Genomic DNA, 57,671 nt, shown 5'->3' with positions numbered 1-57,671 from the left:
GGTATCGTTCGTGAGCGTTACCCACCCTATTTGTGTCTCCGACGGATGGTCGGTATGCGAATGGAGTCATCCAATTCGATGCGCGGGTGCGTACAAGGTCCGCCCGTCGAAATGTGACCAACGTGATTGCAGGGGAAACTGTCACACGGATAAACACTAACGGGGAAACGTCGAAGCGGCGATTCGGACACCTACGCTGGGCGCTACTCGAGAACTCCGAGAAAAATTCATGGACGTACTCAGTATCGCTCCCTCGGCGGACCACCGCTCCAATACGCGATTGCCCTACTGCGTATCGGGATGTGCGTCCGTTTCGAAGACGAACGTGTCCGTGAATCCATACAACCAGGCGAACAACGGTCCTAGGTAGCAAATAAACGTCCAAGGAGCGTAGGCGAGGGTCGGAACGCCGAGTATCCCCGCGAAGTAGAGCCCCGCCAGGTTCCACGGAATTATCGGGGCCGTAACGGTACCGGAATCCTCTATCGTTCTCGACAAGACGGTCCTGTCTATTTCCAATCTGTCGTATATCTTCGAGTACATTATCGGGGGGATGATGAGAGAGAGCTGTACGGCGCCTGTCGTCAGCGTTCCCAAGATACTGGTCAGCGACGTAACGAATATCAGTCGCCCGCTATCGTCACGGACGAACCGTTCTCGAATGGACTTCGCGATCACGCCGATGGTCTGGGTGTACTCTAACTGTCCCGCAAAGAGGAACGCAAACAGGAGGACGGTGATGATATTGGTCATCGATTCGATGCCGCCGCGAGTCAACAACTCATTCAACGTGTCGACTCCCGTGGACACCTCCGGCCCTGCTGCCATTGCACCGGCAATTTCTGTTATGCCGTAGCCTTGATAAACCGCCAGCGGAATCGCTGTGAGGATCGCTATCCAGAGTACGGGCACGGTCGAATACTGGCGATAGGATAAGACGAGTAACACGACGGGGGGTACGAGTAAAATGGGTGACAGGGAGAACGCCTCCTGTAACCCCTGAGTCATCGCAGCGATATTTTCCGGTTCCGCAGAACCGCCGTATTGCATTCCGATCGCGAGGAAGACGACCAGCCCGATCACGTAGCCGGGGATGGTCGTGTAAAGCATCGATCTGATGTGGTCGAAGAGATCGGTTTCTGAGACTCCCGCGGCCAGAACGGTCGTGTCCGAAAGCGGACTCAACTTATCTCCGAAGAATGCGCCCATGACGACCGCTCCCGCGGTTTGAGGGAGTGGGACGCCCAGCCCTTGTGCGACCCCAATAAGAGCGACTCCGAACGTCGCCCCAGAACCGAAGGACGTACCCGTAACGAGCGCGCCGACGCTCACGATCAGAGCGGTAGAAACTAAAAAGAACTCGGGTGAAAGCACCTGGATCCCGACGTACATCAAATACGGAATGGTGCCCGAAATCATCCAAATACCGATGAGTGCGCCGATCAACATCAAAATCAAAAGTACGTTCGTAATCCTACCTATTAGCGGGGTCGTGCCGTACCGGAGCATATTCTCCCACGAAAAATCGTAATAGAATACGTATGCGGATGTAGTGAAAATCGACACGGTCATCAGAAGTATAGTCGTACTTATCTGATACACGAATGACCCGATAACCAGGATCAGTAGTGATACTAAAAGTATCAAAGATCCTCCAATTAATCCAACTGGGGTCGACTCGAGTGTTATCTGCTCTTCGGGGGGTTGAATCCAGCTACTACTGACCATATCGCCTGAATGATCAATATGTGTATAAAAAACCTTCGGAAATTATGATTAATCATACATGTATTCGAGGCGTATCGTCGGGTTTTCGGTCGAAGCGAAATCACGACCCGTTCGAGCGTCACCTCGTACACGCTGCAGCGGTTTCCCTCGTCGACGAACGCCGTCTGTTCGCACCCGAACCCGCGACTGGTGAAGCGGTCGAGACGTCGGTAGCATATCGGATCGTAACAGGTGATGGTGCGATAGCCGGATCAAGGCGGCGACGGGGCAGTCGGTCTGCGGTCCACGCACAAACCACGGCTAGGATGGTTCGTCCCGCGATACTCCGGGGGAATCGACATAGTCGTCGATGCCGGTGCGGCCGCGTCCGAACGGTTCGGTCTCAGGGTTCGACGAGTGCAGGAAAGGGTTAGAAACCGGGTCTCAGCGGCGAACGTGCCGTCGGAAGCGTTCACGACCGACGCGCAGGCGCAGTCCCGTGTCTCCCGGAGGCGGACCCGTTATGCCGTCGGCGATGGGGTGTCGTCCGACAACTGCACGTACGTCCGGGCGATCGTCGCGAGGTTGAAGACGCCGAACACCGCGCTCGTGACGCCGTCTGGGCCGAGAACTGTGCGCTCGCCAACACAGTAGTGGCCAGCGGACCGGACACCGCGAACCCCCACAGCAGCACGGACGGACCCCTCGGTGCGTGCATTCCGCTCATCGTCGACATCGTAGCCCAGCACCGAGATAGCAGCCACCACGCCGACGGATGCCGAACCTTCGTCGTCGGCGAACCGCCCTCGATCTCGACGTTCACGAGCGGCCGCTGTGTACCCTGGACAGTAACGACGTCCTCGAACAAGGACACGTACTCGCCGTGGAACCCTCCGTGTACGGGCCTGATGGGGCGAGATACGAATCGAGGACGTGTTCGCGATAACCGATGCGGGCTGGCGACGATTGAGCACGTCCGGTTGCGAGCTGAGACCACAGCCGTTGCCCCGCGGCGACCAGTGACGATGCCTTCGCAGCAGATGACCGGTCCGGTCGTCGGTCACTCCTCGTTGAGGTTGTACTTCATGATTCGCGCATGTTTTCCGGTCCCCCGTTCGAGACCGTAAATCCCGCCAGGTAGCTCCTCGAGGTTCGACCGGGCATCCTCGATGCGGCGGTGGTCCCCTTTGTCCAGGGAGAATTCGAGTGTTCGAAGATTATCGTCCAGGTGCGAGGTGTCGCGGGCCCCAACGATGGCCCCACAGACCTGCGGTCGTTCAAGTACGTAGCGGGTGGCCACGTTCGCGATCGAAACGCCGTGTTTGTCGGCGATTGACTCGACGACGCCAAGAAGGTCTTGGTACGGCTCCCAGCCGCCGGCATCCTCGATGATGAGTTTGTACTTCGTCAGCGACCGGTTCTCCAGCGTCTCGGCTTCACCGGGATCGGGTTCGCCGTGGAACTTCTCCGTGAGGAACCCACCGGCGAGCGTCCCGTAGCATAACAATTGGATCCCTTCCTCCCCGCAGAGGTTGACCATCTCCCGCTCGGGGCGGTCATCAAGCAGGGAGTACTGAACCTGGTTGCTGACGACGGGAACGCCTGCGTCGAGGAGTTCTCGCAGGTGCGCGGCATCGAAGTTCGTCACGCCGATGTGGCGGATCTTTCCTTCCTCGTGCAGGTCGGCGAGGATTCCGGCCGTCTCGACGTAGTTATCGATCGAGTAGTCCCACCAGTGAAACTGGACCAGATCCAACGCCTCGACACTAAGCCGCTCGCGCGATCGATCGATTATCTGTTCGGCGTATGGCCGGTCTACGCTCTCAAGCTGGTCCCGATCCGGGACGAACTTCGTGTGGACCTGAACAGGCGGTTCTTCCCCACGTTGGCTCCGATACTCGTCGCGGAACGCACCAATCAGGTCCTCGACGCCGGTGTAGATATCGGCACAGTCGAACGTGGTTATACCGGCGTCGACGAACTCGAACATGTCAGCGACCGGCGTCGCACTCTTGTTGTCGCTATGACTCTCAGAGAGTTGCCACCCCCCTTTGATGATCGGCGACACGGTGTAGTCGTCGGTCAGTTCGTACTTCATGTGTCCCCAATTCGCACACCGATACTTATCTCTGCTGTGGCCACTCCCGGAAAATCCGAACAACGGCGTTCTATTCGGTGCTCAAGATGACAGACCAGTACTAGGGAAGAAACTGCCGCTCGGCGGTTCAGGTATTCGTTGTTTGATTGGCCAACATCTCTGAGCATACCGAGCTCTATCTTCATTTTCAGGACGATTTCTTGAAATAGCCCGTTGCATGGTTTCGAAATTAGCCCCGATCTATCACGGTGTGGTCGCTAACGTCTAAAATAGTCAATTTCACTAGACTAGAGGTTGGATCAAAGGTATATCTAACACTAGATCCGACACGAGTGATAACACAGCCACTTCTCATAAGACTGTTGTTCGTGAGTTCGGCAGCGCTCGCTGATGCTGGTTTCGACAGCCAAGAGGACAGAGACCTGAGTCAGCAACGGCTTTCCAGCCCGTTGCTGACGGTCTGCGCTCGTTGTTGGGAGAGAACATGACCCGTTCTTCGAATATCTATTTCCCGATGTCGCCGACCAAATGGGACTTTCCCCTCTCGACGGAGCAGATAGTACCTCAGCGAAGTCAGAGCCACACGAGTGAGTCCGCTCGATGGATCACTTGGTCTCAGAATCTTCATCAGTCGATATAATCCCATTCATATATGTACGATCTCACTGTATTTCAGCGCGACCTGCTGTACGTGATCGCCGGTCAGGACGAGCCACATGGCCTCGTGATCAAAGACGAACTTGAGTAGTACTACGAGAGCGAGATCCATCACGGGCGACTCTATTCGAATCTCGACAAGATCGTCGACAAGGAACTCGTCAAGAAAGGCCAACTCGATCATCGGACGAACTACCTACTATACCTCACAGCGCATGACCGACGCGGACTCGAGGCCCATCGTGAGTGAGAAGACCAGTACGTTAGTGACATCCTCTCCTCATCCGAGTGGCGGGCAGTATCCTTATTCCACAGATGGGTGAGTAATACGGAGTTCAGCGTCGACTTCTTAGAACCATATCGCACCCAAATGCAGGAACTCCTGCTCTATTGAAAATGGGAGACTGCGTGAGGATACCGCAATTATGATGGTTGCTATTCAGTAAAATACCTTTGATTGTGGTTGGAATATATTTGGTTCGAGATGATCACCTCGAGCACCGCCAGATTAGGTGAGAAAGTCGCGTCACTTCTCGGCCAAAATGTATAATTCTTTGGCTCAAAATCTACTGACCCCGCCGCCGTACCGCATTTTCAATAGAGCACTTCTGCCGCCATCCAGATGAAGTCCTGATCGTAACTCGTGGCATCAACCTCGTATTCAGCTTCCCACTGCTCAGAGAGTGTCATCGCCGAATTGAAATTTTCAATCCGATTCCGAAACATCGTCTCGCTCGTTTCGATGCCGTGATCAGCGAGTTTTTCAACAATTTCGTCCGTCGAGAGGGCTTCGACATCGCTGAGTTCCCACGCATCAGCAGGATAGGTTCCGTTTGATGTGTCGGCTCGTTGCTCACGGTGAGCAGGTTGACTTGCTTCGTGGTCCTCTTCGTTGCCACTCTCACCTAATCCGTGTTCGTCGACGTATTGCTCGACACGCTTCCGGTCAATCCGACTGAGTTCGTCACGTGCGTGGTCCTCGTAGAGATGCTCACGGAGTGCAGACTCCTTCTCTAAGGTTTGCTCACAGTAGCGACACTCAACCATTACTCGAGAACTATGTATGCGGGTAGAAAAACAACAGGTGTGAACAGGACGTGCGCTCCGGAACGCCGAGGAAGTACGTAGCCTGCGGCATCGCCTTCGCTAAGAAGCTTGGAAACGTGGCATTTGACCGAGTTTACAGGCGGCAAGGGCGAATGCCCCGGGGATTGGCCCCGAAGCAGTTCACGGTGCGGCGGCTGCCGTGTCGCCAGTCTCTGGGTCGAACGGGAGGTTGATGACGAGTTTGTCAAACCAGACGACTGGGCGCTTACTCTGACCATCTTCCTCGAAGAAGATGATGCCCAACTGGGCAAGTCGACTGAGTTCTTCATGGACGTTCTTCACGTCCCGGTCAACAACCCGTGCGGTCTCGTTAATGCTGGATGGCTCTTCCCGGCGGATGGCTTCGATGAGATCGAGGACGCGCGGTGTCAGCGTCTCCATGAGGTCGTCATAGCTAGTGAACGAAAGCGTCGGAGGGGAATCCACCGCGTCGTCCCGTTCAAGCGCCTTGATGCCATCGGTGACATCATCGTGGAACTTACTGGACGACTTTACAGTCACGACGAGGGTTGATTCGGCCCGAAGCTGTTCGCGCTCCATCGGGTGTAGCGGCGGCGTGGTATCGTTCATTGGTATCACCGTGGTGTGATGGCTTCACTTGACATCGAGTTCGGATTTCGGGATTTCGCTCCAGAATCGTTCCCAGAGTTCGACCATCCCGGGGAACGTGATTATATCTGGAACGGGATCCGGTGCAACGTGCAGTTCGTGCCCTTTGGTGTCCTCGTGCGAATTGTCGTACCGACGAATCGTCCCATCGTCAAGCGTGCGGGGTGGGTCCGGCTCCGTCGCACCGTAATGGAGCTTGTAAGCCCACCCAGACGGGTACGCGTCACGGTTGTCCGCATGCAAAACACGCGGACAACAGTCCCGTCGGGATACTTCCTCCCCTCGCTCACGCCATCGAGGTCGTCGTCAGTCAGTGAGGCCATCCTCGACCATTGGTACGTGTACCAATGGAATAAGGCTATTGGTCCAGATGACAATAGTAGTTCGCTCTTGGGTAGAGAGAAGCACAAATTGCGCTCTTATCTACAGATGAACAAGGCGAGTGTCTCGAGGCATGACCCCGAGGGTGAAGCCGATACGCCCTTTTCAGTCCCATAATTCGTAGCAGGAACCACTGACTACGAAGGAGAGTGAAGACCTCAATATGAAGCGGTCGTTCAGTTGGAAATGTAGTGCCTCTCAAAACCCATGCTACTGGCGTGGTGAGACGGGTGCTGTCGGGTCATGGTGGAGCGACCGACCCTCACGGACGCGCCGAGCGTTCGGGTGTCAATTCTAGATGACCCGCACGGGAAGTCCGAGGGGAAGTACATTCACCTGCGACCCCACGGCCAGTTTCTGGGCCTGCCGCCAACACGACAAAGCCCCGGTGCTTGCCCCAGAGGTACGTTACTGTTAGCTGAAAGAGAGGGCGCTAAGCCCCCGTCCTCAAGGAGCGAACGGCGTTAGCCGCGAGCGAGTAGGGCGGGGATACAGCGTCCGCACGAGTGTCGAATTACTCTAGCCAGAACAGTTAACTAAACACAACCACTAGCAGAGAATAAGTCGCATGAAGTACAGTCCACGATACCGACTCTTTCCCACCACCACCCAACGGGAGAGTCTCGACTGGACTCGTGACACTGTGCGACAACTCTACAACCACGCCCTCCACGAATTCGATCAAATCCCAGAAGACGAGGGGACGCTTCGACAGCGTGTCTGGCACGTCCGCGACGAACTGCCACAACTCAAACAACAGTGGACTGACCTCAAACAGGTCTACTCCACCGTCTTGCAGAAAGCTGTCGAGCGTATCCGCACCAACATCACCAACCTTGGCACACTCAAAGCCAAGGGCTACGATGTTGGCTCGTTGAACTGGAAGTCACCGCGTGAGTACCGGAGTTTTACGTACCGGCAATCGGGCTTCGAACTCGACACGAAGAGTGGCCCGAGAGACCGAGCGATACTCCGACTCACAAAAGTACGCGGCGAAACCCTTGAAATCCCACTTCGACTTCACCGCGACCTTCCTGACCACGATGCTATCAAAGAAGTCACGGTGAAGAAAGAACCCACAGGAGCGTGGTACGCCTCGTTCTGTATCGCCACTGAGGAACCAGAGCAACCAGACCCAGCGGACATCGACGCGGAGGATACCGTAGGAATCGACCTTGGCGTCCTTAACTTTGTCCACGATTCGGACGGACGCTCCGTCGGACGTCTTGACTTATCCGACGAGCGAAAACGCCTCGAGCGCGAGCAACGCTCGCTTTCTCGCAAACAGTACGAGTCGAACAACTGGGAGACGCAACGGCGGCGAGTCGCGACGGTCCATGCTCGCATGTCGAACAAGAAGCGAGATTATAAACACAAACTCGCGCACTATTACACGACCGAGCACGATGCCGTGTTCGTCGAAGACCTGAACGTGACGTCACTGCTTGAAGCCAGTGGCAACGCGCGGAACAAGGCCGAAGTCGGCTGGCGAAACTTCATTACGATTCTGAAACATCACGGTCGGAAGAACGAGTGTCACGTCATCGAAGTCGAACCGAGTGGCACGACGAAAGAGTGTGCATCGTGTGGCGTGGAGACTGAGAAGCCGTTGTGGGTCCGCGAACACTCGTGTCCGTCGTGTGGGTTCGAATTGGACAGGGATTGGAACGCGGCGTTGAACATCCAGTCGCGTGGTCTGGAGAACCTAGGAGTGGTTCACTCCGAAGCAACGCCTGTGGAGACTGCGACCGCTGTGGATACTTCTGAAGTATCTGCACGTCGCGTCGTCGAAGCAGGAAGCGCCGCCCTCAAGGAGTCGCCGAAGGCGACGAGTAGGGCGGGGTAGTTCACTATTCCTCGATGTCGACGACCGCTTGCGTTTCCGGGTGCGTGAGGTCGCCTTCGGCAGAGACCACCGTCGCGTCGAGCTCGCGACCGACTGCCGCAATCACACCGTCCATCCCCGCGAGGTATGGACCCTGCGGACCAATCTCGTCTGCGATCTCCGCTGCGGTGACAGCCGTCCGCTCGTCGACGCCGTACACCTCTCCCCATTCGAGCGCCCAGCGGGCACCCCCGATGTCACTCTCGCTCGGGCCGTTTCCCTCGCCGATCAGGACCTCCGCGAACGCCGGCGCTGGGATCACGAACCGTTCGGTTGAGTGCTCCTGGAGATACGCGGTTGCGGCATCGACGCCCTCGAGGTAATCCACTAAAAACGTCGCGTCCAGAACCTTCATCGGTCGGCGTTCGATCCGCGTCGCATCCGTTCCTTCGATTCCTCCTTGGCCGCACGCCGGTTCTCACGGAACTCCTCAGCCTCGTCAGTTGACCAGAAGCCTGCCCCGGCTAGGAGATCTCGGTCCCGGTCTCGGTCGGTCCTGAATACCCGCTCCAGAACGTCGTTGTAACTCTCTCCCTCGCGCCTTCGTCGTTCGATTTCTCGCTTCACCGAGTCGCTGACCCGAATCTGCTCGGTTGCAGCTCCCATGTACGTTGACGTTGTTCGTCGACGTTCCTGTATCTTTCCCGCAGCATGATCGGCGCCGTCGCGACCGTCACCACCGGCGCCGCTGCTCGCGATGAGAGTGGACAGTGAACGATAGCGCAGCGGTGAGCGTTCAGGAGGAGAGTCGGCGGGAAGCGGTCGATGGTCCGCGGCGGCGATGTGATCAGGGCGGCAGTCGGCGTCCTCGAGGTCGGTCTCGGTCAGACATCCATGCCGGAGAGTCTGCTCCTGCCGTCGACGTGACCCTGATCGATCACCGGGTCCGTCTCGAGCAGTTCGCTGAGGTTGAACCAGACGACCAGCAACTTGGTCTCCTCCGGCGGCACCGGCTCCGGGTTCCTGATCCTCACCATATATAGCTCATCGCGAGAGAGTAGCGTTCCCTGCGTCTGGTCGACATCCTTCCGGAGTGCGCTTGGCGCAGTCGATATGGACCACCGACCATACGACGAAAACAACAAGCGGCGACGCTGAGCAATCGACAGTGGCCGCTTCCCGATTCCTCCAACCCATCGGGAGGAGGGTCGAGTCACCGGTCGGAGCCACAAACGACTATCACCGTTCGATGCCTGTTCAACGAACGATGGTGACGTGCTTGTCGGTCGAGCAGGCCCGACTGTCCCGTCTGCGAGCGCAGGGCCTCGCAAACGATAGTAACCCGGCGACCGTCCCCACGGTCGTCCACGACTGTGGCGGGGTGCAGGCACAGGACGCGAGACAGGCACCACTCGCTATTCGTGCACGAAGTCGCGGGGTGACAATCGCCGACGTGGAAGCGGCCCGAATCGAGAAGTGTTCGATCGTTCGGACGTGGTGCATGCGCGGAACCCTTCACTACCTCGCGACTAGGGATGCGTCGTGGCTTCTCCCCCTGTTCGGTCCGTTGTACGTCGAGCGAGGCCAGCGACGCCTCACCCAACTGGGCCTGGACGAAGCCGACTGTCAGCGTGCCATGGCGGTGGTTCGGAGCGCACTCGCCGATCACGGGCCACTTACTCGGACGGAGATCGCTGAGCGACTCCTCGCCAAGGGGTTTGCGTTCGATCTCGACGGACAGGCGCCGGTTCATATCGTTCGGCGGGCCTGCCTCGAGGGGATTGCCGTCGAGGCCGGATCCGCTGACGATCAGGAGCGGTACGCGCTCCTTGACGAATGGCGGTCGCTCGATCCCGCCCCGGAGCAGATGGACGCGCTCGCCGAACTCGCACGGTGGTATGTCGCCGCCTACGAGCCTGCGACTCTGGACGACTTCTACGCCTGGTCGGGGCTGTACAAGCGCGACGTCCGATCTGGATGGGAGGCGATCGAGGACGAACTGATCGAGGTAGACATCGCAGGCGAGCGGGCATGGACGCTCACGGCACCGCCGCCAGTCGAACCGGACGACACCCCGATCGTTCGGCTCCTTCCGATGTACGACAGTTACTTTCTCGGTCACGAGGACCGCGAACTCGTCGTCCCGGGCGAGTATAGCGACCACGTCTATCCGGGGGGTGGCGTGATACGCGCCACCGTGACCGTCGACGGGATGGCCGCTGGCACTTGGACCCTGGACCGGACGGGAACGGTGGCAGAGGTCGTGGTTGAACCGTTCGGGCCACTCGCGGAAGCCGTTGAAACCGGGATCGAAGCCGAGGTCAAGGACATCGGACGCTTCCTTGGCAGGGATATCGAGTACCGGATCACCGAACTGACGTGAGAGGCACGGTCGCACTCCACGCAGTCCCGCATCTACCTACTCGAGGAGTTCCGCCAACTTCCCAAGAGACGACCGACAGCCGGCTTCGTTGTCCTCGGGCCGAATTCCTTCTGGTATGTTCTCACAGCGGTAGGTAACTTCGGTTCCGCATCCGACGTCCGCCAGCGTCACGATGATCCACATCTCGCCCGCGAACTCCGGCTCATCCGATTCGAACTCGACAGTCTCCACGATCTTTTCGCAGGGGACTAATTCCACGAACCGCCCCTGATGCGTGTCAGTGTCCTCGGTGGACTTCCCACCTGACCCACCCGGTGAAGTACTCGTATCTTGGTACGTAAGTGACATCCGGAACTCGCCGCCCTCGCGCGAGTCGAAGCGATGCACGTGGCCGGTCATTCCATCCGGCGGGAGCCACGTGGCCACCGCAGTTGGGTTGAGGAACGCCCGGTAGACGTTCTCCCGGGAGGCGTCAATGACCTGCGACACCGTCGTACTCGCGCCCTCCGTCGGGACGCGTGTATTCCCCGGCCTATCCGGCATACGCCTCCTCCAACGCGTCGATGTCCATCTTCTGCATCTGGAGCATTGCCTCCGTGACCCGCCCCGCTTTCTCGGCGTCCTCGTCCCGTAGGAGTTCGGGTAACACGTTGGGGACAATCTGCCACGACACGCCGTACTTGTCTTTGAGCCAGGCACACTGGCCCTCCTCGCCGCCGTCGGCCGTGAGTTCCTCCCAGTAATAGTCGACCTCTGTCTGGTCCGCACAGTCGACGATGAACGAGATTGCCTCGGTGAAGTCGAAGTCGTGTTCCTGTGCGCTGTCCATCGCTGCGAAGTGCTGACCGCAGAGCGTGAAATCGGCGAACATGACCGTGCCTCCCTCGTTTGGCTCCTGATCTGGCCCGTAGCGAGCGATGTCACCGACCGCTGAATCTTCGAACACCGACGTGTAGAAGTCGATTGCCTCCTCGGCCTGACCGCACCGCTCACCAACGAACAGCAACGACGGGACAATCGTCCGCTCCGGGATGTAATCGGCGTGAATCAGCTGCCACGATACGCCGTACTCGTCCTCGATCCAGCCGTACCGGTCACTGAACGGATAGGAATCGAGCGGCATCAGCTCCTCACCGCTCCCCGACAACTGTGCCCAGAGTTCGTCTACCTCGTCCGTCGTCGGACAGTTGACGATGAACGAGATAGCGGGGGGGAACAAAAATTGTGGTCCACCGTTGAGTGCGACGAACGACTGGCCTTCCAGTTCGAACTCCACGGTCATGACGCTTCCTTCCGGCTGTCCCGAGGCCGCTGCAGATGCCTCGTTGTACCGACTGATGATTCCGATCTCCGAGTCGTCGAATATGGTCGTGTATCGGTTCACCGCGTCTTCCGTATCGCCGTCGAACCACAGGTTCGGGGTGATTTTTTGCATATGGGTTCACTCCTCGCCAGTCGTCGATGACGTGATCTGTGACGTTTCCGTTCCTGATTCAGTTTGCTGAGCGGTTGGTAGCATTCCCTGTCACCTGTCGTGGTTTCACTCTGTCTCCAGTTGCTCTATCTGTCGGTCCACTTCGTCTTGGGCCTCTTTCCAGGCGGGATAGGCATCCTCGACCGTCTGCCGACCGGCCGCGGTGAGCCGTAGCCTGCGCTCCCTGGCGTCCTTCGACTCGGCGTCGGCCACCCAACCTTCATCCTCGAGGCGGTTCGCATTCCGGGTGAGCGTCGTGCGCTCTAACCCCAGGAGGTCGGCAAGCTCGCTGAGCGGCGTAGGGCCCGTGAGCGACAGCGCAGCAAGGACGGAGAACTGCGTCGCTCGGAGTCCGTGTGGACGGAGCTTCTCTTCGTAGAGTCGCGTTATCTCCCGTGCACGACGCCGTGCGGCGAGACAGTGGCAATCCTTGGTGGCGGAGAGATCCACGGAGCTAGTACGCTGTACGTGTATATACACGTATAGGCCCGGCTCGTTCGGCGCTGTCCACCGTCAGCCCTCCTCAGGTGTCTACTTTGCTGAGTCGAGGCACTGTATCCCCTCCCTGCTCGCGCTTGTGGCGCTCACTGAGGAAGGGGTCTGAACGCCTTCAATTACAGATAAAATACCTAAATAATATTACCTACAGTTTTTAGTCTTAGAAATAAGATTAACTAATTATGGATACTGTGAAAGGTGCCACACGGTTCGTGATCGGCTTGACAGCGTTCACCGCAAGCGCAGGCATCGCTACTGCCCAACAGAGTGAAATCAATAACTCACTTACGCAGATCGAAGAGTTCGTCGCGACAACCCTCGGTCAGATTGGCGTGATCGTCTTTCTCCTCGGGGCTGCAGCCTGGTTCGTCTCCCGGCGCAACGCCGACCGCGCTCAGTGGGGCTGGCGTGGCATGTGGGGCGGTGCTGGAATGATCGTTCTCTCGGTCAGCTACACTGTGTTCGTTACCCTCTTCGAAAACCTCGCCCCAGGGATGCTCGTCCCACTCCTTCCCTAAAGCAGTGTGCTCAGACAACCCGAGAGCAAGCCGTTGCTCAATCGGCTCCATCACGCTAATCTATGACGGATAGACGTCCACTCATCGGGGTTGTGATTTTCGCCCTCCTCGCGCTCCCCGTGGTGGGTACAGTTACAACACCGACCGGTACTGCACCAAACGGCGCAACTCGCGCCTTCATCTCCGATGACCGTGATCCAGCTACCGGGAAGCTCCCTCCGTTTGTGCTCCCAACCATCAGTGACATTATCCGCACAGAGAATGCCTCTCTGTCTAACATCAGCAGGGCACGCGATTTCTCTTACGCGACGACAAAACCGCCCTATCGCGTTGGATCGAACCAGCAGACACTCAGCGAGTACCGTTTCTCGCAGCTTAATTTGATTCAGCGAAACGACTCGACGAGTCTCTGGCTTCCTGACTCACAGCGCTCGAACGGAACAGTCGTTAAAGACGCCCATATCACGATTCTCGGCACAACGGACGGTGTACACACCCAAACTGGCGCTCGAGAAGGCACGCAATCTGAAACCACGGGTGATCGGCTGCTAATTCCCCGGAATGGGACAGTCCTTACTCAGTTCGATTACTCGACGCACCTTCCGAACCGGACGTGTACCACCACCATCCGTGTTCGGTTAAGACAAGAAACCGAGAGACTGCGCTCGATTGACGAAGCTATCGTTGTAGACCGCGTGGGGAGAGAATGTGTTCAATACGCTCTCCCCGGACCTCATACGACGGCGGCTGACTTCCCTGTTTCCAGCCGAACGTATCGAAGACATCGCGCGAGAGCGCGATGTCGTCCAACGCCACCGGACAATCGACATCACGATGCTCGTCTGGACGCTCATCATGGGCTTCGCCGTCGACGGCGAAGCCCGCACGATCGCCGGATTTCAGCGGGCCTACTCCGCAGCGACTAACCAGACTGTTGCTCGCTCCAGTTTCTATGACCGGTTCACACCAGCACTTGGTGCCCTGTTGAGCGACCTCCTCGAGCACGCTCTCGAGGTCGCGGTTCCCCACACGATCGCACCACAGTTCGAGTTATTTCGTGATGTGCTGATCGCCGATGCAACCGTTTTCCGGTTGCATCGGCTCCTTAGCGAGTTTCCAGCGACTCACTCGGATCAGTCCGGCGCGAAGCTTCACCTCGTCCATAACGCTACTACTCAGAGCCTCGAACAGTTCCAGCTCACCGACGAACGCACCCAAGAGAGCAGCCAGCTCCGCACAGGGAGCTGGCTGCGAGACCGGTTGTTACTGTTCGATCTCGGGTTCTACAGTTTCCGCCGGTTCGCGTTGATCGAGGAAAATGGCGGGTTCTTTTTGACGCGGCTGAAGTCAAACGCGAACCCGTTGATCGTCGGGGAGCGGCGGAAATGGCGCGGGCGCGCCATTTCCTTGCCAGGCCGTCGCCTCCAGGACGTTCTGGGCGACCTCACACGCGAGATCGTAGACGTGACTGTGGAGATCACATTCAAGCGACGGCCGTACGCAGGGAAACAGTCAACCGACACGATGGAGTTTCGCGTCGTCGGTGTCCGCAACGAGGACACCGACGACTACCATCTGTACGTTACGAACCTGCCCGATGAGTTCACTCCGAGGCAAGTTGCGGCGCTGTATGGGTTGCGGTGGGAAGTGGAATTGCTATTCCGGGAGTTAAAATCGCTGTATGGGCTGGAGAAGTTCCAGACAAGCGATCCAGCAATCGTGGAACTGCTGGTTGTGGCGGCTCTGCTGACGCTCGTGGTCAGCAGAGCCTTGCTCGGTATATTTCAGGAGCTGTTTCCTGAGACGGTGTTCCCTCGGGAACGCTGGGCGAGGACCTTCAGGTCTCTCGCCCAGCTCATCCTCGAAGAGTTGGCCCAGTCGTTCGGGCATCCACCGCCGAACCTGCCGGAGTTGCTGTTTCGTGACGCTCGTCAACCAGAGAAATCACGCCTCTTACTTAGTGAACGAGTGGCTGAAGCCTACACGAGGTGATCCAGTGTTTAACCGAACACCAATGGTACCACCACCAACAAGACCAAGACATGTCTCTCGTACACGCTCCTCGATCAACAGGTCGACCGAAGTGTTCGAATCGGTAACCAGACGTGGAGTAGCGATTCATCGCCGGGTCAACTGGAGTACGCCGGCGCAAGTGCAACCGAGCCAACGACGATGCAGGTCCGCGCGACGATCAACTCGACCGTTGCCGTCTCGACGAAAACCTACGTTCGCGTAGGTGGTGGCTGGCAACTATCAAATACGACTGCCGATAAGACGCGCACCCTTTCGCACACGGTGCAGGATAGCGCTCGTGTAGTTGTCACCACCAATCAAGATCTCAGCGTCACGCAATCGATCGTCCGCTCCGAGGAGGGTATTGACCGAATTATCCTTTCGTTCGAAGGTCCGAAGACGCTGTCTGACCGGCGACTCTGGAGCTATGCGCAACTTGAGGACTCGGCCGGACGTGTCCAGAACGTCTGGGGTGTCTATTCACAGCGCCGGTACACGAACGCGACACGTGGTCGTCGACTGCCCACGGAGTCAAACATCACCTTCTCGCGGTCATCCAACAGTACGAGTGGAAACAATCAGGCGGTCCCCCAGAAACGCACAGTCACAAACGGCCACCAGCGGACCGTTTCCTTCCCGAACGTTCTCGAACTGCGGCTCACTGCCCGAAGTCGTCAGCCCACGATCCGATGGACACAGCAAACGAGCGCTACATCTCCCCCGGAGATTGTGAGACTCAACGGCTTCGATATGCCTGGCAAGGCGGCCACACTCGATCAGCATGTGAAACTCACCTCGGTACCGCCTCGTGGATACACGACCATCGTCATTACGAACGTTGATCAGCCGATCGCGGAGATTCGCGATGTCCACAACGACTCGATTCAGTTGACCACACAAACCGTTCAGGAGCGGAATTCGAACCTCTCTGTGAGGGCCATTAACGAAACCCACGCCAGAATCCAGTTCTCCGATAGCACCACCGGCCAACCGCTGGCTGATAGAACACTCTGGCTGAGAGGAGCCGCACAAGGACGAGTGACGACGAACGCCGACGGCACAGTCGTTGTTGAGCGGCGTGATCTCTACGTCACAGTCTCGTTCCCGGGAGCGGCTCACATTTCCCAGAACATCTACTATGGTCCAGCGCAGGCGAGGATCGCGTTCCAGCCAGATCCATTCGACATCTACCAGCTACTGACGAGCCTCGCAGGCGCGCTGGTTTCGGTAGCGGCGTTTCTCATCTTCTTCGTACCGTTCGCGTACATGCGGAGGGGTACAGGATAGAACTCAGACCCCACTCGTAGAGGTTTCAGCACTGAAGCTCACGCACCAGACTCGCGCACAATACTGAACTCAGAACACGATGACCGATTTACTGTTCCACGCCCCAATCGACGTTGTCCAGAACAGCATCAATCCTGTTACACCGGCGTTGATCCAGCATAGTAGCGCAACCCCGTCAACTGGCGACACCAGGATGCTAATCGCAGCCGCCTTTACCGGCTGGATTGCCAACTTCTTCACCTACATTCTGACCGGTGTTCTCAGTTTTATCGGTGAACTCATCGCCAACGGAATGCGAACGTTCATCATCTTCGATAGTCCCTATACTGACCCCGCGATGCAGGCGGCATTCCAGCATAATCTGGATATCTTCCCGCAACTGCTCGTCATCATGTTCATGGCGGGTATTGCGACAAAACCGTTTGCAGATCAGCATGAGGTGACGAACTTCATGCTCGTCTGGAAGACGCTGAAGGTGATCATCTTCGTTGCTGTCGCCCGTCAGATCATGCACTTTGGCCTCCTGCTGACGAACGCGATCATTCGCCATGTCTTCACGGCCGACTACGGCGCCGCATTCGGGCCAGAAGTCCTGAAATCCAGCCTCGACGGAGCTGCTTCGTCTGGGGCAGGCGTGATCATCGGTGCACTCATCCTGAGCATGGTGTCCGTGGCAGGCATCCTCCTCGCGCTTGGTGTCTTCGTCTTACGGGAGTTCTTGTTCAACGCAACGTTCATCCTGCTCCCCGTCCTCGGCACGATGTTGTTCCTGGACTTCGGTCCGCTCCGTTACACGTCGGAGATCGCGAAAACCGCCCTTCGGGCGACGGCCTACATGTTGTTGGCGGGAATCGTAATGGCTGGACTCCTACAGACTGGTGCTGCAGCAGCTGGTGCGTACGCAGATCTGGCCGGCCAAGGGGCAACAGCGGCCCAGGCCCAGCAAACTGCTGATCCTGGGTTCGGGGAAGTCCTCGAGGCGTACTTATTCTGGTTGATTGGACTCGTCGCACCTGCATTCGTCGGCATCAAATCAGCGGCAATGGCTGGGATGTCGCCGCGGCGGATCTCTGGTCGGCAAGGTGGCAAAAGTAAATCGCAGTCGCAGGGTTCCTCGACGAGCCACTCGAGCGGGAAGTCTACGCGTACTGCCCTGCTCGAGCAGGCAAAGTATGGAACGTCGAAGGGGTTAGGATATGCTGATCGGAAAACCGGCGGAGTAGGGAGTAGGACCGTCAGAAAAGCCGGATCTACAGCGGGTCGTGCAAGGAATGCGGCTGGAAGTACAGCAACGACAGTCTTCTCAGAAGAGACTGTCAACACGAGCATGAAGGTAGGATCTCAAGGGAAAAAGAGCGGAAAGCGTGCAGCTCAAGATGTTAAAGCCGGTGCTGACTACGCGACTAGAAATCTACACCAATCACCTGTTGACTGGGCGGAAGCTGGCCTTGAGAGATACCGCGAAAATCCTGCTATCGATACATCGACAGAGACTGGATCTAACCAACAGATGATAAGCGACTGGTCGAGTGAACCCGCCGACAATAATCAGTCCAAATGATATGCCTGAAACACGGACAATTGGAGATGGTCTGAGGGGAATCATCGTTGAACTTCTCTCAACGAGTCTCTTTACTGCGAACTATGTACTGGCCCCGCTTGGAATCGTCTGGGTCGTAATTAATACTCCCTCTTCGGTTAGAGGATTAGCCGCACTTCTGGGTGTTCCTGCTATCTGGATGTTCCCTTCATTTACTGCTGCCCTGTTGACTGGAGCAGTTTATCCGATGCATGGCGAGAATACAAAAAGTGCAGATATTGATTGGATTTTTGGAATTGCTATCGGATCAGCCGTATTAACGGCTGTATGGTTCCTCCCGATTTGGGAATCCAGCTGGACGTCACTTGCTAATACCCTCGCACCACTTCGAGTTGCGTCCATGTTCGACAGTTATTGGCTTATGGGGCTCAGCTGGCTTGCGTGCATCCCATTGATGATATCAACGGGTCTCGGTACTGCTACCGACAACATCGAAGAAAAATCCTCGAAATCAGGGCAGACACAGTCTACTGGACCGGGTTCGTCTACTTACGGAACGGGAGGCCAAACTAAGAATAGAGCACCTCAGTACAGCGATGATTTACCCAAGCAGCGTACTGTTCTCGAGTATGGTTGGGAACCTGCACCAGATGTCGAGTTTAGTGATGTTGGTGGCCAAGATGACCTAAAAAAAGAAATCATGCGTTCCATCATGAGACCCCTGACTCGAATCGACGACGCATACGAGCGATTCAACGTTTCACCACCAAACGGAATTCTCCTCTATGGCCCACCGGGAACCGGAAAGACCCTGTTCGCTCGAGCAATCGCCGGTGAACTCGGTCACCCGTATCTCGAGTTGTCCGCCGGGGATATCAAATCGCGATGGATCAACGAATCGACCGAACAGGTCAACCGGCTCTTCGACGAGGCCGAACAGTTCGATAGATGCGTCATTTTCATCGACGAAATCGACGCGCTGCTCGCCGGGCGCGGAAAAGACCTCCACCGTGAACACGCCCAGGTCGTCAACGAATTCCTCGCGCATTTGGATGAGGAGGATCCGAATTTTCTCGTAATTGCAGCGACGAACCGTGCTGATCTCCTCGATGAAGCTGCGACTCGTCGGGGGCGTTTTGATCAGCAATACAAAATCGACCGTCCCGATCAAGACGCACGGGAGGCCATCTTCCGTGTCCACCTCCGCGACCGGCCGACCAGCTTGGATGATGGAGACTATCGCCAGGCGGCGGCTCAAGCAGACGGACTGAACAGTGCCGATATCATTGGGATTGTCGACGATGCAGCGATGCGGGCAGCGGAACGCGACGCGTCGGCGATCACACTCACCGACCTTCACAACTCGTTCCCTGACGCCACCACCGAATGACTCAGGGCCTTTCAATCTCTCGCGAAATATGTCGCCAGAGACACAATATAATAAACACAAGCTCGTACCATGGTTCATGCCCGGTCCGGATACTGACCCACTGGCGGAGTTCGACCTCGCAGCCGAGTTCGGGGCCGACCTGGCCTCAGCTCCGACCGACGAGCGCGTCTACCGGGTTGCACTCCAACTCTACGAGCCGACGCGGGTCTCCGATGTTGCGAAACGAGCTGACTGCGTCCCCGATACTGCCCGGCGGCATCTCACTTGCCTCGTCGAGATCGGCGTCATCGAGCAGATCAGTGACTCCCCAGCAACGTATCGGCGGAACGAATCATACTTTGAATGGCGGAAACGCAGCCGCCTTGAGCAACTCTCGTCCAGCCAGCTTCAGGAACGGCTCACCGAGCTCACGACCCACGAGCAGGAGTTCCGCGAGCAATACAGCGCTGAACGGCCGGACGACGTCGACGCACTCGAGCATGCCGACTACAACCAGGCAGAGGATGTCTGGATGGACCTGAGCGAATGGGAAACGGTGCGGTGTCGAATTCGGCGACTCGAGAGTAGTCGCTAGCAGCGAACAGGGGAATCACCGTCGGAGGCCGCCTGACCGTGGACGAGACGGCCGATGGAGGCCAACCAGTCAATGCGGCAACGCTTCGCTATCTATAATGATTAGCGTAAGTTTTCATAATCTCAAACGTGGCAGATTTCACACATAATGAAATCGCAGTGACCGATATAGAGCATACGTTCAGCACGACTGTCAGCACGAAACGAAAGACGAGCAACGGTCGAGTCACGTCGATCCAGTCATCAGACCATCAATATTCGCGCCCTTGTCACTCAATCGGCTCGGCTTCGGGGAATTGATAGCTTCCGTCGAGAATCTCCTCGCGCGGACCGTAGAGCCGGACCACGTAGAACCACTCCTCTGGCGTGTAGAGGAAGTTCGGTTGATCGGGGTCACCGCCGAAATGGATCGTGACACTACCGTCATCGTTCGGCTCTGCAGTCACGTTGTTGAACGAGTACGCGTCGTACTCGTTCTCCTCGAGAAACCCGTCGTTGTTGTAGACGGTGACCGACCAGAATCCGTCGACGGGGACGTCCTGGACGGTGAACGTGTGTGGCGTCTCGCCGTCGTTCTGGTCGGGGACCCTTTGCAGATAGATCGTTTCTGGTTCCGGAACGCCGCCCGGTGTCACAGTGGCGAGATAGTACTTCACAGGGTTGACCTCGTCGACGTCGCCATAAGCACCGCTGTAGTCGTCAATCGTTTTCATGACTGTGACGAGCGCGTCGAAGAGTTCTTGGTGTGCCTGACGGTCCCAATTGGGAACCTCGAACGCGCCGGCTGAGTCCTGGCTCACTGCGAGTTCGTCCTGTAATTCATGGACAGTTGCTACGTCATCCGGATCGTTCGGGTCGACGAACGTGCGGACGATGACCCACACGTACCGCGTCCCGACCCCGTCCTGGGTCAACGTGTACTCGCCGGAATCCTGGTACGCCTCTTTCACATACGCGTCCTCATCCATGACGACCATCGACTGGTGACGATCACCGGTGTCTGGTTTGGTAATGGTGACCGGCTCGGCCAGGTCGAAGACACCGATCGAATAGATCGTGTCGCGATTGGGCAAGGCCGCGATCCGCACCTCAGGGCCGACTATCGTCGGGAAATGATAAAATTCGCCGAACCCGCCTTGTTTGACGATGTTCTCCATCATGAGATGTATCTGTGACCGTGGGAAGTTTTCCCACGTGACCGGAACTGACTCGTCAGCTGCTGACGTCTCGGTTTCAGCCTCCTGGGTGTTCGCCTGCGAGGGGTTTCGGCTGGCAGTGGCACTGCCACCACCCAGCGCGAGCATTCCGGCAAGGCCCGCCCCGCGAAGTGCGCTTTGGCGCGTTGCCCGCAGCGGTTCGGAACTCGATTCTGGCGTCGTGTGATTTGTCTCGTTGCTCATGGCTCATGCCTCTCTGAGTGGCCCACAGCAGCAGTTGTTACCGACTCACACGCTCGTATTCCAGCATTCCATATAATACAGTGACGATACTCGAGAAGGATTTCATGACATGATGATCGTAATAGATAGCTGACTATTTCTGAATTCTTGATCAGCTCTCTGTACCTGTAGTGAGCGATCATAAAGATCAGTTCGTGCTGCATTCGCGCCCTGTATTCATCACCGCATATTTGTCAGTCTCTGAAGAGCACTGAAGCAATACTATGGATTGTTTTGCTAATTCCTATAGCCGGCGTGTTCGCGTAGCGAGCGGAGATAAGTCGGACGGCGCTGTATCCCCCCTACTCGCTCGCTTCGGTCGCTCCTTGAGGAAGGGGGCTTAGTGCCCTCAATTACAGCTAAATCGATGGAATTGAAGCGGAAGACTCGGTTGCCTATGACCGTTTTCGGTTTCAAGTTGCCGAGACGCGCCCAATGTTTGATGTCTGTCTCCAGTGGCCAGTTTTCCATGCGCCACGTCGAGATTTCGGTTCGACCGGAGACGCGCGACCCTGTCCTGGAGGTACTTGACTCGGAACAAATTGACTACACAGTCGTTCCGACCAACGACAGCAGCGAGTACGAATCCCTCGTTTCGTTCACCCTCCCGAAAAGCGCCGTCGAAGTCGTCCTGGATGAGTTAGAGAGAGCCGGACTCGGCGAGGACGATCATACGGTGATCGTTACGGCAGACATGGTCATCTCCCGAAAGTTCGGAGCTCTCAAAGATCGGTACACAGGAGAGGTACTGGACGATCAGCGCCTCGCTCGCAACGAACTATACGCCGAATCGGAAGGGCTCATGTTGACGATTCCGATATACGTGACGCTGACGCTGGTGAGTGCAATCGTCGCGACGGCCGGGCTGTTACTCGATTCGGCCGCCGTCGTAGTCGGTTCGATGGTGATCGCGCCCTTAATTGGACCGACGCTCGCAGCCAGCGTCGGGACCGTTCTCAATGAACGCGACCTGCTCTGGACCGGGATTGTGTATCAAGTGCTCGGCGTCGGTGTAGCGATCGGCGGTTCCGCGGCGTTCGCGTGGCTCTCGAAGTCGTTGTTTTTTGTACCGCCCGGGATCGAGGTCCTCGAAATCGACGAAGTCAGCGAACGGGTCCTTCCTAATCTCCTCTCGCTGGTCGTCGCCTTCGGCGCAGGAATTGCCGGCGTATTGAGTCTCTCGACGGGAACCTCCGTCGCACTGGTTGGCGTGATGATCACCGCTGCACTGATCCCGCCCGCCGCAGCCGCCGGTATCGCTATCGCGTGGTGGATACCAAACGCCGCAGTCGGCTCGCTCATCCTCGTCTTCGTCAACCTGCTGGGCGTCAATATCATGGGCCTCCTCACCCTCTGGGCGATGGGGTACCGTCCCCAAACCCGGAGTGAGACAGGGATCGCACGTCAGTTAGTCCGTCGTCGTGTGGTCGGGTTGACGCTTGTCATCCTAGTACTGTCGACATTCCTGATCGGCGTCACATGGGCGACGTATGAACACGCATCGCTTGAGAACGACGTCACGACGGAAGCGGAGGCCGTCCTTGACTCGCCGGCGTATCAGGACGTCTTCCTCGCCGAAGTCGAACTGTTTCTCGAGGAAGGAACCCCGTTTGAGCCCGCAATACGAATCGAAGAAGGGTCCCTACTCGGGGAACCCAGACGTATCGTAATCACGGTCGAGAAGCCAGTTGATGACGAGTATTCGGAACTTATCTCGGAACTGGACGAACGAATCACCGACGTAACGGGAGACGACGTGAGGGTCGACGTTCGGTTTCTTGAGTACGATACGTCGTAGGCGATCTCGGCGCTCTCTCTTCTTTAAGCGAGAGAATCCCGGTCTTCAGGCCGGGCGTGAATCACCGCACGAATGATTGAACCTTCGGTTTCGCTTGATGACGAAACGCGAAGGGCTTCGAACTACTCAACCCTGAGGGGTTCACTCAACCGTTATAATTCAATTCGATAAATGACTGCTTCCCACATTGGCAAGCTATCCGGTTACCGTCTCGCATTAACTTTCCACTAGGAAGTCGGCGAGCAGGATATATGGCCCCACATTTGGAGCATCGAATGGAAAGACCCCTTGTAGCACCCTGATCACTCATCCTTGACGAATGGAAAGGTAGCCATGAGATATAGAGGCAATGCTGGTTTTCAATCTCTGAATGACCAGCAAGCACATTTACAATATTACAATGAGAATGCCTCGGATCTCCCCCCGTCCCCGTGATACTTCCTTGCCACGAGGTCCCTTGTGCAAGAAGAGGTCGAAGATGGCACTGCACCCAAAAGGATAGACACTGTCGAGGACTTGATCAACGACCAGGTCGAGTTGTTAGTCACCAATTGGGAAAGTGTCAACGACTCTTATTTTCGATGACCCTAATCTGTCCGGTCAAACCTTTAGATTAGGTTCTATGATGAGAGTCTATTGCGTTTCAAATGCTACAGATAGATGTCTTGAAGACTCGTGACTTGGTAAGAGACTGTCGAACTGTTCCTTCATTAATCGACGATAGTTTTTTATTTGTTTAGGAGACACCGGTATATGCTATGCAGAATGTTGACATCACTGAGTTGAAGCCGGCAGAGTCGCCCCAAAGTCGACAAAGCGTATCCGCCCCTCTTGACGCACAGGACTTCTCAATGAACTATTATGCTCTTGATCCAGGAGAAGAATTCGCTGGGAGTCTTCACACCCACCTTGACCAAGAAGAGTCATTTTTCATTCTTGAGGGAGAGGCAACATTTGAGACGAAAACGGAACCAACGGGGGACAGCGAGACCGTCACAGTAAGCGAAGGACAGATGATCCGGTTCGAGCGAGGGGAATATCAACAAGGTCGCAACGAGTCCGACGACCCTCTTCGAGCGCTGGCTTTGGGTACTCCACAGGAATCGACTGACATTCGAACTGCTGTTCCGTGTCAAGAGTGCGGTGAAAGCGAGTACATGGAATTCGTGATACACAACGGTGAGCCAGCGCTAGATTGCCCAAAATGTGGCGCAGAAGTTAGCATCTGAGGTTCCGGGTCAAACACGCTGGATGAGTGAGAGAAATTATCATTCGGAAATGAAAATACACGCTCCAAATATTTTTTAATGTCGCATATTGGGTGCACGAACTTCTAGAACCTTCCGAAATAGTATGATAGTTGACTAGAATGGGTGCATAGTTTATCATTCACTTACATCTACACAGAGTGATCCAAGTAGTCTCATCAATAAAACAACGATCTGGAAGATAATTTGTAGTATTCAAATATATTGTAAATATCTCCAATATGAAAACTATTAATAATTTGCTTTGGTAAAATAACGGCATGGAGACGTTCCCGATCGCTGGCCGAATCATCAATACAAAGGTAGTCTATGGCCTCACCGCTCGCGAAGTTGGCGAGGTTCTCATCATCCCATTTCTCGCCCTCGGTATCGTTCAGAGCCTCGGGTTCACCGGTACAGTGTTCATGATCGCTGGCGGAATCGGACTCGCACTCGGCATTCTCATCCTCCTCGTTGCACCCGCTGGTCAGCGACCAATCAGCTACGCCCGTGCTGCGGTCGACTACTATCTCTCGTCGAATGCCTACTACAATCGCCGCACCAGGCCCGACGCAGAGACGCCGGTGATCCAGGACGTCATCGGTGTCCGACAGAACGGTCTCGACATCGAGGCGATCGACGCAGAACCGGAGACCAAATCGAGGTGATCTCACATGGGCCCTGCAACCTCTGATGAAATCACCGATGAAACCGTTTCTGACGAAGAGAGAGACCCCGATGAGGACGAGACCACGAACGGGAGCTCCCCATCCGATACTCCAACTACACAATCGACGACGATTTCGCCAGCGGACGATTCCACCCAAGCACCAGGTTCCGATTCACAGAACGATAGCCATCCGACAGCCGCGACTCAAAACGGAGTGGCGTCGACAGTACCCGAGTCAGATCTCGACGTCCTCCGTGCACTCAATACCTTCCTCGACGATATTGACACCAATCTCCCGACTGCTCGCAAACGAGCCCGGGCTCGGGATCACTTCGACCTCGAGAATCGTCTTGGCGGCTCAACGACTGCTCAAGAGACACTCGGGTTCGATTACGTCCGTGACGATGGCATCGCCGTCGACGAGAGCAGCTACATTGGCCTGCTAAAAGTCCATCCGCAGAACTGGCTTTCACTCAGTGATCAGGCAAAACGCGACACGATGAGCGCGTACATGTCGTTCCTGATGTCGCTGGAGTCTAGCGTTGCGGTGCCCTGCTATCCGAAGCCCTTCGATCTAACGGGGCATCTCGAGCGCTTCTACAAAGCAGGTGCGAGCATGACCTCACGCGGCCAGACTCCCATCCTCCAGTACGGGCGCAAATTCTACATCCAGTGGGCCAACACGAATATCGAGGACGAGGACCTCAAACAACGCGATTTCTACATCGTCACTCGCGTCGACGCCGACCACGTCCACAAGGACCTCGATACGGGAAGCGTGTTGAGTCAGCTCGGTACCCTCCCGGTCATCGGCACTATCTACTCGCGAATAGTCGATCGAACGTCACTGGGTGACTCCGACGAGGCCGCACGTACCGAGCTTTGTATTCGCGAGGTCCGGCAGCGCCAGCGCCGGATCACGAACAAACTCGGCCGGACGGACGTCTCCATCGAACGTGTCACCGACCGCCAGGAGACGATGGAGATTCTCTATCACTACTACAACCACGTCGATCCACAGTTCGAGAAATTTTCGCACGCGACGAAAACAGAGGGTGAGCACCGATGACGAGGCGATTCGCCCGCGTTCGCTCGTGGCTTCCTGTGGGGAGTAGCGAGCCGAGCATCGATGACATCGACGATGAGACGTTCGACCGCGCTGCCGAGATTCTCGAAGCGAACGGGGACGACCTCACGAAGGAGAACATCCGCGAGCAAGCCGAGTATCTGCTCGAAGTCGAAGACGTCGACGACGGGGAACTCCGGCTTGGCGTCATGCAGGACGAGACCGAACAGGCGCTTGCCGATCGGGATGTTATAGCCCCGCGCCAGCTCCAGGAGGTATCGAACCTCTTCGAGTCGGGATATATGGTCCGCAATGACCAGTTCGTTCGCACCCTCACTATCCACGGCTATCCCGAGCGTGTCCCGCTGGGATGGCTCGAGAACCTTTACACGACGAACGACCACGTCCGAGTTACCCAACACATCGAACCCCGCGACACAGGATCAGTCCTCCGGAAACTCCAGAAACGCCTCACACAGCTTCGAGCCCGCCTGCACAAGAAATACGAGAAGAACCAGACCGACACCCACGAGGCTGAGGCCGACCGTGACATGGTCAAGGAACTCATCTGGGACATCATCCTCGGTGAGACGAAACTCTTCGACTTCGCGATCTACATCGAGATCATCGCCGATACCGAGCAAGATCTCGATGAAGCGACCGAACGCATCGTCGAAACCCTTGGCGCCGCGAATGCCAGAGCGGTCACGCTCGACAAACGCCAGATAGAATCCCAAGACGCACTCGCCCCGCTGGGTGATGACCCCCTCAAGGCCACCCAGCTCATGCAGGAGACAGCCGTCGGGACGATGTTCCCCTTTATCGAGCCAGCCGTGGCCGATCCGGAGGGCGTTTTCTATGGGTTCGACGGGACGAACACGCCCGTTCTGTTGGACCGCTACCGGCTCTCGTCATATTCGAAGGCGATTGCTGGAAAGATGGGGTCGGGGAAGACGTTCGCCGAGAAGCACGAGATGTACCATCGCATGATGATGGATCCCGAGATCGAGATGCTCGTCCTCGATCCGCTCGGGGATTTCGTCGACTTCGCAAACGACCTCGGTGGCCAGGTCATCCGCTTCGGCGGGCAGAACACGGTCAACCCACTCGAAATCCGGCGTGGCATCGACGATGTTGCTGACGATCCGTTTAAGAAGAAATTCCGCTCTGTGATGGAGCTGTTCCGCACCCACTTTTCGGCCATCGCCGACCAGTCCTTGAGCAAAGAACAGGAGGGCATCCTCCGGCGGGCTGTCCGCCTCGCCTATCTCAAATACGGTATCACGGCCGATCTGGCGACACACGAGAATGCGAGTCCGACGATGCAGGACGTCCTCGATATCCTGCACGCACTCGCGGACGGCGCCCAACCGTCGGAGTTCATCGAACTTCACAAGAATGTAAACGAAGAGCACGTTCGGCCGGAAATCGAACAACTGGAGACGCGGTTCAAAGAGATTGATGAGAAATACGCCTACCAACTCCTCCTCGGCCTGGAAGCGTTCCAGCACGGCGGTGAGAACGACAACCTGAACGGCCGCACGAACGTCGAACTCGACAATCGCCTCGTCGTCATCGACATGTCGATGTTCGCCGACACTGGCCAGGCGCCGCTGTTCATGCACGTCATGTTCGACTGGATCTACCAGCGCGCCCAGAGCAGCGATCGCCGTACCCAGGTTACCATCGACGAGGCGCACTACCTCCTCCGAAGAGCGGCGACGACGGATATGATCGACCTGTTCATCCGGCACAGTCGCCATTTCAACACGGCGATCACACTCATCTCCCAGACAGTCGATGAGTTCATCGCGAAATCGGATAAAAAGTCCGAGGAGGCCGTCGAGAAGGCGCGGAACGTCTACAACCTCTGTGACATCAAGCAGATCTTCCACCACGAGTCGGTCAGCGACGCCATGATTGACTTCCACGACCTTACGCTCTCCGAGCAGACCTACATTGCAACCGCGCAGACCGGTGAAGACGGCGGCTACTCGGAGTGTCTGCTCGCCGTCAACGACTGGACGAAATCCCTTGCTCTCCACGTGAACGACTACGAGATCCACGTCCTCGACGATGACCTCGACCCGTGGGAGTATCTCGTTGACCAGCACTACATCGACGCCGGCGACGTCGAGTATCTTGCCCAGGAGGATCGTGTCGACGACTACGACATTTCGGACTCGCTGCTCGATGAGGCCGGTGTCCCGATAGCGCCCCAAGAGGCCGATGACTGACACTCGTCGCTACATCCGCATTGAACCAGCGCGGGAACGCGTCGATTCGGCCGACATCGTGTCCAGAATTGCTGGATTGCGGAAGCTTCGAACGGGGTGGAGAGTCAAATACGACCCGCGGAAGAGCCCGCCCATATTCGAATTCCTTGTACTTACTCGAGGAGATGACGCGCCGGTTCGGTTCTATCTCGGCGTTGACGATGAGGGACTGCTGCCGACGATCGAATCCGAACTTCAGACTGCGTACCCAGCAAGCTACGACATTTACGAGGAGACAGTCGACCTCCGTGTAGAACTCTGTCGTCCAGACGAAGACGAGGTAGCCCTCCACTCAACAGGGGAAACCGACACCAAGAAACGAGAAATCTTGCTCTCAGAGCACACACCAATCGCAGCCCGCTGGAGCGGCGTCGGCGAGCGGAGCCGCGACTGGATGACACCGATCAAGCAGTACTCGCAGATCCAAGAGGAAGGCACTAGTTCGGAGGACCCAGCACGGGCTCCGCTAGCGACGGCTGTTGAACGACTTACAGAGGCTACAGCCCCCACCGCGTTGCAGGTGTTGTTCATGCGGTACCGCAGCTGGCAGAAGTTCGCTGAAGGTCGCAAAAAGCAGATTGAGACCAAGCACGACGGTGCCCTCCAATCCGCACGAACCAGTCTCGCCGATATGGTCTACGGTGCCGACGAAGAGCGGATTCGAGATCGGAGACGTGGCCGTGATCCGCCACACGTCGGTGAGAGTACCCGGCAGACGTCGAGTGCAGCCAGCGGCGAGGTCGCCTCCCGACAGGCACTCATCGACCAGAAGGGGCCTTCACAGACGTTTCTCGTGAACGTTCGGACGGTCGCGGTCCTCTCGAACGAGCCTGTTGAGGCAGTCAAACCACAGGCGGCGAACAACATCGAAACGCTCGCAAATGCGTTCAATCACTTAGATGGCTATTTCTATCACCTCGACGGCAGCCGCGTCACGAAGAGCTTAACCAACATTCGAGACCCCGCACAGAAGGAGCTAAACCGATTGGTCAACCGTTCGTTCAACCAGTCCTCAATGGGGAAGCGTCGGCCCCAGCTCATTCTGAACGCGGATGAACTCGCGAACTTCGTGGCGGTGCCGAGCGCACAGACACTGACAATCGAGGGGTCACGTGGTGCTCGCGGGAAGGAGCGACTCCGCCAGCCACTGCCGTTGCCCGACCCAGATCTTCTCGATGTGTTCGCCGGAGCGGGCATGGCGGTGGGGAAGCCCCTCCGGAACCGGAACGAATCCTTGGACCAACCGATTCGTATTCCGCCGAATCTCCTGACCACGAGCTACATTCGGGCGGCGTCGACAGGGAGTGGGAAGTCGACAGCCGTGCAGGCCGAAATGCTCTCACTCCACGAACACGTCGACGGCCCCACCGTTCTCCTTGATGGGAAAGGCGACGGGATGGCCGAGCACTATCTCCACGCCCACTACGCGAAACACGGGACTCTGGACGACGTCTACTATTTTAACGCGCCGAAGATGCTGCCAGCGGTCTCGTTTTTCGATATTCGTCCAGCGCTTGCGATGGGGCGCTCTCGTGAGGACGCCGTCCAGGACAAGGTCGAACACTTCCACGAGATCATGCGGCTCATCCTCGGCGAGGAGCGTCACGAGCAGGCATACGTCGCCAACGAGATTCTGACCTTCCTGATCAAGGCGCTATTCGACCGGGAGTACGGCCGGGACGCGTTCAGCCTCGAGGACCTGATTCAGGCTGTGTTCCGGATGAGCCGGGACCGGACGCTTCCTGAACTCTGCGAGGCGAACTCGCATATCGAACAGTCGCTAGTTCAGAAGTGCCAGGTGGACGACCGCCAGTTCCAGCAGACGATGGGCGCGGCGGCGAATCGTCTCGACAAGCTCGTTGAGCATGAGCACCTCTACCAAATGTTCACCCACGTGCCCGAGTGGGATGACGAGGCCGAGGAATTCGTCGGGAATGCCTTCGACTTCCGTGAGTTCGTCAACACGGACGCAGTCATCCTGTTCGACCTGGGGGAGTTTCGCACCGAATCCCAGCACGCTCTGACGATGATCCTGTTGAGTAACCTCTGGGACGCCGTCCAGGGTCGTCGTGGAGGGGGTCGGTCGTTGAGCGGGGGTTCCCGTCAGCATGGGGGTGACGCAGACGACACGATCGTGAATATGATCATCGAGGAGGCAGCGGCAATCGCGACGTCCTCGCTGGTTTACGAGCAGTTCATCCCTCAGGGACGAGCGTTCGGCGTAAGTCTCGGATTGATTCTCCAATATCCCGAGCAGGTCGCGCAGTACAGCACGTCGGACCGGGCGTATACGGAGATCCTGAACAACGTCAAGACGAAGCTCATCGGGAACATCGCGACGGATGCGAAGCTCGCCGAGTCGATGGCCCACGAGAACCTGAGTACGTCCGAGTTCAGCAATCGCGTGAATCGCCTGCCGGCCGGGGAGTGGATCGTCCAGTTGCCGACCCCCCATTTCGGAGAGACGGGCCCGGTGCCGTTCTCACTTGCATCGCTGCCGATCCCCGACGGTCATCCGGAGAGCGACGCGCCACTGTCGGGCGACGACCTGCATCTCTTCGAAGAACAGCAGATTCCTAGTGTGATGCGGCGGACGCAATACGAGTGTAGCCTTCCGGGTCGGACGAGTCGGCTTGCCCGCGAGGAAGTCCAGGAGACGCTCAACGAGGTCGGTGATGACGCCGTCGGTGAGCCTGCGACGACGAGTGAGAGCATAGCGGGGAGTGGAGCGGCCAACGGTGGCCCCTTCTTGGATGCTCCCTTCTTCGGCGCAGAAGGCGCGAGCGATGACACAAGCGCCTCTACGGATGACGGGACAGCGACCGCGACGGCCGACACTCTGTCCAATACTGCACCGAATGAGGAGCGGGATATCGGGAGCGTGCCCATGTTCGGCGCTGCTGGAGACGACCCGCAGGCATCCGAGGAGCATCAACAATCCTCTGTCGAGCAGGCAGCGGCGGCAACACAAGAGCATCAGAACGATACTGCGTCTCCTCAGTCCACGGATGTAGACCAAGCCACAACGAACTCGGGAGAGACGACGGAAACGTCGGGTGGGGAGTCGCTTCCCGAGCACGTGAGATACGACAGGTGTGTGGAGTCCTACGTCTGTGCCCTCTGTGGGTCCGAGTATCCCACGTCTGAGGAGCGAGAGGCCAGCGCATGTTGCCAGTTTGCGTCGAAAGATGATGTCTACGTTGCCGCCCGCCGAGCACGTGACACAGCCGAAACCACCAGTGAACTCTTTACCCGACTCGGGAACATTACCGAATACGCCGAGGAGTACGGCATCGAGGTGACGATCCAAGACTTTGCGCTCCTCGAGGAATCCACGGACGAGGCTGCTGCAGTTCCCAATGGAGGGACAGAAGGGGCATCTAAACACGAACAGGATCAGAATCAGGCCACGTCGGATTCGACGCTTTTCAGAGAGGCCACGACGGACATCCCTGATGATACACTCCGTGCTGAAGGTGTGACACGGGACGAAGCGGCGTTCCTCGGTCTCGTACTGGATGCGATGAACCACCAACTCGATGAGTATTCACTCTTAGAGAGCATGACCGATTTCGAGAAGTCCTTCTCCAATCTGGATATCGAGACGCTCAAAGAAAAGGACTTCCTCGAACAGCACCGCTCGTTCCGCCAGAAGTACTACACTGTGTTACCGGCTGGACGAACATTCCTCGATCGCACGCTCGATTGCAGTCTCGGAGTCGGAGATCTTGGCGAGAAAACGCCTCACAAAGTGGGCGTCGTCTTCCTCGATACGTGGCTTATTCAGCACCAAGAGGACGTCGAGCGGACAGAGCGGTACTTCGAGTACGACGCAGAGACCGTCTTCGACATCGCAGGATTCGACACGGCGGACGACCTCTGTTGGGTCGGCGAGGTGGAGACGAAAAGCCATAATCTCGATGCCGCAATTTCAGACTACGAGAAGCTTGCGAGCGTCGACGCGAAGGCGGTCTGGGCGTTCGAGAATCGAGAGCTGAGCCTCGACGTGATCGACGCGCTCATGGATGCTGGCCGGATCGATATCTCGCTGAACGCGACTCAGAAACAGACCGTCAGCGCACTTCGGGTGGCCATCAGTAGCTACGAGATCCCTGGGTTAACGGCTCTGAACACGTTCCGGACTCTCAAAACGGAGGTCGAATACGAGTCATGACTGGAGCATGGCGAGAAGCAACTTGCGAGGAACTCCACACCTACTACACAGAGACATTTCCAGACCTACTTGATTCACTCCCGTCGTTCATCACGGTCGACGGACCGAAGCAGTACGCCATCGCCTTCCGCGAAGCGTACCCGATCCGGAATCAGAACGCTCCCGACCGGACGTTCATCCGCCGCGATACGTGGCAAACCCACAACTCCGATGACCGTACTGTCCAGCAGTTCGGCTCAGTGAAGGACTTTGTCGAATTTATCCAGTATCCCGCACGCTCCGACCCTGCTCAGGGGAGTGGCTACGCACTCGCCGATCCAGACCTCCTTGACCGTCCGGAGCCACGCCCCGACGCGGTCTACTACGCGCTCGATCACTGGGAGCGGCCGTGGATCTTAGCGGTCGATATCGACGCGAAAGACATCGCCGCACAGCGCGCTTCCAGTGGAACAATCACCGGCGAGGCCGACGACGTCGAGACAGAACAGCTTCGCGCCGCAGAAATTCTCGATAGCCCGCCCGAGGGGTATCCCTACACCTTCAACGATATCGAGCAAGCCCTCGAGTACGGCTTTGTAGTGCAGGAGATCTTCGAGGACGACTTTACAGCCGACGAGACGATGGTGGTCTACTCGGGGCAAGGGTGTCACGTCTACCTGCTCGATACGGACCGCGAGCACCACTACGACGAGCAAAGTCGTGAGGTGATCAACGACCTGTTACTTGACGAGTACGAGATCCCAATTGATCCGGTCGTCACAGCCGATCGCCGACGAGTGATGCGGCTGCCGTACTCGCTCCACGCCGATGTCTCGCGTATCGTCCACCCCATCGATGATCCGGAATTCGACTTCCGAACCGAGGCGACGCCTGACTTCCTTGACTCATGAGCCGAGATACGCCCACAGACGACAAATACACAGCGTATCGAGTTGCAGCACTCCCACGAGACAAGGGAGAGTTCCAGATCACACAGCTGTTCGAGCGCGGATACAACCGCTGGACGGTCGATGGTGAACAGCAGACAGAGAAGCTACTCGCAGACGTCGAGCGGTTCACCACCGACGCGTTCGCGCCAAGCACGCGAGAGGTAGCAACCGAGCGCCCCTATGTCGACGATCCAGGAGTGTTGGCCGTCCTCACGACTCTGGGCGCCGTCTGTATCATGGATCATCCCAAGCTCGAGGATACACCGCCCCGCCATCTTGCTCTTCTCGGCGATCTGCGTGAACTCTACGTCAACAATATCGGGTCGCTCGTCCGCCAGTACGAGGACTGGTCGCTCCATCAAGAGATCGCCGAAACACTCTACGCGAAAGACCCTGTGGAGGACGGTGTCCATCCAGGGCGTGTCTGTACGGACGTCACGATCAACCCCGAATTCGGTGAGGGGTACTATCTCGAGATTCCGCTCGTCGCCGCCTCACGAAAGTGCCTGGCCCGTGCAGACGGTGATGAGAATCAGCAGGGCGAGATTCAGGCCCATGTCGCTGACAACAATCTATATGTACCCGTCTCTGACTTCATGGCGAAGTACCGCGAGTACACAGAGGACGCCTTTGGCCGGCTGCTTGCGGTTCAAGAAGAAGTGCTGACCTCAGAACAACGCAGTTGGCTCACCGCGAACGAGTCAGCGATCACGGAACATATTGATCGGTTTTTCCAGGCCGGTCAGACCCACCGAGTATGGGAAAACTGGAGTCGGCAGAAGCGCGATCTCCGGACGATCATCAATGCGGTGACCGCCGCAGACGATGGCGTTGCCCAACTCGGGGAGACCCAGACGGCGCGTGAGCTCTATAATGCGCTCGATGCGTACGAACCGGAGCGAACGTGGGAGCAACACGTCTGTAATTCGATTTCCTCGCCGCGAAGCCTCGGAGCCATCCTCTCACAGAACCGTGATCATGCAAGTGTCGTCGTCGAGAACGCACGCTTGAATCGGTACACGCTCACCGAGTACAGTGACGGTGCTCGACCACTCCACGTCGACGTCCTCGAGGACCTCCTCGAACTACCCTGTATGGCGGCGATGGACGAGCGCCTCCAAGAGAAAAAACCTGTTCGGAAGGATTTGTTCAATCTGGTGCGGATGGTAAGGTGGCTCCCCCAGTACCGGGACGCGAGTACGGGGGAATTCATAAGCAACCTGAAAGACCTGTTCTCGCGGTGGCCCTGGTACGATGAGGAGGTCACCGAGTACCAAATTCGCTACGAACTTGACAATGACATCGGCGGTGAGATCCCCCTGCCGATGAATTGTGCGAATGATGATATGCAGCGGTATTGCATCGGACGTGACCAGTGCCCATACTCGATCTATGGGAGCCTCCCGTTCCCAGATGAGATGTACGAGCGACTCAACAATCCATCTCACTCCCCTACGAACTGAACGAGAACACTCGCCTTCCGATACGAATGTTGATACTTTAATCGCACAGCCTCCAGATGCAAATCGAGAAACGAGTTTAAGACTGAATAGAACCGTTTTATGCGGGTATATCGACTGCCTTAGCGCTTTTCAATCCTCAATCCTAAGGTTGGAACAGCAACACGAGTGATTCAGCCTAAGGTTGGATAAGTAATAATATCGATCGTAGTACAATGAAGTGCTGTTTTCAATAGTGTGAGACGTTGTAAGGCTGTATATGCGATTCAAACTATCGAATCCAATCCTAAGGCTGGATTCAACGGGTACAAACCAGCCCTAAGCGATTATCCAGAATTCTGCAGCCGTCATATCGGTATTCGTGCCTCGAAAATCGTCCAAAGGAAGGGTGGGGTACGAGGTGTGAATCCGGTGTATTCGTGGAGGGGATTCAGGAGAAATTGGAGTGTAGCGTCAACTGCAAAGCTATCAGACTGAGAGAATACTATACAGTGGTCTCGAGGGTGGGGATAGGCAGGGCAATGAGGGTGGTGGATGTGTAGACAGACAGGAAGAGATTTCGGGGGTCATATCTCTGGTGACAGTATCTACGGATGTTTTAGCTAAAAGAGAGGGTGCTATAGTAACCGTTAGAACTTTCTACTCAAAGATGGTTTCTGGGGGTAGTGGATCATCTCGACGAAATCTCTGTCGAGGAATTGCAAGATGCTCTCGACAACGTGGAGGGGAAGAAGCCGACACAACGGCTCTTAGCGGCAATAGCGTACAAAACGGCGTCACGCGGACTGAACTCGCCGAGTGGTACGACGTTCAGCGACGGACGATCTATAGCTGGCTCAAGCGACTCGATACGGATGAGTCGCTTGAGCAGGCCGTTACTGATGCTCATCAATTTGGGAGAAAGCGAAAGCTCTCAGACAAACAGCAAGAAGAATTCGAAGAAACTGTCCACGGATCTCCTGAGGAAGTTGGCTTGACGCGCCGGCGTCCACGCCGGCGCTCGTCCGGCAGTATCTTGCCGAAACCGACGATGTCGAGTACTCAATCCCGAGTTGCCGGCGGTTGCTCAAAGAGGCGGGATTGAGCCATCAAAAACCACGCCGTACAGCCGCTGAAGCTGAGGCTGACGAACAAGAAACGTTCCACGAAGAACTCAAAAAAAAGCGGCGGGAGATAGACGCCACAATAGTCTGTATCGATCAAACCAAGAAATCCGTGCAAGTTGAGCCGCGTGCCGCGTGGTTTCCGCGCGGCACGCGGCCGGCCGTCGAATTGTCCGGGCAACGCGACTGGACGTTTCTCTTGGGCGCGATCACCGAGGACGGTGATCGCTTTTTCTCTCGATTCGAAGAGTACGTGACCGCTGAACATGCGGAACATTTCATTCTTGCGTTATGAAAGAGTTCGAAGATAACTTGATCGTCGTGTTGGATGGAGCGCCGTATTTCCAGGCGTCGGCCGTCACGGACCTGGCGGCCCGTGACGACCTCACCTTCGTCACGTTACCAGCGTATTCACCGGAACTCAATCCAGTCGAAGAGTGCTGGAGACAGCTTCAATCAGCTCTTAGCAACCGATTCTTCGACTCACTTTCTGAGCTAACAACAGCGATCGATACCGCTCTTGATCAACTCTCTATTCCCAAAGTGAGCAACTATTTCTAACTCCTGCTATAGTATACACTGGGTTCATCCCGCAGAACGATGCGGGGACAGGCAGGCCGGACAGCAGATAGATCACCGGTTGTCTCCTCGAGAAGATGACATAGTTTGTCCGAGGGGGTTAGCCGATGCCCCTCAGGAGAAGTACCAATGAGTTTCGAAAAGTCAATCGACACAGCAGCACTGCCAAGTGGCTTGCAAGAGCGCGACCAGTGGGTCTGCTGGCGAGAAGAACCTCGAGATGGAAAGCCAACGAAGATACCGGTGGCACCAAACAGTGGTAAGTTCGCATCGTCGACGGACTCAGATACCTGGGCCTCTTTCGAAACGGCACTTGACTACGCCGAAACAGTGAATGCCGATGGCATCGGATTCGTCTTTACTGACGACGATCCCATTGTCGGCGTAGATCTGGATGACTGTCGAGATCCCGAAAGCGGCGACGTCGACAAAACAACGCTGGATATCATCGAGCGCCTCGATTCCTATACGGAGATCTCTCCGTCAGGCACTGGATATCATGTGCTCATCAAGGGAGACCTCCCAGACGGGCGGAACCGTCGAGGAAGTATCGAACTGTACGACACCGCTCGGTTTTTCACAGTGACTGGCGACCACCTCGAGGAGACGCCAACCCGCGTTGCTCGCCGGCAAGATGCACTTGTCGCAATTCACCGTGAATACGTCCAGAAGACAGACACCGACGGCGTCTCAGAATCCGGCTATCATGGTCCGGCAAACGACCAGTCACAACCGACCGGTACGGTCGACCTCGAGGATGAGGACCTCCTCGAGAAAGCGCGGAACGCATCGAACGGAGAGAAGTTCGAACGGTTATGGCGTGGCTCGACTGCTGGCTACGACAGTCAGTCAGAAGCCGATATGGCACTGTGCTGCCTGCTGGCGTTCTGGACTGGTGGAAATCAGACATGGATCGATCGCCTATTTCGACAGTCGAGCCTTCTCCGAGAGAAGTGGGACGAAGTCCACTATGCTGATGGATCGACGTACGGAGAGAAGACGATCGAGCGAGCGATTGCAAACACCTCCGAGTTCTACGATCCGGACGCGGGAGAGCCATCGACTGAAGTCTCGAAGGGCAAAAACGAATCGTCGACCACCGACAGACGTGACGAAACGAATCAGAATCATGCCTATCTGGTCGAGAAAAATCGGCTGCTAACAGATCGTATCGATGACCTCGAGGCCACGGTCGAGCGAAAAAACGAGCGAATTACCGAACTCGAGAAAGAGATTAAACGGTTCAAAGTCGAACTCGCAGATAGTAACCGAGACACAGACGCGAGTCTTGGAGAACGAGCAGTCACCCCAAAGGAGGGCAAGAATGAGTCCAAGGTGACATCCATGTGGGGAAAGACGAAACGATTGTTCGGGAATGGCCCCGGATGAAAGTGAATCGGTGCTGTTCCGTTTGCCATTCTCCGAGAGGAGTGATGGGTCCTCAAACCAGATACAGTATAAACCATCCAGGGATGTTTAAGTCACCGCAGAGCGATTGTGTAGACATGGCCACGGATCTCACCGAACGGGTGCAAGAAATCGCGGAAGCGCGAGACATCCCCGAATCGGAGATCCTCGAGCAGGCACTGGAACGCGGTGTCGAGGCCCTCTGGATAGATGTCGTCCTCTCGCGGTACGTAAACGACGAAATCGATCGAGAGAGTGCGATTGAACTCGTTGGCCGAGACCGAGTCAAGCGTGCGGACCGCGAACTGCGGGCTGTTGGAGAAGACGTCCGATGGGGTCTGAATGCGTGATTGTTGCGGTCGCAGATACTGGTCCACTAATCCATCTCGACGAAATTGGTGCGCTTGGCTTGCTCTCAGTTGTCGATAGGCTACTCATCCCACAAACTGTATACGAGGAACTCGAAGCAGGGACGGTTCCGTCAGCACTCACGAGTATTGAGTACGAAAACGTCGAGGCGGAGATGGCTGAATTCGCTGTCGACTTAGATCCTGGAGAGACAGCCGCTCTCGCAGTCGCATCTGAGCACTCAGCTGTCCCGTTAACTGACGATCTTGCAGCAAGAGACGCAGCTGAAGATCTCGATGTCGAGGTACACGGCTCGATCGGTGTTATTGTTCTCGGCTACACTCGCGAAGAACTTACCAAATCGAAAGCTATCGAGCTAATGCGGGCACTCCAAACGGAGACAAGCCTGTTCGTCACGGAGGCAGTCGTGGAACGCGGAATTGGGTTGCTCGAGGAATCAGCATAACTAGTCAAACGTCAGTGCTGAGGCGCGGTCGTATCAGACATCTATCGAAGACGTTAGCTCTATTAACCAATAGAAACGCACAACTGCCAACGATGTTGGTTAACAACTAGCCACCAGTAACTGTTTTTTCTCCCCTGAAGGGGGTGAGGGACGTTCCACACGTGAGCGTCCGTCATCGAGAACAATGGCGACAAGCGACTACCAGCAGGTGTCCTTCGAAGATTCGGACACCAGACGTGACGAGATGCAGAGCACGATCGAAGCGTGGGTCGGAGACCTCCTCGCGGAAGTCACTGAAGCAATCTCGAGCGACGAGTTCCAGCGATGGCTCGACATCCAGAGTCGCTTTCACGACTATTCGCATCGAAATACGCTGCTGATCACCAAGCAGTGTCCGCATGCGACTCGAGTCGCCGGCTATCGAACGTGGCAGGAGGAGTTCGACCGGCATGTCCAAGAGGGCGAGTCGGCGATCTGGATCTGGGCGCCGATCATCACGAAACGGTGTCCAAAGTGTGAGAACTCGCCGAATTACCACGAGGTCAGCGACTGTGACTACAACGAGACGCCGCCCAAGGAATGGTCGAAGGGGCTCGTCGGATTTCGGCCAGCACCGGTATTTGACATCTCTCAGACCGACGGTGAGCCGCTCCCGGAACTCGAGACAGCGGCTACTGGCGAAGCTGGGGACCTTCTCCCAGCGCTTCTCGAGGCTGCTGACCGACTCGGGGTAGACGTGGAAGTCGTCCCTGAACGGGAGTGGTCTCACGGCGATACTAACGGTGTCTGTCAGTACCGACCCAAGTCTTCTAGAGAACGGCCGTTGGTCGAGGTGTGTGAACGTGAAAATAGCGCTTCGCTCGCCGTGACGCTCGTCCACGAATACGCACATGCACTCTTACACAGCGATATCGATGACGAAACTGAACGCTCGAAACGCGAACTCGAAGCCGAATCCGTCGCGTACATCGTGGGGCGGTACTTTGGGCTCGACACAAGTGGGTCGGCATTCTACCTCGCTGCGTGGGAGAGTGACGAGCCAGAGACGATTTTCGATCGACTCGAGCGGATCAGTGCAACTGCTGAGGAACTCATCGACACCGTCGACGAGGTGGTCAGTCATGAGTAACGAGAGGCTCCTCCTTGCGATTATCCACGCACTTGAAACGGAAGGGCTCAATAAAGACGAGTACCAACTGCAGCGAGTGATCGATGTCGAGGCGCTCGAGCAGCTCGTGGATTCGGTGACCGAGAGTAGCGATCTCGAAATTCGATTTTCGATTGAAGGGTATCGTGTTCTCGTTACCCAGGACGAGGTACGGGTTACCGAATTGTCGTAGACTGGCTCGTAGTCAAGTGGCGCCATAGACTTATTGACCGAACAGCCTAAGTCACACTAATGAGCGGAATCGAACTGCGAGATGACATCCTCATTGTTGGGCGAGAACCAAATGCCCTCGATGAGCTTGCGATCGATTTCTCAGCAGTCCTCTCTGCACTCGATATCAAACACGTGTTCATTGCAGGTTACCTCGCGATTTTGACTGGCCGTCCAAGAGCCACAGACGATATTGACGTCCTTATCGAATCGCTCTCGGAAAGTGAGATCGACAGACTCGTTCAGGAACTGCAACACGTCGACTATTGGGGGCCAGCAATGCCTCTCGAGAGTATGTATGGGAATCTCTCAGAGGGAACAAACATCTGGATTGCGCCAGACGAGCAAATGACACCCCATCTCGAGGTAAAATTCCCGACTGACGAATTCGACCGTGCATCGATCTCGAACGCCATTGAGGCACAGATTGGTGATGCAACGATTCCAATTGGTCCACTGGAACTACAGATTGCCTACAAACTCTATCTCGGGGGGCAGAAAGACCTCGAAGACGCTGCACATCTCTATACCCTCTTTGGAGAAACGCTTAGGGAGACGGAACTTAAACATTGGACCACCGAACTAGACGTCCACAACAAATATGAGCGACTCACAGAAATTTGAGCGACTGGCGGCCAAACACGATCAGATCACGGAAGAGCGGTTCACGGCCGTCCGCCAGTGGGTCGAATATATGAAAGAACATCCACCCGAGGTATGGGGTCCGCAACAGAATGCAGTGGTTGATTCCCAACTCGAGAGTGCCCAGCAAACTGGGCTTTCTGCAGACCACGAGCAGCAGGTCCAGGATATCGCACAGCAATTAGCTGACGAGGAGTGAGGCTACGGTTCTTCATTTTCCGGCATCGTGACGCGGAGTTCGCTGTCAACTTCATAAAAATAGCCTCGCTCAAGTAATCGAGTGAGTGCATGAGTTGCGTCTGCGGGTTCGAGGGCCAGCTCATCCGACCTGCGGAGGACCTCGAGTGCGTGCTCTCGGTGGATTGACTTGAGATCACCACTCTTGTCGGACGTCAGGCTATGAGTACACAGATACTCGTACGCATCCACGATCCACTCTGGAAGCGGTGGCCGTGGATCGGTGATCCTGCTCATCTCGCCTTCCTACTACATTCTCAATCATCAGTCCGCTTAAGATTATTTCCCGAACGAGAACTGAATCCATCTACACTGGATGTCAGATACATAAAACATGAATTCAACAGTCGGTGAATTTCTGAGAGAAACGCCACTTCACCACGCTATCCACCCCTGAATCGTTTTTTCGCGCCTGACGGGTGAGGCGCGAGCATGTGTGCCTCGAGATGATTCATGAGTATTGATCAACTAGGCTGTGGTGAATCGACATACAGCGGCCGATTTCACTGTTTGACGGCGCGCTTGATGTTATAGACGACACACATCAGGACGATTTCACGGAACTCTCGATACCAGCTTCGCGCACGCACGGCACCGCCGAGCGTGCGCTTGATCACCGAGAAGACGGTCTCAGACAGCGCTCTTTGGCCGTAGAGAGCCTCATCGATCCGCGCATTATGCGCGTGATCGATGGGGCGGAACTCGCGATGTTTGATCAGCGGTCTTACGTCCTCTTCCCTCAGTTTCTCGCGTAATTGCTGCCAGTCGTAGCCCTTGTCGGCTGCGAGGCTGTGCAACTCGCCCGCGTTACGGCGGGCGAGTTGCCAGCCGAGATGGGTGTCGTGACGTTTCTCGGTCGTACAGTGCACTCTAGAATTGCTTGGCTTTCTGTATCGACGAGAGCGGTTGTCTTGAGCGTCTGAACACGGTAATTCGTGCGCCGGCAGTAGTGCTTGCTCGCGTTCTCGCGGTCGAAAAATGTCGCGTCCATCGCTGCATGACCAGACGGCTCATGCAGCTGCGCCTGTCGGCGCAGCAGCACTCGCCAGACTGCCATCTTGATCCTGTCAAGTGCCTTCACTAGCGTCGAGTGATCTGGGAGATCGGCCTTCTCAAGGCCGATCTCCCCGAGTATTTGTGGCATCTCGCTCAAGAGGTCGAGTGCTTCGCGGTAGGATTTGTCCAAGTAAATCCGGAGACAATGGAGCGAAACGACGGCGGATTCACCTCGACCACCAACAGCACTTTTAGCTAACGTCACTACTTTCCCAGTGAAGCGGGAAATTTTGGACATGAATCATCCGCCGTTTCCCGCTTCAACTCCCTAGTTCTGACGGATCAAGTCGGCTCTGCCTAGCGATTCACCAGAGCCGTATGCTGTTATCGATGACGCATCCACGCTCAGTATAGACCGCTCTGACTTGCCGGACATCGAACTCTTACGTGAATGGGCACGTGAGCGACTCGATGCGCTATATACTGAACAAGGCCGACGCCTTGGAGAATCCCAGTGGGAGTTTATGAAGAGCTTCTTCGAACAGTTTACCCTCGAAACTAACGCGGACGTAGATCAGTAGAATAGCGGTATTGGGGAGGTCGTTCTTCTGGGGTACGGGGAGTTTAAGCAGGAGTGGGTTTCAGATAGGTGGGCGCACTGAGACACATTGTTCATATTGACGTTACAGGCCGACCGGCTCGCTACCGGCACTAATTACACGTTCTCTCGACTCTCCCTGCCACGACTCACGAATCGTGTTGCGCTGCTACCAGCTTCTACTTGCTCACTGTTCGCATTGAGACACCCTCTGCGATCGCCTCTCGATTCGCTCATGAGTGGCGGAATCCGTATTCAATCTGCACATCGCAGTGTATCCCGAACTGAAGACGAACCGGAATTGACAGTATCGGCGATCCACATGATGAACCTATGGGGTTTGTCGCTGAGTACGAAATTACCTGCCACGGGCTCCCGTTCGTGGAAGTCGCAGCGGCTGTTCCCGACGCGACTCTTGAGGTCGAGCTCCAGCCCAGCGAGGACTGGTACTCTGCGTTCGTCGTCGACGTGGTCGATGGTGCGACTGAGTCGGTCGAACTGGCGCTTGAGTCGGCGGCGTTCGTTGGTGACTACACCCGCATCCAGCGTCCTGGCGGAGTCCCTCAGTATCGAGTCGAGCCTGCGGTCGGAATGGACGCACAGCTCTCGGGGTCCGTGGACGATGTCGAAGCGCTGCAATCACTTGCGGCCACCGACGCGTCTATCGAGCGTATCCGGGTGACACCGACGGGCTGGATCCAGAGCGGCTGGTTCGCAGACCTCGCGACGCTCGATGAGTTTCGATCATTCTGGCAGCGAAATGGGACATTCACGTTACGTCGATTGCTCAACGACGGTGAAACAGAGACATCCAGTGACGGACTGACTGAACCGCAGCGCGAGGCGTTCCAGACGGCACACAGGATGGGCTACTTCGAGGTTCCGCGAGCGGCCTCGCAAGCCGATGTCGCCGCCGAGCTCGGTATCACGGCATCATCGCTCTCTGAACGACTTCGGCGGGCACAAGCCTACTTTGCAGAGACGACTCTCGCACAAGCCGCGCTCTCAGAACCGTAGGCTGGGCGTCGTTGCTGGCGGATAAATAAAAGGCCGTCTCACTGAGAGACAGCTTCAGCCGGTGGGGGAGCCAAGTACGGGACGTCGATGCAGACAGTTGTCTCTCCCGATGGCACACGTATCGCGTACGAAACGCACGGTGACGGACTCCCGCTGATACTGCTGCACGGCGGTGGCACACGGCGCTACTGGGACCCGGTCGCCCCCTATTTCGACGACGACTACACGGTTGTCGTTCCCGACCGACGTGGACGCGGAGAGAGTGGCGACCGTGACGAGTACAGTCTCGATCGCGAGGTCGAGGACGTCTGTGCAGTCGTTGATGCTGTAGCGGGGGAACCAGTCCTCTTCGGGCACTCATTCGGCGGCCTGCGAGCACTCGAAGCTGCTCGGAGAGAGTCGGTCAGTGCGGTAATCGCCTACGAACCCGCAGTCCTCGTCGGTGACTATCGCGAACAGGCAGACCTCACGGCCCGGATGTAAGACCGTCTCAATGCTGGTGATCGTCGCGGGGCGATGCGGCTGCATCTTCGCGAGGTCCTGCACGGGGACGTCAGTGACGATGCGTTCGAGCAGTGGCTCGCCGAGTGGCCCGCCTGGCCCGACTATACTCGCTTCGTCGAGAGTGCCCTCCGCATGAACCGAGTCATCGAGGCGTACGAGCTGCCGGAGACGCTCGATATCGACGCTCCAGTGCTTTTGTTAACCGGGAGTGACGGGCCATCGCATCTTCGGGACGGTATTCGTGCGGTCGACACTGCGGTTCCCGATAGTCAACTCGTCGAGTTCGAAGGGTTGGGACATAACGGTCCTGTGAGCGACCCGGAGCGTGTCTCGACAGCTGTTCAGGAGTTCCTCTAGGAGTGAGAACTAACGGATAGTCCGGAACGGTCGTTCTTAGCGTGACTCTGGTATGTGCACGTACTCAGTACACTGTGCTGTGACCAGTCTCCTGCCTTGCAAGCCCTCGTTTCGCTCGACAGCCCGCGACCTACGCTGCGCTCCTCGTTCCTGCGGTGCTTACGGAGTCGGGGACTGTCGAGCGACCTCGCCCTTGCAGTCCGCCAGGGGTCCGTTCATTCATTCAGCATTACAATCGGATGGTCGGGTGTTTCTTACGGCCCGCCCCGCTCGCCGCTGCCGCCCTCCGCGTCGCTCGCGACCGACCATTCCGGGCGGGCTTCCGCTCCAGTAGGTGCGGGTCCTGCCGGGCTGAAATGCATCTGGTCTCGACGCCAGCAGTAAGCGCGTTTTCGGTTGCGCCCCTCGCGGGCCGGACACGAGAAACGGCTTAACGCTGGTCGCTCGCTTCGGGCGGGTCGCTGGAAGACTCACTTCGTTCGTCTTCCAAGCCCTGCCTCGCTGCGCTCGGCAGGACGGCGCGCGGTGCTGGATGATTGTCCGCCTCAGGCGCGCTCTCGCTCGCGCCCAGATGGGCGCTCGCGAAGGCGCGAGCGAGAGCGCGTAGATGGTTCTGTCGGGCGTTGTCGTCGGAAAACCGCGATGTCATAGCATCGCGGTGGCAGGCGCGTGAGCGCCTTCGGAGTGCATTAACTCCAATGTCTAGTAACAACTCGAGTAGCAAGGTCGTTACGGTCGATGAACAGGCACTCAAACAGGCGGACGAGCAGGCGGTCGATGGAGACGGCTTCCCGATCGTTGACGAGACGCCAGAATTCGAGGCAACGGTCGAGCAAGAGATCCAAGCAAAGGTGGATGCGAACCACCCAGAGGGGATCGCGGACACCAGTGATGACCGGATTCACGGTGCCACCCTCGCACAGGAAGAGCGCATTCGAGCACGAGAAGACGAACTCGAACGAATCAGTGCCCAGGCCGAGATAGGGACGCAAAAGGGTCGTACAAAGCGGACGCGAGCAATCGCTGCACGACAGAGCAAAGCGCGACGTCTCGAGTTCCAGAAACGGGCAGCGAGCGTGGATCCAATGGCGGATCCGGAACGAGCGGATCCCCGGACAGAACTCTCCCGAGAGCAGCTGGCGGCCGTGAACAGGCAGTCGATGCGACTCGCAAAGCAGTTGGATGGCTGGTCTCGAGCAGCGATCAGCCGGCGGTTGAGTGAGGCCGTCGTCGGTGGTCAAGATCTGACGAGTGCGGTCGTCAACGTGTTCGAGGAGTTGCAGACGGCACCCGGACACGTCATCCCCATCGCGACACTCGAGGAGGTCGCTCGAAAAGAAGTGAGCATCGAAGGACGTGTCGAAACCCTGTGGGATCCCTCGCATCCGAGCATCGCACAGGTCGGGCTCATCGCGGACGACAGTGGGCAGACGCGTGTGACCATCTGGAAGGCGTCAGACGCGCCGTGGATCGAGGAAGGCGAACGGGTGCGCATTCACAAGGCTGCTCGGAACTGGCACGAGGGACGTGTCTCACTGGCCGTGACCGGATGGACGACGATCCACTTCCCCGAGCGCGGCCGCTGGTGGGAGTAGCCGTAGCGAAGCCCTTTTTTGCTGGTGTGAACACAGTCACCGCCACCTCCCACCACCTCCACGGTCCGGGCTGCTCACGGCCGATGGCCGTTTCGCTGCCGGGCTTTCGCCAGAGTATGAGTCCATTTCATAGCGTTGCCGACACCTAGGAGTTAGCTGTAATTGAGGGCGCTAAGCCCCCTTCTGCTCACGGCAACGCCGTTCGCATGGTCAGCGGGACCGACGGTCCCGCGCTATCCTCAGCGAGCGCCGAAGGCGCGAGCAGGGAGGGGAGACAGCGCCCGCACGTCTTGTTTTCGTGTGAATCGGCACCCTTATTATCTCTTCGATCGAAGGTGAGAATAAGATGCTCACCACACTTCAGGCGGTGTTCAAACGCGACAATAAGCGTGCATCGTCGGTTGTGGCCGAGTGTCGATTCGGTAGGAGTGGGACACTCCGAACCACCCGTGAAGGGAAGTCGCCTGCGGAGTCTGGAACCGCTGTGGGACCTGTTCCTGCAAGTTCCGACACAGAAACAGGAAGCTCCGTTCTCAACAAGCGAGGGCCGGGGAGGCCCGAGCGCGGTAGGGCGGAGTAGTTCACTAAGACAATTTCTTTATTCAGAAATATGCCTGAAACTGAGTCGAGCAATTCGGTAACTACATCTGTGAGTCTAACACTGATATTTATATCAGTTATCGGAGATAGTGGCAGAATCTTGTTGAATATACAGCACGTATCTCGCCCCGCTGCTCCATTGCTTAGTTAGCAATAATCCGGGCAATCCAGACGATCGGGATCACCGGGATGGCCAATCCAGTGACCAGAAGCACGATGGCGATTACTACTTTCTCGGCGCGACTGGACCCATGCCATATCGACTGCCACGCATCATCGATCGCCTGCGCCGTTCGCTGAATCAATCCAGACATAGATGATGCTGAGGGTATGGAGACGGAAAATTTCACGGCATGCAAAGGATTGGGACCCCCCGTTTCGCAGCGTCTGAAACAGTCGTTTTCACAGGCGCTTTTTCCACTTCTCCCTGGGTAATACGAGTGAAGTACCTCGGGGACAAGCCCCGAGGCTTCACCGTTTTGTCCATGCCGTCCAAAAACGGACGGATGGACGCAGGCGAATGTACTTCCCCTCGACCTTCCCATGATGGGTCGGCTGGAATTCACACCCGAACGCCCGGTGCGTCCGTGAGGGTCGGCGGCTCCACCCCGCCCGACAACACCCGTCACACCACGCCGAAGGCGCGGGTTTTGAGAGGTGTCGCATTTCCTCGCAACTGCGCGCAGTTGCTTCGGATTAAGGTCTTTAACCCACGTCACAACTGTGTTCCTCAATACGGTGGAATGGGTCATATAGCTTACGCGATTCACCCTCGGGGTCAAGCCCCGAGGCACTCTCGCTGTATTACTGTAGAACCAAACCGCTCTATTGTGCTGGATATACCCTCTGGAAGTTGCACGTTGCTTGTACCAGTTGACGTATAGGTCAGACTCTATTGCATTGCGTCACCCACCTGTCTTGAGCAACCACTTCCACAAATTGATCTGGATATTGTGCTACCTTCGTACTATTCATGTAGTAACGATAGAATGTTCTATTTGCTTCCGTGGCCACTGTCGATACACGAGTTTCTGACCGGAACAAAGACAGTGTACGTGTGTGTCGTGGCAGGTATGGCACAAACCGTCGATGAACTTCGAAATGCAATCAGGGTAGCGGTAGGTCGATTTGAACGAGAGGGATCGCCAGCGTTCACGAAAGAGGACCTCGCAGCAGTTTGTGATGCAGTGGGGTATGAGATTGATACGAGCGGGCGTCTGCCTCCGAAAGCAGAAATGAGGGCAGGCATCTTGTGGAAAATCGGTGTTGTAGAAGAGGCCAATCCGGAGGAAGCACGGTCGTTCCGAAAAGATGATCTGGAGGCGATCATAGCAGCTGTTCAGTAGGTCTGGAGATCGCATCGAGGCCGGACGGCGGCCCGCAACGACGAGGTCTTTCGCGCTGACCTCAGTTCCCTTGATCTGGTTGAGCAGTAGGTGTTGTTCATTCCCCCGAGAGAGGTGCGGGGCGATCCAACATGAGCATCGTCCCCGTAAGGTGATTTTACGATGAGCCATCGCGCACTCGTTGCGTACGGACGTACCGTAGTCAACGGAGATTCCACCATCTCAAGTTTCACGGATTGTACGGTTCGACGATTTTGAGAATTGCGGGCGCTTCATACCGTCGATTGCGTTGTTGGCCGGTCGTCTCACGCAGGACGCTATCCTCCCATAAGCGCCGAATCGCCTGGTTCACGGCCGGTTGAGACCGCCCAAGAGCGTCGACCGCCTGTGGCTCTGTGAGATACGGGTGTTCGATGATGAAATCTATGAGTTCGCGAATCACGGCGCCTTGGCCTTGGTACTGCTCTCGATAGCGATCGCGCAACGCGAGAAGTTCTCGGGCGACGGTATATCCCTCACGGCCTTGTTCAGCGATCGCGTGGACGAAAAACGACACCCATTCTGTCCACGCACCGTCACGACTCACGGCCAACAGCCTGTCGAGATAGGCATCACGGTTCGCATTGAAATACGACGACGGATACAGATACGGGCCAGGTAACAACTCCCACTTGTAGAGGGCTAACATCATGAGGAGGCGACCGAGTCTCCCATTGCCGTCCTGAAACGGATGGATCGTCTCGAATTGGTAATGGATCAGCGCCAGGTCAACCAGTGGAGCGTACGTAGGGCCTGACCGAATGTACTGGAGCAGGCTCCGGAGTGCATACGGGATACTCGCCGGGGGTGCCGGAACGAATCGGGCCTCACTGAGTGGCGTTCTCGGCTGGTCAATCCCCACGAGGTCCTCGCGAAATTCTCCTGGGTTCTTTTGCTCGCCGCGCGCACCCTGCAGCAAAATTTCATGGAGTCGACACAGCAAGTCCCGATTTAACTCGGCTCCATCATGAAGAGCCTGAATACCGGTGGTAATCGCTTCGACGTAATTTTGTGCCTCCGTGATGTCGGCCCGCTCGGTCGCGGTTTGCCCGGGCTCTTCACCGGCTTCGCGTCGATAGATGTCTGAGAGCGTGAGTCGTGTTGTCGTCTCGATGTTCGAGGAGTCAACAGCCTCACGGTGGATCAGGGGGCTGAGGATGACCTCCGGCGAATCCAACCACGTATCCAGGTCTGAGAGCTGACCCACGGCATACATCGCCTCCCCGTTTTCGCTGACCAGCTTGTGTGTGGCATCGAGATCTGGTGGAAGCGGATCTGGGCTGAACGTGAAGATACCGTCGACCATCTTAACCTCCCCCGGGGCCCCGTCAACAAAGTCATCAGGCCTCATTGTTATCCAACACACATGGCCAGCGGTTTATAGATAACGAATTCCTGCTTCATCTATCTAAAACTCTCTCCACTTCGACTCAAGATAGGTGATTTAGAGTTTCGTTATGCAAATTGTCGCCGACATCGCCCATAGATAACGGACAGACGATCATCCCTAGTCGGAGCGACGTAGCCCGAGATGAATCAACAAGCCCAGGATTCCGAGTATGCCGAGCAAGTCAGCCTGAAGGCGGAGTGATGAGTAGCCCACGCTTTATCGAATCCTGATACACGTAGTAGCCGACGGTCGGCCAAAAAATGAGGATATACAGCCCCATTCGCACGAGAATGCCGTTATACGCAGTCAGAAGGTCGCCCGTCTGAAGGGGTGCAATCATAGCAGCAGAGACACCGGTTTCAGTCATCATTCTTACCTACGTACATCCAAACCGACATCTTCGAAGCACTGCTGTTTTTCGAGGGCTGGAAGGACTGAGCCGTCATGGGCTCATGATTCCATGACTGAAGAACCAGTGGACGATCCGTTCAACGACTGCGAGTTGGGTCCCGACGCGATTTGGGGACACAGACCTTCGAAGACGTCCTGTTCACAGACGACACAGAGACGCCGGTGAACGTGCTGACCGGCGAGACACCGGCGCATTCGAAAGCGACTGTCGAGGAGGCGAAGGTGTTCACAGCGAGTATCGACACCGACACGCCACAGATCGCGCTCCCTGCTTCTGTCGAGACGCAAATCGAAACCCAGAGCAAGCCCTACACCGCAGCCGCGTTCTTCCACTTCAAGGCGACTGGCTCACTCAAGGTCCATCGAGCCTACCACGCCGCCTCCGAATCGAACGCGTTTTCCGTCGACTTCGAGGTTGACTATGAGTCTGGAGACCTGACGATCACCGTTGAGCGCGCGGAGGACTCCTGAAATAGGGAGTATCGAGATTGTTTTTTTTTTGCGCCGGCGATGGGTGCCGGCGCAGGCCGGAGCGCGAGAAAACGCCTGGAACGTCGGCGCAGCGAGGGAGTTGAGATGCACATGGTCATTTATTGGAGTGCAAGGAGAACGCCCCGAGGCTTGACCTCGGGGATGAATCCGACAACTCGTGAAACACACCAGTAAGTGAACACACTTCTACTCAAGAGACAGCGATGGAATACAGTCACCGCTACCACGCTTACCCGACACAAGCAGTGGCGGAGCGACTGGAATACCATATCGACGTTCATCGCCAAGCGTACAACTACACGCGATACGAATACGGGAACCTTGACGCCGACAACATCGGGTCAGCGTACAAACACCACTATCGACTACCCGATTGGAAGCGACAGTTCCCCATCTTCTCCGAGGTCAACTCGAAGGCTCTGCAACGAACCATCACGTGGTTCTACCAGAACCTCTCAAACCTCAAAAAGAAGAAGCACAACGGGCACAAGGTCGGGATGCTGAAATGGAAGTCTCCGGCCGAGTATCAGAGTCTGACGTATTCGCAGTCTGGCTTCGAACTCAAAAACACGAGTGGCCGACACGCGACGGTAGAACTCTCCAAAGTCGGAGACATACGGGTTCGCTACCACCGCGAAATCCCTGACCACGCCGACATCAAAGAAGTCACCATCAAAAAGGAGACGACTGGCGAATGGTTCGTCTCTTTCGGACTGGAAACCGACGGCGCCAACCTGCCCGAGAAACCCGACGTAGAGTCGCTCAACACGAGTAACAGCGTCGGTATCGACCTCGGAATTCTCAACTACATCCACACGAGCGACGGGAAGACCGTTGATTGGATCGACCTCGAAGACGAGTACAACCGACTCCGACGAGAGCAACGGAAGTTGTCTCGCAAGGGGAACGGTTCGAACAACTACGAGAAACAACGCCGAGAGGTGGCGAAAGTCAAGCGCCAGATTCGGCGCAAAGTCTTGGACTATCAGCATAAACTCTCAACGTGGCTTGTCACGGAGTACGACGCCGTGTTCGTGGAAGACCTCGACGTAGCTGGAATGCTTCAGGGAGACGGGAACGCTCGCAACAAGCACGATGCGGCGTGGCGGCAGTTCATCACGTTGCTCGAATACAAGGGCGACCTGTACGGCACGCGTGTCGTTCAGGTTGAAGCACGAGGTACGACGAAAGAGTGCGCTCAATGTGGTGTGGAGTCGGAAAAACCCATCTGGGTTCGGGAACACTCCTGTCCGAGTTGTGGGTTTGAGTGTGACCGGGACGCGAACGCTTCGTTGAACGTGTTGCAGAGAGGTTTTCAGGAGTTAGGGCTGGGATGGCCCGAAGACACGCCTGTCGAGACTGCGCTCCCTACGGACACCACTCAGGTGTCTGCAAAGCGCGTCATAGAAGCAGGAAGCCTCGGGGCGTGACCCCGAGGCGATTCACAGGTGAAGATGATCCGTTCTGTTGATCTGACTGGTGGTCTATCCCGCTGCCTGTGTTGGAGTCGGTTTGGTCATCGGAGGCTGTAGTCGACGAGGACGGAGCCGTCGTCGAAACGACGTGTCGTGTTGAGAGTGAGGTCGACCCGCGCTGCGTCGGGGAGGGCTCGGGTTCCCCCACCGACGATCGTCGGGACCAAGCGCAGTACATACCGGTCGACCAGACCTGCCCGGATGGCCTCGGCAGCGAGGCCCGCGCCACCGATGGACAGGTCGCGGTCGGCTTGGTCTTTCATGCTCTGTATCACTTCGGGGTCGAACGTCCGCTCCAGACGGGTTCGCGGTTCCGGCACGGTGTCCAGGGTGGTCGAGTAGACGACCTTGTCGGTATCCAGCCACGCCTCGGCGAATTCGCGTTGTACGTCGGGTAGGTCGTCGAGGAGAAAGGTGTCCCACACCCTCATCGTCTTGTACATGCGACGGCCGATAAGGGAGGTGCCGACCGATCGTTGGTGGTCGTTGAAGAAGGCATGCGCGTCCTCAGATGGCTCTGACCAGTCGAAGTTGCCGTTCTCGTCGGCGATGTAACCGTCGAGTGATGAGTTGATGAAGTAGATGAGGTTGGCCATGGAATCCTCTTGATCGTCGCGCCTATTCAATATGGACGACAGAAGGGTCGGAAACTGACCAACCTGGTAGCCACCCTGCGTCCAGACGTAGACTGCATTGATCCGGGCGAACGTGAACGGCCAGTCGCCAAACTGTGGGAAGATGTACGCCTCCTCGATAGCCGGCGGATTCACGGCTGCACTCGAGGTCAACAGGTTTCGTGCCGCCTCGCGGATGGTCGGTCATGGGGGTACTCGCAGGACAGTACTCGGCGATGCGTCCCGCGTGACCGCTCACGCGAAACGAACAGGGCGACTGTGTCGTCGGCTTTATGACTCGGTTCGAGTGGCCCATTAGTGGGGCACGAACACACCGTGCGTACGTTTGGTACTATGCAAACCTGAACACGGGGAAAAGAGGCTTCCGATAAAGTCCCACTTCTTCGACGATTCTATCGACAGAATGCTTTTGCACGTCGCTCGCTAACTGCGCGTATGAGTTCGCCTGCACCGTCTCCAGACGCCGTTCTCGCCGAACTCGATACCCTCGGTCCCCCTGGTACGCCGGTGACGACCCCGGAGGTCGCCGAGGGCTTCGACTGTACGCAGCGAACAATCTACAATCGATTGGATTCGCTCGTTGACGACGGCGTCCTGAAAACGAAGAAAGTCGGGGCCAATAGTCGCGTGTGGTGGCAATCTGCTCTCCAATATAACGGTGGCGGCCTCGATATTGACGCCACGGACCCCTCCGAGAGCGCCACTGGGGAGGCGACTCGCACGCAACGGGAACCGGCGGACGACCCGCTGACGCCCCTGGCGGACGACAGCGAGATGGCCAGGCGGACGCGTGAGTTCGATTGGTCGGAGACCTCGCTGGGACCGGCGGTCGACTGGCCCGACAGTCTCAAGACCGCCGTCGAAATCATGCTCACGTCTCGCTATCCAATGTTCATCTGGTGGGGCGACAACCTGATCCACTTTTATAACGACGCCTACATCCCTGTCCTCGGCGACCGGCATCCGGACGCCCTCGGCGAACCCGCGCCCGAGGTCTGGTCGGATGCCTGGCCGACCGTCGGTCCACAGGCCGACGCGGTCATGGAGGACGGTGAGTCTACCTGGAACCAGGACCTGCTCATGACGTTCACGCGGAACGGCTACCCGGAGGAGGTCTACTTTACGTTCTCCTACAGCCCGATCTTCGACGACGCGGGCGAGGTGGCCGGGATCTTCTGTGCCTGCACGGAGGAGACCCAGCGAGTGTTGGGCCAGCGTCGCGTCGGGACGCTCCGGGAGTTGGCGGACCAGGCCTCTTATGGGCGGACGGTTGAGGAGGCGTTCCAGCTGAGTGCGGAGACCCTCGCCGAGAATCGGGCCGATATTCCCTTCGCCGCGCTGTACCGGATCGACGACGAGGGCCAGCAGGCCCGCGTCGCGGGCACCGTCGGCCTCGACCTGGGGGACCCTGCCGCTCCGTCCACGGTCGATCTGACGGCGTCCGAACCGGACACAGACGAACCGCCCGATGGGACTGATCCATCATCCTGGCCGATAGCGCGGGTAGCCCGGACCGGCGAGATCGAATACATCGACGACGTCGAGGCACGGTTCGGGTCGCTCCCCGGTGGCGAGTGGCCCGACCCGCCCCAGGAGGCGCTCGTTTTGCCGATCGTCGGGCCGGGCCGCGTAGAACCGTACGGTGTGCTGGTCGCTGGTGTCAGCCCGCGACGACGGCTGAACGACGACTACCGATCATTCTTCGAGCTCGCCGTCGGCCACATCGCCTCCGCCGTGACTGGCGCCCGGGCCTACGAGCAAGAGCGCAAACGCGCCGAGGAACTCGCGGAACTCGACCGCGCGAAGACGACGTTCTTCAACAACGTCTCCCACGAGTTCCGAACCCCGCTCACGCTAATGCTCGGCCCGCTGGAGGACGCCCTGGCCGCCGCCGACGACCTCCCACCCGAACAACGAGAGCGCCTCGAGGTCGCCCACCGCAGCAGCCAGCGCCTGCTCAAACTGGTCAACACGCTGCTGGACTTCTCTCGCATCGAGACCGGGCGCGTGCAGGCCTCCTACGAACCGACGGATCTGGCCGATCTGACCGCTGACCTCGCGAGCAACTTCCGTGCCGCTATCGAACGCGCCGGCATGGAACTCCGCGTGGACACGCCGCCGCTCTCGGAGCCGGTCTACGTAGATCGGGAGATGTGGGAGAAGATCGTGCTCAACCTGCTGTCGAACGCGTTCAAACACACCTTCGAGGGCGAAATCGCCGTGTCGGTTCGCGCCGTTGACGACCACGCGGAACTGGAGGTCCGCGACACTGGGACCGGTATCCCGGAGGAGGAACTCCCCGCCCTCTTCGACCGCTTCCATCAGGTAGAGGGGGCGCGCGCCCGAAGTCAGGAAGGCAGCGGTATCGGGCTCGCACTTGTAAATAATCTTGTCGCGCTTCACGACGGCGACATTGAGGTCGAGAGTACCGTCGGCGAAGGGAGTACGTTCACGATCCGGGTTCCGCTGGGGACGGAACACCTTCCCGAAGACAGGATCGAGGCGGAACGGACACTCGACTCGACCACCGTGGGTGCCGGTCCATATGTGGAAGAAGCACTGCGCTGGCTGCCAGATGACGAGGTGGCCGGGGACGAGCGGGATAGTGCGGTGCCCGACGCCGCTCCCCAGCAGGTCGGCCTCCCGGCTCCTGGTGCGCGTGTGCTGGTGGCCGACGACAACACCGACATGCGAGAGTATCTGGAGCGGCTCCTCGGTCGGCAGTGGGATGTCAGGACCGTGGCGGACGGTGAGGCTGCGCTGTCGGCCGCCCGGGAATGGACACCAGACCTCGTGCTCGCCGACGTGATGATGCCGGGGATGGACGGGTTCGAACTCCTGGCGTCGTTGCGGGACGATCCGGAGATGCGCGATCTACCGATCATCATGCTCTCGGCGCGGGCCGGGGAGGACTCGCGCGTCGAGGGCCTGGAAGCCGGCGCGGACGACTACATGGTCAAACCCTTTTCGGCACGCGAACTCGTGGCACGCGTCGGTGCGACGCTCGAACTGGCGCAGGTACGCGAGGAGGCCGACCAGAAGATCCGCGAGAGCGAGGAGCGTCTCGACGCGTTCGTGACGACGACCTCCGATGTCGTCTATCGGATGAGTCCCGACTGGTCGGAGATGTACTATCTAGACGGCCAGGAGTTCATCGTCGACACCGAGGAACCCCGGGAGACGTGGCTGACGGAGTACATCCCGGACGACGAACAGGAACGGGTGATGGCGGCCATCGAGGACGCCATCGAGACCAAGAGTACGTTCGAACTGGAACACCAGGTGATGCAGGTAGATGGAACCCGGGGGTGGGTCCACTCTCGAGCGGTCCCGATGCTGGACGACGACGGCGAGATCACCGAGTGGTTCGGGACGGCCAGCGACATCACCGAGCGGAAAGAAAAGCAGCAGGAGCTACGCGAGACACGGGAACTGCTGGAGATCGCGCTCGATGTCGAGGAAATGGGCGTGTGGGAACTCGATCTCCAGACCCGGGAGTCGCCGTACCGCTCGCCACGCCACGACGAGATCTTCGGGTACGACGACCCCGTCGAAGACTGGAGCCTCGAACGTGCGCTCGACCACTTCCATCCGGACGACCGTGAGGCGGTCCGCGAGCAGTTCGACGCAGCCCTCGAATCCGGCAACTGGGAGTTCGAGAGCCGAATCATCCGTGCCGACGGCGAACAGCGCTGGATCAGAGCCAAGGGAACCTTCTTCTACGAGGACGAGACTCCAATCCGCGGCGTCGGTACCGTCCAGGACATCACCGAGCGGAAAGAAGCCGAACAGAACCTCCGTGAGACCACGGAGAAACTGGAGCTTGCGACCGCCGCCGGGGAGGTGGGCCTCTGGACGCGCGACATGGAGACCGACATCGTCTCCGGGGACGCCTTCCTGGCCGAAACCTACGGCATGGACCCCGACGCGGTCGCCGCCGGTGCGCCGCTGGAGCAGTTCTTCCAGCCCGTGCACGAGGAGGATCGTGACCAGGTGTGGGAGGCGATCCAGCGAGCCGAAGACAAGACCGATGAGATGGCCGTCGAGTATCGCGTCCAGGACGCCGAGGGCAACTGGCACTGGGCCGAGGCGCGAGCGAAGATGGAGTACGACGAACACGGCGAGCAGGTCCGGTTCAACGGCACGATGGTCGACATTACCGAGCGCAAAGAACGCCTGCAACAACTCGAACGACAGGCGAAGCTGGACGGCTTTCGCGTCACCCTCACCGACGCGATTCGCCCGCTTTCGGACCCGGTCGAGATCCAGCGGACGGCCGCTCGCGTGCTCGGCGAGAAACTGGGCGCAGACCGCGTCCAGTACGGCGACGTCCTCGACGACGAGAACACGAACGTTGTCCACGCGGACTACCACCGCGACGACATGGACTCGTTAGCCGGCGAGCACCAGCTCGACGCCTACGGCGAGTGCATCGCCGAGGGGTTCCGCGCAGGCGAGACGCTCGCGGTGGACGACGTCGAAACGTTCTCGGACCTGAGCGAGGAGGTGCTGGAGACGTGTCGACAGGCGCAGATACGCGCCTGGGTCGGCGTCCCGCTCGTCAAGGGCGGGACGCTCGAAGCGTTCCTCTCGGTCACTGAAGCGGATGTGAGGGAGTGGACCGACATCGAGGTCGAAATGATAGAGGAGATGGCCGAGCGGACCTGGGCGGCCGTCGAGCGGGCGCACGCCGAACAGGCTCACCGCGAGAGCGAGGAGCGCTACCGCATGTTGTTCGAGTCGATCATCGAGGGATTCTGTACCATCGAGGTGCTGTTCGACGAGGGCAACGAACCGGTAGACTACCGCTTCTTGGAGACGAATCCAGCGTTCGAGGATCAGACGGGGCTCGACGGCGCGGAGGGCAAACGGATGAAGGAACTCGAGCCGAACCACGAGGACCACTGGTTCGAGAGATACGGTCGCATCGCGCAGAC

48 protein-coding genes and 6 pseudogenes (1 of these 54 cut by a window edge) are annotated in these 57,671 nt (G+C 57.4%); 34 read left to right on the top strand and 20 right to left on the bottom strand.

Features of this window, described 5'->3' with window-relative positions:
• Window positions 1-285: 285 nt before the first annotated feature.
• Together nhaC and NJU76_RS19425 are read right to left on the bottom strand one after the other, a co-directional pair.
• Entirely contained in the window at window positions 286-1,728 is a 1,443-nt protein-coding gene (gene nhaC, locus NJU76_RS19430; RefSeq protein ID WP_254533464.1) for a Na+/H+ antiporter NhaC, read from the bottom strand.
• Window positions 1,729-2,228: 500 nt separating this feature from the next.
• On the bottom strand, window positions 2,229-2,471 hold the full coding sequence (locus NJU76_RS19425) for a hypothetical protein (protein WP_254533463.1): 243 nt from the start codon (window positions 2,469-2,471) through the stop codon (window positions 2,229-2,231).
• Here NJU76_RS19425 and NJU76_RS27130 point away from each other — a divergent pair.
• Window positions 2,361-2,834, top strand: a complete 474-nt coding sequence (locus NJU76_RS27130) for a hypothetical protein (RefSeq protein ID WP_425604328.1) — start codon at window positions 2,361-2,363, stop codon at window positions 2,832-2,834. The genes NJU76_RS19425 and NJU76_RS27130 overlap by 111 nt on opposite strands.
• Here NJU76_RS27130 and NJU76_RS19420 read toward each other — a convergent pair.
• Window positions 2,768-3,805, bottom strand: a complete 1,038-nt coding sequence (locus NJU76_RS19420; protein ID WP_254533462.1) for an aldo/keto reductase — start codon at window positions 3,803-3,805, stop codon at window positions 2,768-2,770. The genes NJU76_RS27130 and NJU76_RS19420 overlap by 67 nt on opposite strands.
• Before the next feature lie 652 nt (window positions 3,806-4,457).
• On the opposite strand from NJU76_RS19420, the pseudogene NJU76_RS19415 reads away from it, so the two are divergent.
• Window positions 4,458-4,712, top strand: a pseudogene (locus NJU76_RS19415) (helix-turn-helix transcriptional regulator).
• Between the two features lie 347 nt (window positions 4,713-5,059).
• Here the strand turns inward: NJU76_RS19415 and NJU76_RS19410 are convergent.
• From NJU76_RS19410 to NJU76_RS19400, 3 genes and pseudogenes are all read right to left on the bottom strand, one after another.
• A pseudogene (locus NJU76_RS19410) lies at window positions 5,060-5,509 on the bottom strand (tetratricopeptide repeat protein); the annotation flags it as partial.
• Between the two features lie 180 nt (window positions 5,510-5,689).
• Window positions 5,690-6,139: an HVO_A0114 family putative DNA-binding protein gene (locus NJU76_RS19405; protein WP_254533460.1), complete on the bottom strand. Its 450-nt coding sequence runs from the start codon at window positions 6,137-6,139 to the stop codon at window positions 5,690-5,692.
• Between the two features lie 24 nt (window positions 6,140-6,163).
• Window positions 6,164-6,501 (bottom strand): annotated as a pseudogene (locus NJU76_RS19400) (toxin-antitoxin system TumE family protein).
• A gap of 626 nt (window positions 6,502-7,127) precedes the next feature.
• On the opposite strand from NJU76_RS19400, the gene NJU76_RS19395 reads away from it, so the two are divergent.
• Window positions 7,128-8,405, top strand: coding sequence for an RNA-guided endonuclease InsQ/TnpB family protein (locus tag NJU76_RS19395; protein WP_254533459.1), 1,278 nt, complete (start codon window positions 7,128-7,130; stop codon window positions 8,403-8,405).
• 4 nt (window positions 8,406-8,409) lie between these two features.
• Here NJU76_RS19395 and NJU76_RS19390 read toward each other — a convergent pair whose 3' ends face one another.
• From NJU76_RS19390 to NJU76_RS19380, 3 genes are all read right to left on the bottom strand, one after another.
• Entirely contained in the window at window positions 8,410-8,799 is a 390-nt protein-coding gene (locus NJU76_RS19390; protein WP_254533458.1) for a PIN domain-containing protein, read from the bottom strand.
• Window positions 8,796-9,050, bottom strand: a complete 255-nt coding sequence (locus NJU76_RS19385) for an antitoxin VapB family protein (RefSeq protein WP_254533457.1) — start codon at window positions 9,048-9,050, stop codon at window positions 8,796-8,798. Before NJU76_RS19385 ends, NJU76_RS19390 begins: the two co-directional genes overlap by 4 nt.
• Before the next feature lie 218 nt (window positions 9,051-9,268).
• On the bottom strand, window positions 9,269-9,421 hold the full coding sequence (locus tag NJU76_RS19380; RefSeq protein ID WP_254533456.1) for a hypothetical protein: 153 nt from the start codon (window positions 9,419-9,421) through the stop codon (window positions 9,269-9,271).
• A 230-nt stretch (window positions 9,422-9,651) separates the two neighbouring features.
• Here NJU76_RS19380 and NJU76_RS19375 point away from each other — a divergent pair, with 230 nt between their 5' ends.
• Entirely contained in the window at window positions 9,652-10,767 is a 1,116-nt protein-coding gene (locus tag NJU76_RS19375) for a winged helix DNA-binding domain-containing protein (protein WP_254533455.1), read from the top strand.
• Between the two features lie 36 nt (window positions 10,768-10,803).
• On the opposite strand, the gene NJU76_RS19370 is transcribed toward NJU76_RS19375, so the two are convergent.
• The 3 genes from NJU76_RS19370 to NJU76_RS19360 form a co-directional block, all read right to left on the bottom strand.
• Entirely contained in the window at window positions 10,804-11,310 is a 507-nt protein-coding gene (locus NJU76_RS19370; RefSeq protein ID WP_254533454.1) for an SRPBCC family protein, read from the bottom strand.
• On the bottom strand, window positions 11,300-12,202 hold the full coding sequence (locus tag NJU76_RS19365; protein WP_254533453.1) for a VOC family protein: 903 nt from the start codon (window positions 12,200-12,202) through the stop codon (window positions 11,300-11,302). Before NJU76_RS19365 ends, NJU76_RS19370 begins: the two co-directional genes overlap by 11 nt.
• 105 nt (window positions 12,203-12,307) lie before the next feature.
• Window positions 12,308-12,691, bottom strand: coding sequence for a MarR family winged helix-turn-helix transcriptional regulator (locus NJU76_RS19360; RefSeq protein ID WP_254533452.1), 384 nt, complete (start codon window positions 12,689-12,691; stop codon window positions 12,308-12,310).
• A 230-nt stretch (window positions 12,692-12,921) separates the two neighbouring features.
• Here NJU76_RS19360 and NJU76_RS19355 point away from each other — a divergent pair, with 230 nt between their 5' ends.
• The 6 genes from NJU76_RS19355 (at window position 12,922) to NJU76_RS19330 (ending at window position 20,061) form a co-directional block, all read left to right on the top strand.
• On the top strand, window positions 12,922-13,257 hold the full coding sequence (locus NJU76_RS19355; protein ID WP_254533451.1) for a hypothetical protein: 336 nt from the start codon (window positions 12,922-12,924) through the stop codon (window positions 13,255-13,257).
• A 708-nt stretch (window positions 13,258-13,965) separates the two neighbouring features.
• Window positions 13,966-15,249, top strand: a complete 1,284-nt coding sequence (locus NJU76_RS19350) for an IS4 family transposase (protein ID WP_254533450.1) — start codon at window positions 13,966-13,968, stop codon at window positions 15,247-15,249.
• A gap of 1,059 nt (window positions 15,250-16,308) precedes the next feature.
• Window positions 16,309-16,557: a hypothetical protein gene (locus NJU76_RS19345; RefSeq protein WP_254533449.1), complete on the top strand. Its 249-nt coding sequence runs from the start codon at window positions 16,309-16,311 to the stop codon at window positions 16,555-16,557.
• Between the two features lie 79 nt (window positions 16,558-16,636).
• Window positions 16,637-18,118, top strand: coding sequence for a hypothetical protein (locus NJU76_RS19340; RefSeq protein ID WP_254533448.1), 1,482 nt, complete (start codon window positions 16,637-16,639; stop codon window positions 18,116-18,118).
• 1 nt (window position 18,119) lies between these two features.
• Complete coding sequence (locus NJU76_RS19335; RefSeq protein ID WP_254533447.1) at window positions 18,120-19,487, top strand: ATP-binding protein; 1,368 nt, start codon at window positions 18,120-18,122, stop codon at window positions 19,485-19,487.
• A 76-nt stretch (window positions 19,488-19,563) separates the two neighbouring features.
• On the top strand, window positions 19,564-20,061 hold the full coding sequence (locus tag NJU76_RS19330; RefSeq protein ID WP_254533446.1) for a DUF7342 family protein: 498 nt from the start codon (window positions 19,564-19,566) through the stop codon (window positions 20,059-20,061).
• A gap of 268 nt (window positions 20,062-20,329) precedes the next feature.
• Here NJU76_RS19330 and NJU76_RS19325 read toward each other — a convergent pair whose 3' ends face one another.
• A complete protein-coding gene (locus tag NJU76_RS19325) occupies window positions 20,330-21,460 on the bottom strand; it encodes a DUF1214 domain-containing protein (RefSeq protein ID WP_254533445.1) in 1,131 nt (376 codons plus the stop codon).
• Between the two features lie 508 nt (window positions 21,461-21,968).
• Between NJU76_RS19325 and NJU76_RS19320 the strand changes: the two genes are divergently transcribed.
• The 16 genes and pseudogenes from NJU76_RS19320 (at window position 21,969) to NJU76_RS19245 (ending at window position 41,241) form a co-directional block, all read left to right on the top strand.
• Entirely contained in the window at window positions 21,969-23,297 is a 1,329-nt protein-coding gene (locus NJU76_RS19320) for a TIGR00341 family protein (protein WP_254533444.1), read from the top strand.
• Window positions 23,298-24,055: 758 nt separating this feature from the next.
• Window positions 24,056-24,526, top strand: coding sequence for a cupin domain-containing protein (locus NJU76_RS19315; RefSeq protein WP_254533443.1), 471 nt, complete (start codon window positions 24,056-24,058; stop codon window positions 24,524-24,526).
• Between the two features lie 299 nt (window positions 24,527-24,825).
• Window positions 24,826-25,212, top strand: a complete 387-nt coding sequence (locus NJU76_RS19310) for a hypothetical protein (RefSeq protein WP_254533442.1) — start codon at window positions 24,826-24,828, stop codon at window positions 25,210-25,212.
• A 6-nt stretch (window positions 25,213-25,218) separates the two neighbouring features.
• On the top strand, window positions 25,219-26,283 hold the full coding sequence (locus NJU76_RS19305) for a TraC-like domain-containing protein (RefSeq protein WP_254533441.1): 1,065 nt from the start codon (window positions 25,219-25,221) through the stop codon (window positions 26,281-26,283).
• Window positions 26,280-28,517 (top strand): VirB4 family type IV secretion system protein, encoded by a 2,238-nt coding sequence (locus NJU76_RS19300; RefSeq protein WP_254533440.1) that lies wholly within the window; start codon window positions 26,280-26,282, stop codon window positions 28,515-28,517. Before NJU76_RS19305 ends, NJU76_RS19300 begins: the two co-directional genes overlap by 4 nt.
• Window positions 28,510-32,730: an ATP-binding protein gene (locus NJU76_RS19295; RefSeq protein ID WP_254533439.1), complete on the top strand. Its 4,221-nt coding sequence runs from the start codon at window positions 28,510-28,512 to the stop codon at window positions 32,728-32,730. The genes NJU76_RS19300 and NJU76_RS19295 overlap by 8 nt, the downstream gene beginning before the upstream one ends.
• Window positions 32,727-33,620 carry a bifunctional DNA primase/polymerase gene (locus NJU76_RS19290; RefSeq protein ID WP_254533438.1) on the top strand — a complete coding sequence of 298 codons (894 nt, stop codon included), beginning with the start codon at window positions 32,727-32,729 and terminating at the stop codon, window positions 33,618-33,620. The genes NJU76_RS19295 and NJU76_RS19290 overlap by 4 nt, the downstream gene beginning before the upstream one ends.
• Window positions 33,617-35,122: a primase-associated protein gene (locus NJU76_RS19285; RefSeq protein WP_254533437.1), complete on the top strand. Its 1,506-nt coding sequence runs from the start codon at window positions 33,617-33,619 to the stop codon at window positions 35,120-35,122. The genes NJU76_RS19290 and NJU76_RS19285 overlap by 4 nt, the downstream gene beginning before the upstream one ends.
• A 662-nt stretch (window positions 35,123-35,784) precedes the next feature.
• A pseudogene (locus NJU76_RS19280) lies at window positions 35,785-36,783 on the top strand (IS630 family transposase).
• Between the two features lie 147 nt (window positions 36,784-36,930).
• Window positions 36,931-38,190 (top strand): phage NrS-1 polymerase family protein, encoded by a 1,260-nt coding sequence (locus tag NJU76_RS19275; protein ID WP_254533436.1) that lies wholly within the window; start codon window positions 36,931-36,933, stop codon window positions 38,188-38,190.
• A 116-nt stretch (window positions 38,191-38,306) separates the two neighbouring features.
• Window positions 38,307-38,558 (top strand): hypothetical protein, encoded by a 252-nt coding sequence (locus NJU76_RS19270; RefSeq protein WP_254533435.1) that lies wholly within the window; start codon window positions 38,307-38,309, stop codon window positions 38,556-38,558.
• Entirely contained in the window at window positions 38,555-39,022 is a 468-nt protein-coding gene (locus NJU76_RS19265; RefSeq protein WP_254533434.1) for a PIN domain-containing protein, read from the top strand. Before NJU76_RS19270 ends, NJU76_RS19265 begins: the two co-directional genes overlap by 4 nt.
• A gap of 184 nt (window positions 39,023-39,206) precedes the next feature.
• On the top strand, window positions 39,207-40,151 hold the full coding sequence (locus tag NJU76_RS19260) for an ArdC-like ssDNA-binding domain-containing protein (protein WP_254533433.1): 945 nt from the start codon (window positions 39,207-39,209) through the stop codon (window positions 40,149-40,151).
• Window positions 40,144-40,362, top strand: coding sequence for a HalOD1 output domain-containing protein (locus NJU76_RS19255; RefSeq protein ID WP_254533432.1), 219 nt, complete (start codon window positions 40,144-40,146; stop codon window positions 40,360-40,362). Before NJU76_RS19260 ends, NJU76_RS19255 begins: the two co-directional genes overlap by 8 nt.
• Window positions 40,363-40,421: 59 nt before the next feature.
• The gene (locus tag NJU76_RS19250; protein ID WP_254533431.1) at window positions 40,422-41,024 is read left to right on the top strand and encodes a hypothetical protein; all 603 of its coding nucleotides are present in this window, start codon (window positions 40,422-40,424) and stop codon (window positions 41,022-41,024) included.
• Window positions 41,002-41,241, top strand: coding sequence for a DUF8150 family protein (locus NJU76_RS19245; protein WP_254533430.1), 240 nt, complete (start codon window positions 41,002-41,004; stop codon window positions 41,239-41,241). The genes NJU76_RS19250 and NJU76_RS19245 overlap by 23 nt, the downstream gene beginning before the upstream one ends.
• Window positions 41,242-41,243: 2 nt before the next feature.
• On the opposite strand, the gene NJU76_RS19240 is transcribed toward NJU76_RS19245, so the two are convergent.
• A complete protein-coding gene (locus tag NJU76_RS19240) occupies window positions 41,244-41,516 on the bottom strand; it encodes a hypothetical protein (protein WP_254533429.1) in 273 nt (90 codons plus the stop codon).
• Window positions 41,517-41,782: 266 nt separating this feature from the next.
• Window positions 41,783-42,573 (bottom strand): annotated as a pseudogene (locus tag NJU76_RS19235) (IS5 family transposase).
• Between the two features lie 633 nt (window positions 42,574-43,206).
• Here NJU76_RS19235 and NJU76_RS19225 point away from each other — a divergent pair.
• From NJU76_RS19225 to NJU76_RS26755, 3 genes are all read left to right on the top strand, one after another.
• Window positions 43,207-43,890, top strand: a complete 684-nt coding sequence (locus NJU76_RS19225; RefSeq protein WP_254533428.1) for a helix-turn-helix domain-containing protein — start codon at window positions 43,207-43,209, stop codon at window positions 43,888-43,890.
• An 87-nt stretch (window positions 43,891-43,977) separates the two neighbouring features.
• A complete protein-coding gene (locus tag NJU76_RS26760; RefSeq protein WP_340681255.1) occupies window positions 43,978-44,373 on the top strand; it encodes an alpha/beta fold hydrolase in 396 nt (131 codons plus the stop codon).
• Window positions 44,374-44,406: 33 nt separating this feature from the next.
• Complete coding sequence (locus NJU76_RS26755) at window positions 44,407-44,751, top strand: alpha/beta fold hydrolase (RefSeq protein ID WP_340681254.1); 345 nt, start codon at window positions 44,407-44,409, stop codon at window positions 44,749-44,751.
• A 430-nt stretch (window positions 44,752-45,181) separates the two neighbouring features.
• Here NJU76_RS26755 and NJU76_RS19215 read toward each other — a convergent pair whose 3' ends face one another.
• Complete coding sequence (locus tag NJU76_RS19215) at window positions 45,182-45,400, bottom strand: hypothetical protein (protein WP_254533427.1); 219 nt, start codon at window positions 45,398-45,400, stop codon at window positions 45,182-45,184.
• A 49-nt stretch (window positions 45,401-45,449) separates the two neighbouring features.
• Between NJU76_RS19215 and NJU76_RS19210 the strand changes: the two genes are divergently transcribed.
• Window positions 45,450-46,346 carry an SOSS complex subunit B family protein gene (locus tag NJU76_RS19210; RefSeq protein ID WP_254533426.1) on the top strand — a complete coding sequence of 299 codons (897 nt, stop codon included), beginning with the start codon at window positions 45,450-45,452 and terminating at the stop codon, window positions 46,344-46,346.
• Window positions 46,347-47,089: 743 nt separating this feature from the next.
• Here the strand turns inward: NJU76_RS19210 and NJU76_RS19205 are convergent.
• Complete coding sequence (locus NJU76_RS19205) at window positions 47,090-47,260, bottom strand: hypothetical protein (RefSeq protein WP_254533425.1); 171 nt, start codon at window positions 47,258-47,260, stop codon at window positions 47,090-47,092.
• 759 nt (window positions 47,261-48,019) lie between these two features.
• Between NJU76_RS19205 and NJU76_RS19200 the strand changes: the two genes are divergently transcribed.
• A complete protein-coding gene (locus NJU76_RS19200) occupies window positions 48,020-48,292 on the top strand; it encodes a hypothetical protein (protein ID WP_254533424.1) in 273 nt (90 codons plus the stop codon).
• Window positions 48,293-48,521: 229 nt separating this feature from the next.
• Here NJU76_RS19200 and NJU76_RS19195 read toward each other — a convergent pair whose 3' ends face one another.
• Both NJU76_RS19195 and NJU76_RS19190 read right to left on the bottom strand, forming a co-directional pair.
• Window positions 48,522-49,637: a Fic family protein gene (locus NJU76_RS19195; RefSeq protein WP_254533423.1), complete on the bottom strand. Its 1,116-nt coding sequence runs from the start codon at window positions 49,635-49,637 to the stop codon at window positions 48,522-48,524.
• Between the two features lie 265 nt (window positions 49,638-49,902).
• Entirely contained in the window at window positions 49,903-50,061 is a 159-nt protein-coding gene (locus NJU76_RS19190) for a hypothetical protein (RefSeq protein ID WP_254533422.1), read from the bottom strand.
• A 120-nt stretch (window positions 50,062-50,181) separates the two neighbouring features.
• Here NJU76_RS19190 and NJU76_RS19185 point away from each other — a divergent pair.
• Both NJU76_RS19185 and NJU76_RS19180 read left to right on the top strand, forming a co-directional pair.
• Window positions 50,182-50,603, top strand: a pseudogene (locus NJU76_RS19185) (DUF8025 family protein).
• A 224-nt stretch (window positions 50,604-50,827) separates the two neighbouring features.
• Entirely contained in the window at window positions 50,828-52,054 is a 1,227-nt protein-coding gene (locus NJU76_RS19180) for an RNA-guided endonuclease InsQ/TnpB family protein (RefSeq protein ID WP_254533421.1), read from the top strand.
• Between the two features lie 86 nt (window positions 52,055-52,140).
• Here NJU76_RS19180 and NJU76_RS19175 read toward each other — a convergent pair whose 3' ends face one another.
• The gene (locus NJU76_RS19175) at window positions 52,141-52,869 is read right to left on the bottom strand and encodes a dihydrofolate reductase family protein (protein WP_340681253.1); all 729 of its coding nucleotides are present in this window, start codon (window positions 52,867-52,869) and stop codon (window positions 52,141-52,143) included.
• A gap of 300 nt (window positions 52,870-53,169) precedes the next feature.
• On the opposite strand from NJU76_RS19175, the gene NJU76_RS19170 reads away from it, so the two are divergent.
• Window positions 53,170-57,671, top strand: the 5' portion of a protein-coding gene (locus tag NJU76_RS19170) for a GAF domain-containing protein (protein ID WP_254533420.1). It continues 1,822 nt past the right edge of the window; 4,502 of the gene's 6,324 nt are visible here — the first part of the coding sequence; it begins with the start codon at window positions 53,170-53,172; the stop codon falls past the right edge of the window.

It is taken from the genome of Natrinema gelatinilyticum, from assembly GCF_024266705.1.
GTDB classification, from domain to species: Archaea; Halobacteriota; Halobacteria; order Halobacteriales; family Natrialbaceae; genus Natrinema; species Natrinema gelatinilyticum.
The sequence above is the reverse complement of the archived record's forward strand: the minus strand, read 5'-3'. Positions and strand labels throughout refer to the sequence as shown.

Bases quoted from the DNA above. Each gene is read 5' to 3' on its own strand.
- NJU76_RS19195 (WP_254533423.1), bottom strand. From the start codon at position 49,637: ATGGTCGACGGTATCTTCACGTTCAGCCCAGATCCGCTTCCACCAGAT.
- NJU76_RS19420 (WP_254533462.1), bottom strand. From the start codon at position 3,805: ATGAAGTACGAACTGACCGACGACTACACCGTGTCGCCGATCATCAAA.
- NJU76_RS19270 (WP_254533435.1), top strand. From the start codon at position 38,307: ATGGCCACGGATCTCACCGAACGGGTGCAAGAAATCGCGGAAGCGCGA.
- NJU76_RS19295 (WP_254533439.1), top strand. From the start codon at position 28,510: ATGACTGACACTCGTCGCTACATCCGCATTGAACCAGCGCGGGAACGC.
- NJU76_RS19240 (WP_254533429.1), bottom strand. From the start codon at position 41,516: ATGAGCAGGATCACCGATCCACGGCCACCGCTTCCAGAGTGGATCGTG.
- NJU76_RS19205 (WP_254533425.1), bottom strand. From the start codon at position 47,260: ATGTCTGGATTGATTCAGCGAACGGCGCAGGCGATCGATGATGCGTGG.
- NJU76_RS19225 (WP_254533428.1), top strand. From the start codon at position 43,207: ATGGGGTTTGTCGCTGAGTACGAAATTACCTGCCACGGGCTCCCGTTC.
- nhaC (WP_254533464.1), bottom strand. From the start codon at position 1,728: ATGGTCAGTAGTAGCTGGATTCAACCCCCCGAAGAGCAGATAACACTC.
- NJU76_RS19385 (WP_254533457.1), bottom strand. From the start codon at position 9,050: ATGGGAGCTGCAACCGAGCAGATTCGGGTCAGCGACTCGGTGAAGCGA.
- NJU76_RS26755 (WP_340681254.1), top strand. From the start codon at position 44,407: ATGCGGCTGCATCTTCGCGAGGTCCTGCACGGGGACGTCAGTGACGAT.
- NJU76_RS19320 (WP_254533444.1), top strand. From the start codon at position 21,969: ATGCGCCACGTCGAGATTTCGGTTCGACCGGAGACGCGCGACCCTGTC.
- NJU76_RS19180 (WP_254533421.1), top strand. From the start codon at position 50,828: ATGGAATACAGTCACCGCTACCACGCTTACCCGACACAAGCAGTGGCG.
- NJU76_RS19255 (WP_254533432.1), top strand. From the start codon at position 40,144: ATGAGTAACGAGAGGCTCCTCCTTGCGATTATCCACGCACTTGAAACG.
- NJU76_RS19245 (WP_254533430.1), top strand. From the start codon at position 41,002: ATGAGCGACTCACAGAAATTTGAGCGACTGGCGGCCAAACACGATCAG.
- NJU76_RS19315 (WP_254533443.1), top strand. From the start codon at position 24,056: ATGCAGAATGTTGACATCACTGAGTTGAAGCCGGCAGAGTCGCCCCAA.
- NJU76_RS19370 (WP_254533454.1), bottom strand. From the start codon at position 11,310: ATGCCGGATAGGCCGGGGAATACACGCGTCCCGACGGAGGGCGCGAGT.
- NJU76_RS19300 (WP_254533440.1), top strand. From the start codon at position 26,280: ATGACGAGGCGATTCGCCCGCGTTCGCTCGTGGCTTCCTGTGGGGAGT.
- NJU76_RS19210 (WP_254533426.1), top strand. From the start codon at position 45,450: ATGTCTAGTAACAACTCGAGTAGCAAGGTCGTTACGGTCGATGAACAG.
- NJU76_RS19275 (WP_254533436.1), top strand. From the start codon at position 36,931: ATGAGTTTCGAAAAGTCAATCGACACAGCAGCACTGCCAAGTGGCTTG.
- NJU76_RS19375 (WP_254533455.1), top strand. From the start codon at position 9,652: ATGGTGACGTGCTTGTCGGTCGAGCAGGCCCGACTGTCCCGTCTGCGA.
- NJU76_RS19330 (WP_254533446.1), top strand. From the start codon at position 19,564: ATGCCCGGTCCGGATACTGACCCACTGGCGGAGTTCGACCTCGCAGCC.
- NJU76_RS19310 (WP_254533442.1), top strand. From the start codon at position 24,826: ATGGAGACGTTCCCGATCGCTGGCCGAATCATCAATACAAAGGTAGTC.
- NJU76_RS19325 (WP_254533445.1), bottom strand. From the start codon at position 21,460: ATGAGCAACGAGACAAATCACACGACGCCAGAATCGAGTTCCGAACCG.
- NJU76_RS19305 (WP_254533441.1), top strand. From the start codon at position 25,219: ATGGGCCCTGCAACCTCTGATGAAATCACCGATGAAACCGTTTCTGAC.
- NJU76_RS19355 (WP_254533451.1), top strand. From the start codon at position 12,922: ATGGATACTGTGAAAGGTGCCACACGGTTCGTGATCGGCTTGACAGCG.
- NJU76_RS19200 (WP_254533424.1), top strand. From the start codon at position 48,020: ATGGCACAAACCGTCGATGAACTTCGAAATGCAATCAGGGTAGCGGTA.
- NJU76_RS19390 (WP_254533458.1), bottom strand. From the start codon at position 8,799: ATGAAGGTTCTGGACGCGACGTTTTTAGTGGATTACCTCGAGGGCGTC.
- NJU76_RS19340 (WP_254533448.1), top strand. From the start codon at position 16,637: ATGACCGATTTACTGTTCCACGCCCCAATCGACGTTGTCCAGAACAGC.
- NJU76_RS26760 (WP_340681255.1), top strand. From the start codon at position 43,978: ATGCAGACAGTTGTCTCTCCCGATGGCACACGTATCGCGTACGAAACG.
- NJU76_RS19380 (WP_254533456.1), bottom strand. From the start codon at position 9,421: ATGGTGAGGATCAGGAACCCGGAGCCGGTGCCGCCGGAGGAGACCAAG.
- NJU76_RS19250 (WP_254533431.1), top strand. From the start codon at position 40,422: ATGAGCGGAATCGAACTGCGAGATGACATCCTCATTGTTGGGCGAGAA.
- NJU76_RS19290 (WP_254533438.1), top strand. From the start codon at position 32,727: ATGACTGGAGCATGGCGAGAAGCAACTTGCGAGGAACTCCACACCTAC.
- NJU76_RS19190 (WP_254533422.1), bottom strand. From the start codon at position 50,061: ATGATTGCACCCCTTCAGACGGGCGACCTTCTGACTGCGTATAACGGC.
- NJU76_RS19365 (WP_254533453.1), bottom strand. From the start codon at position 12,202: ATGCAAAAAATCACCCCGAACCTGTGGTTCGACGGCGATACGGAAGAC.
- NJU76_RS19285 (WP_254533437.1), top strand. From the start codon at position 33,617: ATGAGCCGAGATACGCCCACAGACGACAAATACACAGCGTATCGAGTT.
- NJU76_RS19395 (WP_254533459.1), top strand. From the start codon at position 7,128: ATGAAGTACAGTCCACGATACCGACTCTTTCCCACCACCACCCAACGG.
- NJU76_RS19335 (WP_254533447.1), top strand. From the start codon at position 18,120: ATGCCTGAAACACGGACAATTGGAGATGGTCTGAGGGGAATCATCGTT.
- NJU76_RS19260 (WP_254533433.1), top strand. From the start codon at position 39,207: ATGGCGACAAGCGACTACCAGCAGGTGTCCTTCGAAGATTCGGACACC.
- NJU76_RS19405 (WP_254533460.1), bottom strand. From the start codon at position 6,139: ATGAACGATACCACGCCGCCGCTACACCCGATGGAGCGCGAACAGCTT.
- NJU76_RS19215 (WP_254533427.1), bottom strand. From the start codon at position 45,400: ATGACATCGCGGTTTTCCGACGACAACGCCCGACAGAACCATCTACGC.